This window comes from Faecalispora jeddahensis (assembly GCF_000577335.1).
GTDB lineage: Bacteria > Bacillota > Clostridia > Oscillospirales > Acutalibacteraceae > Faecalispora > Faecalispora jeddahensis.
This window is the reverse complement of sequence record NZ_CBYL010000021.1, coordinates 1-55,561: the sequence shown is the minus strand read 5'-3', so window position 1 is coordinate 55,561 and position 55,561 is coordinate 1. Positions and strand designations below refer to the sequence as shown.

The following is a 55,561-nucleotide window of genomic DNA, read 5'->3' as shown; positions in this document are numbered from 1 at the left end:
TGAATGAGAAAAAGCGTGCGGCCGGTCATGCCCAGGGGGACCACGAACAGACCATGTCGCTATAACGATTGGAGGATCACCGTGAAGAAACAGAAAAAGAAAATCAAGCAACCCATCAGGTGGAAATTGCTCCGGAACCATTGCCGTCCTGTAAAAAGGGCGGCTTTTTTTCATAGAATCGGCAATCACCACAGGTAGGAGGTGCATCTATGGGTGTCTATGTATATTTTACAGATGAGCAGAAGTACCGTGCCAACAATGTGGATCTTGTGGATTTCCTCCAGCGTCGCGGTGAGAAGCTGATCCCCAGCGGCCGGGATAAACGGCTGGCGTCCGACCGCAGCATCACCGTCCGGGGAAACGAGTGGTACGATCATTCCGCGGAGAGCGGCGGGTATGCCATTGACTTTGTGCGAAACTTTTACGGTCTCACTTTTCCCGAAGCCGTGACCATGCTGCTGGGTGGTGAGCAGGGGGAGGTCTATCGGCCCGCCTCACAAAAGAAGCAGGAGCCGAAAAAGCCCTTCGCTCTTCCGGCTCCCCACAGCGATATGCGCCGTGTCTATGCCTACCTTACAAAAACCCGGCTTATCGACCGTGAGGTGGTCAGCTACTTTGCCAGGGCAAAGCTCCTGTACGAAAGCTGTGAAAAGTCCAAGGACGGCGCGAAGGAATACCATAACGCCGTATTTGTAGGATTCGATGAAAACGGTGTTCCCCGCCATGCCCACAAGCGGGGACTCTATACCGATGGACCCGGCTTCAAAGGCAATGTGGATAACTGCGATCCAAGCTACAGCTTCCACCACATCGGCACAAGTGGGCGCCTCTATGCATTCGAGGCGCCCACCGACCTGCTGTCTTACATCACCCTGCATCCCCAGGAATGGCAGCGCCACAGCTATGTGGCGCTCTGCGGTGTTTCCGAATACGCCATGCTGAAGATGCTGGAGATATATCAAAACCTAAACCATGTGATTCTGTGCCTGGACCATGATGAGGCAGGAATCGAAGCGTCTGAGAAATACCAAGACCTGCTGTATACAAAAGGGATTCCATGTGAGATAGAGTTGTCCATACACAAGGACTGGAACGAGGATATCAAGGCCAAGCACGGATTGCCGGCCATCCCCGCCGAGGAACATCCCCAGCATATGCTTCGGGATGAACTCTGCCGGCAGCTTATGGAATCGGGATTGCCTGCGAAATCCGGCTGCTCCGCGGATACCCTGTCCGCCCTGCTCATAAAAGTCCGTTCCCATCTGCATTGGGGGCAGTTTTCCGAGGCGGATGATTGTCTGCGGGAGATGTGCCGCCACGCTATAGTCGGCGCCGTGAGGGAGTACCGGCAGATGGATCACAGCCGGGATCTTTCCGTTGTGCAGGCAAGGCTCCGCAATGGGTTCAGAGCCTATGAAAACCGCGGGCATCTGAAAACCCGGTTGGATTTACTGGAGTCCGATATCATGTCCCTGCGGGGCTATGAGCGTGTGGTGTCCGCCGCCGAAAAGGAAAAGCTGGCGGAGTGCTACGAACACATTGCCGCCCACGGTCTCAAGGGCGCCATCCTGCTGGAGAAACACCGGCAAAAGATGGAGCAGAATCAGGAAATGAAACTGTCCATGTAAAGCCCGGCAATAGCACTGCCTCCGCTTCTGACATTTCAAGTCGTCAGAAGAATAAGGAGGATCTCTATGCAATCTCAGGTTTACATCTTGATTGGCGCCGCAGCCATTATGTTCGCCGTCATCGGCGGCTTGTCTCTGCTGGCGCATTATTATACTTTAAACGGCATCAAATCCCGCACGGTGGGTGACGGTCAGCATGGTACGGCACGGTTCGCATCAAAACAGGAGATCAAAAACACCTATAAGCACGTTCCGTTTCAGCCGGAGCTGTGGAGGCGGGGCGAAAGCCTCCCTACCGAGCAGGGAGTCATACTCGGAAGCAAGGGCGAGAAAAATGCGGTCACCGCATTGGTGGATACGGACGATGTTCACATTTTGATGATCGGCGCATCCGGCGTGGGAAAAACAGCGTTCTTCCTTTACCCAAACATGGAGTATGCCTGTGCCAGCGGGATGAGTTTCCTGGCGCTGGATACCAAAGGGGATCTTGCACGCAACTATGGAAGCATTGCTCAAAATTACTATGGTTACAATGTGTCAGTCATAGACCTGCGGAACCCCAGCCGCTCAGATGGTAACAATCTGCTCACCCTTATCAACCGCTACATGGATATCTGCCGCAAGGAGCCAAATAATCTGGCCGCCAGAGCCAAGGCGGAAAAGTATGCTAAGATTTTGGCTAAGACCATTGTCAATCCGGAGGGGGACGCTTCCACCTATGGTCAGAATGCTTTCTTTTACGATGCTGCCGAGGGGCTGTTGACAGCGGTCATTCTTCTGTTGGCCGAGTATCTGCCGCCCACCGAGGAAAACCCGCAGGAGCAGCGGCACATCATTTCCGTATTCAAGCTGGTGCAGGATTTGCTGGAGCCATCTAAGGTGAAGGGCAAGAGCCAGTTTCAGCTTTTGATGAATAAACTGCCCGGAGATCACAAAGCCCGCTGGTTTGCCGGTGCCGCCTTGAACAGTGCGGAGCAGGCGATGGCGTCGGTTATGTCTACGGTGCTGTCGCGTCTGAACGCTTTTTTAGATTCCGAGCTGGAGCAGGTGCTGTGCTTTGACAGCGCCATTGATGCCGAAACCTTTGCAAACGAGAAATCAGCCATCTTCTTAATTCTTCCGGAGGAAGATCAGACAAAAAACTTCATGGCCGGACTTATGATCCAGAACTTGTCCCGTGAGCTATTTTCTGTAGCGGACGAGAACGGCGGCAAGCTGAAAAACCGAGTGGTTCTTTTCTGCGACGAGTTGGGCACCATGCCCCCGTTTGACATCCTGCCCCTGTTTTCGGCAGGGCGCTCTCGCCGCCTGACTCTGGTACCAATCATCCAGAGCCTTGCACAGCTCGAAAAGAACTACGGCAAAGAGGGCAGTGAAATCGTGCAGGACAACTGCCAGGACACCATCTTCGGCGGTTTCGCTCCCAACAGCCAGACTGCCGAGGTACTCTCCAAAGCAATGGGCAGCCGCACTGTCATGAGCGGCAGCGTGAGCCGCGGGAAGAATGACCCCAGCCAGTCCTTGCAGATGATGGAGCGCCCGCTCATGACGCCCGATGAACTCAAATCCATTCCAAAGGGCAGCTTTGTCGTAATGAAAACCGGTACCCATCCCATGCGGACAAAGCTGCGGTTGTTCCTTGATTGGGGTATTCGTTTCGGGGAGTCTTATACCGTGGAGGAGAAGGCAAACCGGAAAGTGGCCTATGCCGATAAGCAGGCGCTGGAGGAAAATATCGTCCGCAAGCACACGGCCTGCATGCTGGTGGATGAAGAAACCGGGGAAATACTGGAGCCGCCGGCGGGAACAGGAACCCTTCATACCCCGGCAGTGGAACCATCTGAAAACACCATGCGCCGCCGATCCATACTCAAAACGTAAAGGAGGGTCCCATGAGCTACTTCGACCACATTTACACCGCCTCGCCCGATGAGCTGCCCCATCGGGCGAGAGCTGTTTATATATACCTTCGTGACCGCACAGGCCAGGGGCAGGACTGCTGGCCTGCTGTAAAAACCATTGCTTCCGACTTGCAGCTTTCCCGCAGCACCGTCAAGCGTGCCCTGCATGATCTGGTCAAAGCGGGGCTCATTGAAAAGGAACCACGCTATCGGGAGAACGGGAGCAACACCTCCAACCGATTGATTCTAAAAAAATAGCCAGACTGCAAAAAAGCGAAAAGACGAATTTCCCGCCAAGGGGGTCTTCCGCCTTTTCGCTGAACCCTGGAGCGGTTCACTGTGAACCCACCAGAACCTCTCACTCTAAGAATTTTTATTACAGAAAAAGAACAATCTATCAGGGTTCGGGTTCTATGAAAAGAAAATGAAACACACCATAGCAAGAGTCCTGAATGTTTTTTATCGGGATACAAGAAATCTATCTTGGCAAACAAAAATCAAAGAAAAGGAACGGTCCGTCTTTTGTCTAATAAACGACATCTATATACTGCCAAAGTTACATCAAGTGCAGTTAACGTTGATTTTTCTGTTTTGCTGCATTATAATAATGACAGATAGTACAGATAGTAAGGAGGGATTTCATGACGGACGATATTCTGAATCTCGAACAGGCGGTGGAATTTTTAGGCGTGAGCGAAAAGACCCTAATCAAGCTACTCAGGGAAGAACATATTCCTGCCCGCAAGATTGGCCGGGAGTGGCGGTTTAGCCGGGAGGCTTTGATGCGCTGGCTGGCTGATGGGGATTCCATGTCCTACATCAATCCCAACGATCGGTATATGGTCTCCGAAGATATCCCCGGAGAGTCTGCCGCTTTGTTTATGAAGGTGAGAGAGGCGCTGGCGTCCATAAGCCACGGCGACAATAGCATCAAAACTCTGCTGCCAGAGCTGGATCGAGATGTTACCATCCCTGCGGATGCCACGCTTCGTATCAGCTATAAGCAGCAGCGGGATGTAGAAAAACTGGAGTTTAAGATTTTTTGGGAGCTGCGGGAAGACTTCAAGCTGGAGGCCAATCAGAAAGCGAAATCTTCTTAAACGCAGCATGAAAGGAAAATAAGGGAGGGATTTCTATGTGGGTTGCCTATGCCTTTGGCTCGGCCTTATTTGCGGGCATGACCTCCGTTCTGGCAAAGGTCGGGATTAAGAATACAGACTCCAACTTGGCAACCGCCCTGCGCACTGTGATTGTGCTTCTGTTTTCATGGGTGATGGTTTTTATCGTGGGGTCTCAACATGCGATTGCCGCAATCTCACCGCATAGTCTTTTATTTCTTGTCCTTTCCGGCGGAGCCACCGGCGCCTCTTGGCTGTGCTATTTCAAGGCGCTGCAGCTTGGCGATGTCAATAAGGTAACCCCCATCGACAAAAGCAGCACGATTCTGACGATCCTGCTTGCCTTTGTCATTTTGGGAGAAACGCCAACCCTATGGGCACTATGCGGCGTCGCTTTACTTACCGTTGGAACCTGGTTCATGATACAGCGGCAAAAATCGGACGCAGCCGACAATGAGAGCAGAGCATGGCTTTTTTATGCCGTGTTGTCCGCCGTTTTCGCCGCACTGACCTCTATTCTCGGCAAAATCGGTATACAGGGCATTGAATCAAACCTGGGCACGGCAATCCGCACGATTGTCGTGCTGGCGATGGCCTGGGGCATTGTATTCCTGCAAAAAAAGCAATATCTCATCAAGAACATAGACCGGAAAGGCTGGGTGTTTATTGCACTTTCCGGTCTTGCTACCGGCCTTAGCTGGCTGTGCTATTACCGCGCGCTGCAGGAGGGAAAGGCCAGCGTGGTGGTCCCCATTGACAAACTCAGCATTGTGGTGACGGTGGTCTTCTCCTACATTTTCTTAAAAGAGAAGCTCACGAAAAAAGCCCTTGCCGGCTTATTGCTGGTCATATGCGGAACCATGCTGTTGTTATTTTAATTGGGCCGTTGCTCAGTTACCTCAATAGAAAAGCAATATCTCATGGTCTAAAGAGTTAAACGGCGGTTCATTTCTGAACCGCCGTTTTCTATACCACAATGAATGCTTGAAAAGATATCTCAATCTAATATCCTCACGGTTTATCTTGCTTTTTTTGCGGCTGATTGGGAAGTGAAATCCGAAACATTGTGCCTTCTCCCTCTTCGCTGGAGGCGGTAATGTCGCCGCCATGAATCTCTACAATCCATTTGACAATCGACAACCCCAACCCAGTGCCAGTGCGATTGCGCGCTTTGTCGGCACGGTAAAAGCGTTCAAAAATGTGGGGGATATCCTCCGCACTCATTCCGATGCCATCGTCAGAAACAAGGATCTCCGTCCTTTCTTTGCAGCCTTCTGCCGATACAATTACCATGCCGCCAGCCTTGCCATACTTGATACCGTTCCCAATGATATTCACAAAGAGCTGTGTTATGAGGCTCTGATCGGCGTAAATCCGCGTGTCCCCGGCAACATCATTTTCCAGCCTTATGTTTGCCTCCGTCGCCATGTCAGACAGCTCATCTATGATGGAATCGAGCATATCCCGGAGTGTGATCCACTCCTTTTCGACATAGTAACGGCCCTCATATCCGCGGGTGAGCATTAATAACTGAGAGATGATGTGGTTCATGCGGGTGCCCTCCCGCTGGATGGTCATTAGATTTTCAGTTGTTTCAGGGCTTTGATCCCCATTCAATGCGTCTTCCGTGCATGCGGAGATGATGGCGACCGGCATACGCAGCTCGTGGGAGGCGTCGGAAGAAAACTGCCGTTCCCGGCAAAAAGAGGCCTCCACCTTATCAAGCATGGCATTGAAGGCCGCAGCCAGCTCACCCACTTCATCCTCTGATACAATGCCCTCAATTCTGTGGGACAGGTCCCCTTCTCCAATGGAGCGGGCCGTTTCGGTAATCTCCGCAATGGGACTCAGTGTGCGGCGGGCAATAAAATACGCTCCAAGGGCAGAAAGGCCAAGATAGAGGGGGACGAGTGCAAGCAGCAGAATTCGGAGATTTCCCAGGGAGTGCGCCACCGAAGCAGTGGAACTGCCTACAAACAGCTTCAGGTCCAGCCCATCCGCGTGATACTCCTGCCCTATGACCATCCACTCCGCCCCGTTGTGTGTGACCATCGCATTGTCCCCATCGGTATCCGGAACATTGGACAGCCATTTGCCGTTTCGGGAGGCGAACACGATATTTTTATTCTCATCGGTCATACAGACTAAAATACCGTTTTCTATATCCAGGTCAAAGTCCACGGCCAGTTCGTTGTCGTCCACCTCCAGGGATGAAACCATTCGGGAAATGGCGACATGGAGCTCTGAGCGCAGACTTTGATAAAGGGAATTCGATATCGTGCCATATACCACCGGCAGCAGAACGCCCAGGAGTACGATAGAAAATGCGGAATACCAAAGGATGATTTTGGTGCGGATTTTAAGTTTACTCATTTTCTTCCCTCATAACATATCCGAACCCTCGAATCGTGTGAATCAGCTTGGGGGAAAAGCCTTTATCGACCTTGTTGCGCAGATAACGGATATAGACGTCCACGACATTGGAGTCATAATCAAAATCATAGTTCCATACATGGTCTGCGATTTGTGAACGGGTCTGGATGTGCCCCTGATTGCGCAGCAGATACTCCAGAAGCGCATATTCCTTTGACGTGAGCTGAATGGGTTGGTCGGCTCTATGAACCGCATGGGTGGCGGTGTTCATCGTTAGATCCGATAGTCTCAATACTGTTTCTTTCGTGTCGCTGCCACGCCGGAGCAGGGCTCGAATGCGCGCCGACAGCTCTTCAAAGGAAAAGGGCTTGATTAAATAATCGTCCGCGCCGGCATCCAACCCGGTCACCCGATCAGTGATGGAGTCCTTGGCGGTCAGAATCAGCACCGGTGAAGCGTTGCCCTTGCCCCGCAGTTCCCGCAATACTGAAATCCCATCCTTTTTGGGCAGCATCAGATCGAGGATGACGCAATCATATTGCATGGACTCTGCATAGGCCAGCCCATCCTCACCATCAAAGCAGCCGTCCACCGAATGTCCGGCTTCTTTTAACCGTTTAGAAATAATTCGATGCAGCGCGGCATCGTCTTCAATAATTAATATCCTCATGATAGTTCTCCTTTTCTTTTATACTATTCCATCAACATGAAAATCAAATGAGAAAGTACGGGCTTAAATGTAGCTACCTTTTATGAGAAAACCCTCATTTTCTTTTCACCGCTGTCTCATTTGCGGGTGCGATACTGCACACATAGATGAATACCGTAGTGTGTCATCTAAATCAAAATCGGAGGTAAAAATCTATGAAAACATCGAAACGGAGTGGGTTACTCTTTGGAGCCTTGGCGCTCGTGCTTACGGCAACCACAGCGCTTGGTACCACGGCTTTTGCCGCAAGTACAACCAGCAAGAGCAGCAATCCGCAGCAGCAGGCGAACCCGGTGGCGGTAATGGCCCAACCCACCTCTGCATCAGCAACGACCGACAACCCGACGAAAGACACCATCGCCACGGCCACCGGTGACACAGGCCAAGTGAATGGCACCAAGCTGGACAAAGATGTGGAGCAGCCGGAGGGCGCCGAGTCCCAAAACGAGGTGCAAGACCAAGGGAAGGAGGCCGCCGAAAACGCCGCTCTCGCCGCAAAAGCGACTGTGACCGAACAGGAAGCCATCCAAATCGCTCAAAACGCAAATCCGGGCTATACCTTTGTTGTGGACGAGCTGGGCGATGAAAACGGCGTAATTGTTTATGAGCTGAAGGGCAAGGATGCGTCCGGCAAAGTGCTGGAAGTCCATGTGGACGCCGGCAGCGGCGCGCTTATTCAGGAATCGGATTCCGAGCACGACGATTAAGCCAGCGGATATTGCCTCGCTCGTATAACACATCATTCTTGGACTGGCAGGAGGGTCTTTCTAAAAGGCCCTCCTGCTTTTTGAGCCAACATGAGAAAATCTAATATTCCCTTCATGGCCGTCTCATTTTGCACGTTCATACTGAAGAAAACAGTGCAAAAGGAGGCCATTGCAATGAAAGAAGATTACTCAAAATATCTGCTGGAACAGAGCCGCTATGTAGTGATTCCAGTTTACCAACCGACTGATCAACTAAAACAGCTTGTATATGATGTCACCGCCGTCGGCTACGAGGTGCTGATTGTGGACGACGGAAGCGACCCGAAATATGATGAGATGTGGGAAGTCCTGAACAAAAAAGCAACCATCATGCATCACGGCGTCAATCGCGGCAAGGGTGCGGCGCTCAAAACCGCGTTTCAATATCTGCGGGATTGTGTACCTGATGCAGGACTCGTTGTTACGATGGATGCGGATGGGCAGCACTTGCCGAAGGATATGGAGCGTGTCGTGGAAACGGCGGCTGCTCATCCCAACGCTCTGGTCTTGGGCGTCCGGCAGTTCGATGAAAGCGTCCCCGCACGATCAAGGTACGGAAATCGGATCACCCGCGCAGTTTTCTCGGCGGTCAGCAAAACAAAGGTCACAGATACACAAACCGGGCTGCGAGCTTTTGGCTGTGGTCTTTTTGATTTTATGCTTGATATCCCGGGTGAGCGTTATGAATATGAAATGAACATGCTGTTGTATTGCGGTAAGCAAGGAGTCCCCCTTCTGGAGGTGCCGATTAAAACCGTCTACCTGGACCAGAAGAACACATCTTCACATTTTAATGCGGTCAAGGACTCTTTGCGTATTTATAGGGAGATCATAAAGTTTGCCTCCTCCTCACTGATTGGTTTTGCGGTCGATTATGCTTCGTTTTTGCTGCTGGTTCCTCTCACTGCGGCGCTTCCGTACCATCTGATTTTCAGCAACATCACCGCACGCATCGTCAGCGGATCGGTCAACTATACAATCAATAAACATATGGTATTTTCCAAAAGGAAAAGCGCGTCCCATACATTCTCCCATTATGTGTTGCTTGCTATCGGAATCCTTTTCGCAAACAGTGTGGTGCTTTCTCTCTTAGACGGGATATTGGGATTGCCTCCGCATGTTGCAAAGCTCTTGACGGAGCTCATTTTGTTTATCCTCAGTTTCACCGTGCAATCTCTGGTTATTTTCAAACCGGAAGGTTCCCATTACGATCAAAAAGAGGTGGTCAAACATGCCTGATATCGCAAAGGAACGTCGTCGGCTCCCCGTGGTTTTGTCGCTGTTTTTGGATATCCTGGCCACGGCTCTTCTGGTTTTCCTCGTTTACTATACGGTATATGAGCTCCCCGCGGCTTACCCGGACAGTCCCGTTATGGCGTCGGTAAATCCGAATAGCCAGAAACTGCACCTGTCCATATCCTCGACAGAAAAAGGGGCGACTTCCAAAGTGCCAAATCATCCGGATACAAGCGCTCCGGCGGCAGACTCCCCTTCCGACGCGGCGGATTGGAAAACAAAATTTGCTGATCATTTTACATCGGAGGTTGTGTCGACCGCCACCACCTATTCAAGTCCCAATTTGTCCGTGGATATCACACAGCATACGATGGGCAGCGGAGATAACACCGTAACCTATTACATTGCCGATGTGTATATGGCGGATATCAGCAGCTTTCAAACGCACTTTGCGTATGATACTTATGGGAAATACAAGCAATCCCTGTCAGATATGAGTGCGGAGGTTGGAGCTGTGCTTGCGATAAACGGCGATTCCTACCGCTTTAACCTGAAGCACCTCAATGGCCTCTTGGTCCGCAACGGCACCGTTTATCGCTCAAACCCCACCACCGCAGATATCTGTGTACTCTACAATGACGGAAGAATGGTTACCAGCAGCCCTGAGAAATTTAATGCGCAGCATGCCCTTGACGATGGTGCCATTCAAACATGGGTATTTGGACCCAAGCTGCTGGATGACAACGGAAAGGCGCAGACAGAGTTCAATACTTGGGACTATATTCGCAAAAGTCACCCGCGCAGCGCCATCGGTTATTATGAGCCGGGACATTATTGTTTCGTAGCTGTGGATGGCAGGCAGGCCGGATATTCCAGAGGAATGAAGCTGCCGGAGCTTGCGGCTATATTTGAAGGCCTCGGTTGCACGGCGGCCTACAATTTGGACGGCGGCCACACCACCTTTATGACATTGGATAACGCTGTAGTAAATCGGCCCTATAAGCCCGAAAAAATCATTTCGGATTGCATTTGTATTTGTGAACCGAGCGCTTGACAGAAAGGATGACTGACCATGAAGTTTTTTAAGCTCTTATCGCATTTGTGTATTGTAATGTCCCTTGCGTTTCTGACCTTTTCAGTCCTTGATTGGTACAATCCCATGATGGACTTCACTACGAATTTCGTATCCTCCAAAATCCTCATTTTCTTCTGTATCAGCTCCCTGATCCTGTCAGTCCGGCAGGTGTGCATGCCTCGGATGAAGCAGAAAAAGCAGTGAAAAAAGCACTTGATGTCCGCGGAACAAACCGCGCCCATCAAGTGCTTTTTTGCGTTATGGGGCGCACTGGAGAACGGAACGGCTCGTCATGAACGGCGCCGCTGCCATATGCCCTCGATCATATCCGCCAGCTTGTATCCGATAAATCCGAACACGCAGCCAAGCAGGACACCGGCCACCACATCGGAGGGGAAATGCACATAGAGATAGAGCCGGGAGAAAGCGATCAGTACCGCGAGAATCAATGCGGGTATCCAAAGCTTTATCTTTTGGCGGCTGAACCAGAGTGCGGATGCCGCAGCGAAGGATGCCGCTGTATGCCCGGATGGGAAGGAAAAATCATCGGGGCGCGGGATGAGCAATTCCACTGCTGTGTTGATGTCGCAGGGACGAATCCGGGCGACAAAGGGCTTCAAAATACCGTTACAGATGACGACGTCAAGAGCCAGCGCGCAGCACAGGGCAATTCCGACCTTTCTGTACTTTTTGGTGATGAGCAGACCGATTGCCAGGACAATCCAGATGGCGCCCGAATTACCCAGCGCTGTGACAAAGGGCATCAACACATCCAGCCATGCTGTCCGAAAATGGTCATATATAAAGTTGAGAATAGAAAAATCAATGGCTTGCATCCGGGGTCACATCCTTTATTTTTGCTTTCCGAGTTGTTTTCGGCGGTTCATGAGAAGAAAGACACCCACAATGATAACGAGCGAGACAGTGATGGACACTGCCAATACCAAGGTGTTGTTCAGGTGAGAGGTGGCAATCATATGGACCGAAAGGGCATTTGAGGTGGGGGTGGCTCCCGTGTCCGGGTTGACGACAGAAATTAGAAACTTGAACTGCCCGACATAGGTCACCTTTACCGGAATTACAACCGATGCGGATTCGCCGGCCGCCAGAGAAGTAATGGAGTGAGTCTGGTATGCGTTGGGACCGAACTCGTCTACATTGTAACTGAACCCCCTGTCCACATCCACAATGGAAAGGTAGCAAACAAGGTTGTTCAAGGTATGGTCTGTCGTGTTGGTCACGGTGATATCGAGATTATTCTCATAAACAGGTTTATCCTCCACGGCGGTGGGTGAGTTGATCACAACGCTGACCTCCCCCGGAGCCTGCGCTGCAAAAGCGGGCACCGCGGAGCAGACAAAGAGCAATACCGCCGCAAACATAGAAATGATTTTCTTCATCTTATTTCTCTCCTTTCAGGGAAACTTTACCGCTGCCCCAAACCAAAAGTGCAATGCCAATGGCGGCAAACACAAGAAGCGGCAACACATACTGCATCAGAGAGAAAACAGAAACCTGATCCACAAGCATCTTCTCCATCAGATTAAAGCAGCAGGCGATGGGGTCAATGCTCAGGAAGAACCTGCCAACGGCCGAAAGCTTCAAAGTCCCTTTCAAAAATGCGGGAAAGGTTAAAACGAGCAGGATCAGGACAGAGGTCAAAATAGACGCCTTGGTGCTTTCCAAAAGGACGGAGAGCATGACGGCAATGCCCGTAAAGGCCAGCAGAGTGAGAAGCCCGCAGAAAAAGGTGATAAACAGGGCGCTGGCCGTCAGACCGGAGCCGGCGCTGATGGCGAGGATATAGGGTACGGACACCAGCAGCAGCACAAAGCCTATGAGCAGTGAGCCCACATATTTTGACAGGGTGAGTTGCAGCTTTGAAATTGGTGTAAGCAAAAGACTCTCTAAGGTGTTTTCCTCCCGCTCGGCTACGAAGGAAGAGGCGCCAAGCACCATGCAGACCATCAGTGTCAGAAATAAAACAGCCTTGATAGCGTATTGAAGAACGTCGGTCTGTGAGAAAGCGGAAGCCTCACGGATCGTAGTGGCGAGGACGCAAAGCGCCGTGAGAATCACGGAAACCGCTGCAATCATCCAAAGTCCTTTGCTTTCGTAAAGGCTTTCCCGCAGCTCCTTTTTTACCATGGACTGATTCATGCGATACCCTCCTTTTCGGCGTCGGTGACTTTGAAGAAAATGTCTTCCATGCTGAGTGTTTTATGGGTCATTTCACGGATATCCAGACCGTTGGAAAGGATCGCCGTCACCAGCTCGTGCTTGACTGACAGTACCTCATCATCGGAAAGGCCGGACTCGCACTCAATGAGAAGCTGCCCATCCTCTCCGGCAACCCGCGCGACCTTTTTGAGCTTGCGGATCAGACCTTCTGCGGCTTCGTTGTCGCTGGTCTGCAAGAGCATGGAGTAGCCATCCCGGTACTTTTCCTGCAGCTCGCGGATGCTGCCCTGTTCCACCAGAGAGCCGTCCTTGATAATGCAAACCTTGTTGCAAAGCACCTCAATGTCTTTGAGCATATGAGAGGTGATAAAGATGGTGATACCGTCACTCTTGTTGATATCGAACAGGAGCTGCTGGATTTCCCGCTGGCCCCGCGGATCAAGGCCCAATGTCGGCTCATCGAGGAAAATGATTTGCGGGCGGTTCACCAGAGCCTTGGCAATCCCCAGCCGCTGCTTCATCCCGCGGGAAAACTGCCCGACAGGGACATCCGCTTTGTCGGCAAGGCCGACCTTGGCCAAAAGTGCTCTCAAATACTTCTCGTCAGAGCCGCCGTGATTGAACAGCGCGTAAAAGTATTGCAGGTATTCCTTGGCCGTCATCCAGTAGTAATAGCCGTGAGATTCCGGCACAACGCCGATCATCCTTCGGATTTCAGAGGCGTGGCCGTCCACCTCCATGCCGCCGATTAAAACTTTTCCCCGTGTGGGAGTCAGCAGTCCGTCCAGCATACGGATGGTGGTGGTTTTTCCGGCGCCGTTGGGACCGAGAAAGCCGAAAATATCGCCTTTTTCCACATGCAGACTCAAATCCTTTACCGCCCGGAAGCCGTTTCGGTAGGTTTTTTCAAGATGTTTAGTTTGTATCATAGGGTTTCCCTCCTTCATAATATGGGGGCTGCATGGCCCCAAGGGTTTGGCCGATGCAGCCCCGCTTTTGGTCAAACGATGCGCTTTTATTTGGTTTTGTCTTTCAGCGGCTTTCCACAGTGAGGACAGTAGGCAGCTTTTCCATCCACCACCGTGCCGCACTCTCCACACTTCATTTGCAGAGATGCTCCGCAGACGCGGCAGAAGGCGCCGGATTTCTGGTAGACCCCACAGCTTGGGCAGACCGTTTGCTGGCTGCGCGCAATCAGGAACCCAATGACCGCCGCAAGGTTAAAGAACAGACCCAGAATCGTCCAAAGCGTCCGATTCATGTCCGCCTTCGACGCCGCCTGATAGAGCCAAGCCATAATCAGCAGCCAGTAGGCAAGCGCCAGCAATCCGCAGAGGCTCACGTAGGTAATGAAGGTCGCGACGGCGACCACTGTGGGCTGTGTAAATTGTCCGGACTCGAAGAAATCGGGTCCTTCATATTCGCGTTCGTGCTCCCGTTCACGATCTCCGTAATCATGCTCTCCATCATAACGGACGTCTTCGCTGCCCCGGTTACTTTCATAGGTTTGATGCCAGGTGACGGCCTCACTGATTTGTGTGCGGAATAGGAATCCGGTCAGAATACCGCCCAAAAGGACGATGACAAGCGACAGCAGGATGAAGTGTTTTGCGGTCTTTTTGAAATCCATGCTCATAATTTTCGTTTGCAATTTAGTCATGTTGACCCCTCCTTACAGGTTGATGTGTTCATTGTATCAGCGGCTGCTAAACTGCTGTTTTCCTGAAGATAAACTGCGGATAAAATGTTTTCTTTTTGATAGATTCGGGCAAGCTTTTCGCCAACGGCGTCCAAACTGCGCTCCCTTGCAACCCGCAGGCCCGAAGCGGTGAGGTCAGGTAAGGCGCCTGTCAGGATGGCGGCTGTTTTTTCCGCAAACCCGGCGAGAGAGCTTGCCTTGTGGACGCTCTGCCCATCGGCCAGCCAGCCGTTATAGACCGGAATATCCCGTACCAAGGCGGGGATGCCGCAGGCGAGCGCTTCGAGCACCACGATTCCCTCCGTTTCCTCGTTGGAGAGGAAGGCAAACAGATCGCAGCCGCAATAGGCGTCCCGCAGCTCCTCCCGTTCCACATAGCCGGGAAAGCTGAGATTTTTCGGAGCGTTTTGGATGGCGGTGCGGATGCGCTTTGGTACAAGATTCAGATTGGTATACCCAAACCAGAAAAAGCGCACCTGCGGCAGAGCGCGGGCCAGCTCCACAAAATCCAACAGACCCTTGCGCTCGATATAATGTCCCACGGAAATGACCGCTTTTTCTGCTGGGCTGAGTCCGTATTTGTTTCGGAAGGCGGTACGGCGCTCCAGGCTGGGGGCAAAAAAGTCGGTATCTACACCGTTGGAAAGGGCATAGATTGGCCTTTTGACTCCATAGCTCTCCAGCACCCGCTTGGAATAAGGGGTGGGCGTAATCACGAGGTCGCCCAGCTCGTAGCAGTGGATAATCCAGCGCTTAAACAGCGGGGCAAACAGATTGGAACCCTTGAAGGAATTGCGGAAATCCTCCATCGTGGAATGGCCGTAATAGACGACCTTCCTGTGCCGCAGCCTCGCAAACCATGCCGCCACCGGGGAGTCAGGAAACACCGTGTTGATATGTACGGCAGACGAGGTCTCCGTCCATTTGTTCGTGGCCTCAATGCCGATGCGCTCCAGCATATCCCTCTGGTGCAGGATGGCTTGTCCAACGCCGCTTTTGCGTACCAGTGACAGACAGCCGGAGTATAGGGTAATGCTCATAGATTCTCCTCCTTTCAATGCACCAACGCTGCAATCTGTTTAAAAACTACATTCAGCCCCAAGCTATACAGAGCGATGGAGGCGGGCTTTCCCATCAGAATGATAGCGGTAAATTTCCGCCAACTGATCCCCGTGGTGCCCGCCAGATAGCATAGGAAATCATCCGGCGCCACAGGGAAAAAGATGGCGATGGCAAACCACCGGGCAAATTTGCTCTCGCTTCCCGTCCAGGCTTCATACTTTGCGATCATCTTGTCGCTGAACATGGCATACAGTACGGACTTGCCAAAGTTTCTGGAAATGATGAAAGCCAGGATGGAGCCGATGCAGATTCCAATGTAATTGTAAAGAAAGCCTGCCCATGGCCCAAACAGCAGCACCCCTGCCAAACAGCCGAGTCCGCCCGGCAGGAGAGGAATCACCACCTGGACCACTTGAAACACGATGAAAACCAGCGCACCCATCCGCCCAAAGCCTGAGATATACGTCTGCAAAGCCTCCTGAGAAGTAAATAGGTGCTGATGAAAGGCATAAACGGCAAATATCATACAGCCGACTAAACTGAGGATAGAACAAATCTGGATGGTTCTTTTCGCAATGTTTATCGACATGGGATCACCTCTGAACAGACCGCTCTCTCTTCAATGTTCGCTTCTCCAAGGGTTTCAAAGTAGACTTTCTCCGCTCTTTCCGCGAATGCGGCGGCGGAAAAGGCTTGCTGTGCGAATTTGGCCGCATTCTTGCGCATGATTTTTTGTATGACTGCATCGCTAAGCAGGAGTCTCATATCCGCCAGGTATTCCCGTTCCGTTTCATATTGCCAACCGTTGTAGCCATCCAGAATGACTCCGTCCAGACAGGCATCCCTGCGGCAGAGTGCCGGCAGCCCCGATGCGAGGGCTTCAATGTAGGTGAGTCCTTGGGTCTCGCTGACGGAGGCACTGACAAACAGGTCTCCCATGTGGTAGAAGTCGCCAATTTGCTCCGGAGGAATCATACCGGCAAAGCGTACCGAATCCCCGATGCCGAGATCCAACGCCATTTTCTCCAGTGTATCGCGGTAAGGCCCATCCCCGACAATCAGGAAGGTAAGCGTCCGTGTGTCCTGCTTTGCGTAGTACCCCAGCAGCTCCTCCAGATTCTTCTCCTTAGCAAGACGGCCGATATAGAGCAGAATGCGGTTTTCATCCGGAATGTCAAGCCGCTTCCTGATGTCAAACTTCTTTTCTTCCGAGGTTTCTGCTGTGAACCGATCAAGGTCGATGCCGGTGGGTACCACATGAATGGGCCTGTCAATTCCATAACCGCTTAAAACAGCTCGCACCTTTTCCGTGGGAGCGATGACGGAGGCGCACTGCTCAATCACCCAGCGTGATAGTGTAGAGGTCATTTGCCGCCCCCATTTTTTGTTGGACATGAAATAGTGGGTGTAGTCCTCGTAGACCGTGTGATAGGTGTGGACAATGGGGATGGACAATCTCTTGGCGATCCGACGGGCCATCAGGAAGGTGGAAAACTCACACTGAGAGTGGATGATGTCCGGCTTCCAATCCAAAATCCGCTGCACAAAACCACTGGAGAGGGCCGCCTTAATTCTGGCGCCGGGATAGATTTTCCCCGCGCCCACCGAACCGATATAGGTTACCCCATCCGATTCATAGGAGTGGAGGGTCTGCGACAGGGTCAGGACACGAACCTCATGTCTGCGCCGGATAAGCTCTCTCCGCAGATTCAATACCGAGGTCACAACCCCATTCACGGTCGGGGCATACCAATCTGTTGTAATCAGGATTTTCATAAAGCGCAACTCCTTCCTTATAGACAATTGCCGGCGCCGGTGCCAAAGCCCTCATAACACGGCTTGTCGCCTGAATGATGAACATAGCGTCATTGTGATAGTTTCCAGGCAGCCCGGTGTATTCTTCGTGAAGTCCGGCAATAAAGGTGCCGGCATCTTTGGGTTTTTCTCCCACACTTACTTGCGCCCACCGGCGCAGTTCGGCAACAAGGTGCGGGTGCAGATGTGACTCGTAGACACGGTGTTCCCACAGCGTGCCTGGATAGCTTTCGTTGTGGGGATAGGTGAAAGCGTCTGCGAGATAGTGCATCAGCTTCCCCAGCCGATAGTAATCCCGCATAGTCCAGCTCGTTCTGCCTTGCAGATGTTCAATCACACGCAGGGTATATCTCCTTGAACTGTTGTAATTATGTCCTCTGAGTTTTTGGCACTTGATAGAGCCCTTCATGTAAGAGAACATATTGAAATCCGGCTCAATGCAGCCTAAAATAAATGCTTTTTGATTTATCACCGAATGGCAGGCCGGAATATCGTTCAATAAATAACCGGCCAATAATACATGACTTCTCATTTCCATATACAATCAACCTCGCCATAAAAAAATCCACTTGCTTTCTGGTATGAAACCAGTATAAGCAAGTGGGTTAAACTGCATTTATCATTCAGTTAAACTATAGATAAAATATGGAAGGTTTGAACATGATATCTGTCCTCATCCTTTGAGTCGATACCCCGCGCCCCGCACCGTCTGGATATACCGGGGATTGCCTGGGTCTTTCTCTATTTTGTCCCGCAGTCGGTTAATGTGGACGGCGACGGTGGCGCTGTCTCCCAGGGCGTCCATGCCCCAAATGCGTTCGTAAAGGGTTTCCCTGTTAAACACGATGTCGGCATTTTGCGCCAGAAACAAGAGCAGTTCGTATTCCTTGTTTTTCAGCTCAATCTCCCTATCGTCCACATAGACCCTATGGGTATCGGTATTGATTATAATACCACCGATTGTAATCTGCACCGACACCACCTGATCTGTTTTTTTCAACCTGGCATACTGTGCCAGATGCGCCTTTACCCGCGCCACCAATACGCTTGGAGAAAAGGGCTTTTCGATGTAATCGTCTGCACCAAGCCCCAACCCGCGTATTTTATCAATGTCCTCTCGCCGGGCGGTAACCATCAGAATAGGGATGTCCAGCTCCTCCCGCAGCTTGCGGCAGACGGCAAAGCCGTCGATACCGGGCAGCATCAAATCCAGCAGGATCAGATCAAAGCCGCCTCGCAAGGCTTTCTCAATACCCATCACCCCATCTGGGGCAATTTCAACTTCAAAATGTTCAATAGCAAGGTAATCACGTTCAATAGCAGCGATTGCTGCGTCGTCTTCTATAATCAGTATTTTCTCCATGTCATTCCTCCACTTTCGGCAGGCAGATCGTAATGTCGAGCCCGCCTTGTCCCCCGGCTGTTGCCTCTATGGTTCCATTCATGCGCCGCACCGCATTGGCAGAGATGGCAAGACCAAGTCCGCTGCCGCGGTGAGGATTCTGCCGGGACGGGTCGCTGCGGTAGAATACCTCGAACAGGTGAGGTAGCGCCTCCTCTGGCACACCCGGACCGTCGTCGCAGAGGGACAGGCAGTATCCATTTTCCTCACGCAGGGAGATGGTCATAGTCCCCATATCTTTCGATTTATATTTCGCGCTGTTCTCCATGATGTTGGTGAGCACCCGGCGAAGCTGGTCTGGGTCGGCATACACTGTGGCCGGAGCCAGAGAACCGATGGTGAGGGTCAAGCCCTTTTCTTCATACTCTGTCTCCAACGCCCGCACAAGCTGCCGCACTTCATCATCCAGCTGCAGCAGCTCCGGACTCACCGGGTATTCGCCAAGCTCCATTTTGGAGAACAGGAAGATCTTAGAGAGCATGCGGTCGATGTCCTCGGCTTTGCTCTTGATGATCGCCAAATACCCTCTTTGTGCTTCGGGCGTTTGGGCAACGCCGTCCAAAAGCCCCTCCACATAGGCCTGGATGGAGGTCAGGGGGCTGCGCAGGTCATGAGATATCCCAACCAGCAATTCCTTACGGCTCTGCTCATGCTGCGCCGTCCGTTCCTCCGAGGCTTTGAGGCGGGCGGCCATTTCGTTAAAGTCGGCGCAGACGGGTGCAAACTCGTCCTGCTCGCTGTAGTCGATGCGGTGCTCCAGATTCCCGTCACTGATCTGGCGCACACCGTCCGCCAAAATGTCCAGTGGTCGCTCAATCTTCCGAAATACAAACCGGATGAGAAAACGGTTTGTGAGCAGGATAGAAAAGAGAACGGCAAAAATCAGCACAATGGCGGAGAGCACAACGGCGACCTTCAGTGTCTCGTAGGACAGCTCGGAAGGACTGTTAAAGATGGAGATGCGATAGAAAGTTCCGTCAATTTCAGCCGAATGGACATACAACTCCCGGCTGCCGCTCGAAACAAATCCTTTGCCACCCAAAGCGTCTACCGCATTTAATAGGGTAGTGTCGGAATCGGTTGTGTGCCCGTATTGATAAATATTCTTGTTGGCAGAATCCACAGACAAGGCCATAGCATTTTTGTCCAGCAGGCCGCTGATGCCCGCCAAATCCTCCGCCTGGTTTTTATGGGTTCCCTCCCTCAGAGATTGCTCGACAAGCATAGAAACGCTGCGGCTGGCCCGATAGAAGTCCTCGCTGTCCTCAAAGCCCAGCCCCGCGCCGTATTGAATCGAAAGCCAGATGACGCCCACGCATAGAGCGCCAATGAGAGCGGTAATCGCCACCGGGACAGTAATCATCAGGATGTTGGAAATCACCAATCGTTTCTTTATATTTATATTTTTTGTAAAGCGTTCTTTTATCTTCATTTTAAGGTGCCTCCTCGCTCAGGGATATTTAAAGTATAGCATATATTTCCCGATTGGTCTTAAACAGGAGATAAACAATACGGTAAAGTGCGTTTTCCTTTCTATATTGCATAAAAAAACGGTTTTGTCAAATAGGCAAAGCCGTTTTTTGAGTAGTTTATCCAGAGTTTAACTTTAATTTGACTGCAGTTTATTTTGAACTGTTAAAATGACCGCAAATGATGAAATCTGCGAAGGCACACATATTGATCGTGCGGTTGCAGCCTTATTGGAGGAATATTTATGGAACAAATGATGATTGACATCATAAACGGCTTTGGCTACATCGGAATCGCATTTTTAATTGCGGTTGAAAATATATTCCCGCCCATTCCTTCCGAGGTAATCCTGACCTTTGGCGGTTTTCTGACGACGGTCAGCAATATGAATGTGTGGGGGGTGATCCTTTCCGCCACCATTGGAGCGGTGGCCGGGGCCTTGGTTTTGTATTACCTTGGCAGACTGTTGAATGCGGAAAGGCTGGAGCGGCTCTTTGAAAGCAAGCTCGGCCGCAGGCTGCATTTGAAAAAGGAAGATGTACGCAGAGCGGAGGGGTGGTTCTTCAAACATGGGAACAAGACGGTTTTCTTCTGCCGGTTTATCCCCCTCGTGCGGAGCCTGATTTCCATACCGGCCGGTGCCGCTAAAATGCAGATGGGCTCGTTCCTGCTTTTAACTGCGGCTGGCACAGCCATCTGGAATACCGTGCTGGTATTCCTCGGAAAGTTTGCCGGGGATGCCTGGGGAAACATTGCGAACTATGTCAATGTGTATTCGATTATCGCTGTTGGAGTTTTGGCGGTCATCGCCATCGTGGTGGGGGTAATCTTCATTAAAAAGAGGTTTCTAAGCCCACGCGGAACCGCCGGGAAAGACGAGGTAAAATGAATCGGTACCAAAAACTGGCGTCCAATACTGTTACCTTTGCGATTGGGACCTTCAGCTCAAAATTCCTGGTCTTTCTGATGCTGCCTCTCTATACCCGCACCTTATCCAGCGCGGAGTACGGAGAGGTTGATCTGGTTGTTCAGGCATGTAACCTGATGTTACCGATTGCGACGGCCGGCATCATGAATGCAGTGATACGTTTTGGGCTTGACAAGAGCGTAAACAAAAAAGGTGTTTTCTCCTTTGGGCTCTTGACCTGTTTGGCTGGTTTTTCCCTTTTGTGGCTTGCCAAACCGCTGCTTATGAACATAGGCTTTCTCGCTGCCAACATTCGGTATGCCTACCTTTTCGTATTTGTGGCTGCGCTTCACTCCTTGTGCTCCAACTTTATTCGGTCACAGGAATATGTGAAGCTCTATGCTTTTGACGGGCTTTTGCGGACAGCACTCACCGTTGTCCTGAATATCATCTTTTTGGTGGTGTTACGCATGGGTGTGTCGGGATACCTGCTGGCGACGGTTTTGTCAGACACCATATCTATGGTCGTTCTGTTCTTTGCGGCGCGGCTCTACCGCTTTTTCAGCCTGAAAAGCATAGACAGGGATGCCTCTGTCAGCATGTTGAAATATGCCCTGCCGCTGATCCCCACCACCGTTTCCATCTGGATCATCAACCTCTCGGATCGGTATATCCTGTCGTACCTGATCGGAAACGAGGCAACCGGACTGTATGCGATTGCCTATAAAATACCAACCATTATTACCATCATGGCGGTAATCTTTATGGACGCTTGGCAGATTTCATCCGTCAAGGAATACCGGCAAGAGGATGGCGCTTACTTTTTCTCCAAGGTTTTCAGCGTTTACAGCGCCCTTGTATTCACGGTGACCTCGGCGCTGATTACTCTTGCACAGCCCATCACCAGAGTGCTTGTCTCCGACAGCTTTTACAGCGCATGGCAATATATGCCTATCCTGTTGCTGGCAACGGTGTTCTCCTGTTTTGCCACCTTTTTAAGCAGCATCTACATGAATGAGAAGAAAAGCGGACACGTCCTGATGACGACGCTCGTCAGCGCCGGCATCAACATTGTTCTCAACTTTGCACTGATTCCTATATTCGGCATCCAGGGCGCAGGGTTATCCACGCTACTCAGCTACCTCGCCATGTTTTTGATTCGGGCAATTCATAGCCGATCCTTCATCAAAATGACCTTGGGCGTTCCGTGGCTCATTGGCAACACGGTCATCCTACTTGCACAGGTTGCTATTCTTTTTATAGGAAGCCAACATTGGCTATTCTATGAGCTGGCGCTGACTGTGTTCATTTTGGGCCTTCATATAAAGACCCTATTGGCTGGAGTAAGAAAGGTGGTGAAACCATAATGAATATTTTTAACACACATCGAAAAAACAAAAAAAGGAGTTTTTCCCACGAAGGGAAAGGGCTCGCATTGATCGTCGCCATTGCACTGGTCCTGACAACCGTAACCGCTTGTGGCAATGCCGGACAAGCCGCTGGCATAGCAGATTCCGTATCCCTTTCCACGGAATCTGCGGTGTCTGCCGAGGAAACGTATTCCGCTCAACTGGTTTCCTCAGTGATCCCGGAACCAGTGAAAAGCGCGCCCACTCCAAAAGTGGTACAACCGATAGTTGCTTCTCCACGTATCAGTAAAATTACAGTCACCTTTTACGGAGAAGCGACTACCTCCAAGGGCTTCACCTGGTACACGGACAGCGGTTCCCAAACCAGCGATGTCCAAGTGGTTGAACGAAAAGAAGATCTGTTGTCGGATTTTAGCCAGGCAATCATTTTTCAAGGTACTGTCGGAAAATCGAATAATTCACCCAAGGAGGTCGTCCACAAAGCCGTCGCCACCGGCCTGAAAAGCGATACGGCCTATGACTATCGTGTTGGAGACGCTAAATTAAACATCTGGAGTGAGCCGGCTGTTTTTACCACGGCGCCCGAAAAAGGTTCTTTCACCTTTATTGACTTATCCGATACGCAGTTTGCCGACCAAGCGGGAGCGAATGTAACTGCGGACACGATTAAAAAAGCGTTGTCCCAGGCGGGAAATGCCGGGTTTATCGTTCACAACGGCGATGTGGTGGATAACAAATCGGAGAAATTATGGAATTTGCTGCTGCAAACCTCAAAGTCCAGCCTAATAAATACGACTATCATGCCTGCTGTGGGCAACCATGATGTCGGGAACAGCACCTTTATTGACCATTTCAACCTTGACACACCTGCGGCGGCGACGAAGACAGGAGCGTATTATTCGGTGGACTACAGCAACGCGCATTTTGTCGTGCTGAACACAAACGAATCGTCAGGTAGTTATAAAAGTTTCACGGATGCACAGGTGGATTGGCTGAAATCCGATATTAAAGCCGCAAAAAAAGCAGGGTCGCAGTGGATTATTGTTGTTATACATATAGGTCCGTATACGGTTGCGGAGCATTCCTCTGACTCCAATGTGAAAGATACGCGCACAAAAATTGCCCCGCTCTTCAATGAGCTTGGCGTTGATCTTGTGCTGCAGGGACATGACCATGTATATGAGCGAAGCAAGCCCATTGTGAATGGAGCTGCCACTAAGAAAACCACGGTGACGGAACGCCTGGGGGACCGCACAATCGAATGCATGATTGACCCCAAGGGGCCTCTTTATCTGACGCCCGGTACTGCCGGAACAAAGCATTATTATCAGAATCCCAAACTGAGTCAGAGTTATCTGAGTTTATTTGATGTTGCAAAGGGTCCGTACAAGGGTGATCCAGACATGAAAAACCAGGAAACCTTTATGAGCATAACCATTGACGGAAATGTTCTCACGGCAACTGCATACCAAATATCAAAAACCAAAAACGATGGCCAGCCCTATATGATCGATCAATTCAAGATAAAGAAGGTGTAGCACAGTCGATGGAACATACAGAAAAATCGTAATGTAGGCTTGGAAAAAATAAATAAAAACAAGGGCAAACCTGCTAAAAGGCAGGGACGCAAAGCCGAGGGTCTAAGGTATTTTAAGATACTATGATAGTCTGGCTGCTAAAACTGTGCGAAGCCTGCCCTCATGTTGAGGACAGGCTTTTACGCTTTTTATCGAGCATTTCAGGCATCAGGATATCGGCTTTCGTTATACATCATGGCGAAAGGGGTAGTTTGTATGACTCAACCTTTTTATCTTTCTACGAGGTGTAAATAGAGACAGAGCAACTTGTACATACCCTCCTTTACCTCTACAATTTAATTATGCAAGGTTAAAAAAGTCAGCATTTTGCCGTGGGCATCGTGCTGACTTTTTTCTTTCGACAAGAAAATCTATACAGCGACTAAATATTCCAAATAATGGGGTGTTTTTCGCTGTTTTTTATATAGGCGAAGTTATTCCGCGCTGCCGCGCTCCTCCGCTTCTGACATTTTGATTCACCATCAAAATTTCAGAAAACGGAGGACAAGCCATATGGCAGAGAAAAAAGAATATCGAATTAAGGTGCAGGGGCAGCTCGTCCCTGTCAGCGAAGAAGTCTATTTGACCTATCACCGCATGAAGCGCCGCGAAACTTATCTGGAGGAAAGGGATACGACAAACGGCGTGTTTTATTACAGCGCCCTGGATACGGAGGGAACCAATGGTGAGGATGTAATTCCCGACCTTGTTTCTCCCCGTGTGGAGGATGCCGCAGTGGACAAGCTGTTGGCAGAAAAGCTCCACCAGTGCCTCTCACAGCTCACCAGAGACGAACAGGAGCTAATTTTTACTCTGTTTTTTCAGAATAAAAGTGAGCGTCAACTCGCTGCGGAAACCGGCATTCCACAGAAAACCATCAATGACCGGAGACACAGAATTCTGGTCAAACTAAAAAAACTTATGAAAATTTAAAAATAATTCCGCTCAACCCCCTCACGAAATCGGCTTAGTAGTGAGGGGGTTTTTCTATTCTCCCTCACAGCTCTTTGAAAATTTCATATCCGACGACCTGAATACGTTAGCTGACGGACCCCAAAAGGGAAAGCGACTCCGGAGGATGCGCCAAGACCACCTGTAGGCAGGCAGCAAGAAAAGCGAAATCACTCCCTTTTCTGTTCGCTCGTTTCTTTCTGCTCCTATCAAAGACGGCCAAATAAGGTGCAAAGCGGTACCCATCCGACCGGAAAACAGGCTGTGGCAGCCTGTCTCGCAATAATCCCGCCAGCCTATATTGATACTTCTGTCCAGTCACAGCCCCCCCTGACCGGGGGATCACGCAATGAGGGCAGCCGGCAGAGATCCTGGCGGGGGTGGAATTCCCATGATGCGGTGAAGCCAGCCGCAGTTCAGGCCGTCGCCTTTGTTGTGCAAGGCATTGCTTTGCACAGTGCGCTTGGGGAGTAGTGTCGAATTAAGCGCCTTGATTACAGTAAAATGACTTAATGTCAGAAGCGATGGGGATCGCTCTGCCTTCACAGCGGAGCGGTCCCTATATTTGTGTCATTAAGAAAAAAGAGGATTTCACATCAAGGAGGTGCAAAGTTTTGGACACAATAAAGCAAGAGATCAGCCGCGGCGATATTTACTACGCCGATTTAAACCCCGTTGTGGGCTGTGAGCAAGGAGGCATCCGCCCCGTACTTGTCCTGCAAAACAATATCGGAAACCGCCACAGCCCCACCACCATCGTCTGTGCCATCACCGGCAGGCCGAAAAAGCCCTTGCCAACTCATACAGCTATTACCGGTGTGGGCAAATTGTCCAGGGAGTCCTTTGCACTTCTGGAGCAGATACGCACCATTGACCGGATCCGGCTTCGGGGCTTTATCGGCAGGCTGGACGAGCAGGAGATGGAAGAAATCAACCAGGCACTTTCTATCAGCGTCGGACTGAGTCCGGCGATTTTTTTATTTGGGAGGGAAACGCCATGACAAACACCCAGGTAACCGATAACCTCATGTTCGTTGCCGCCCTGCAGCAGCTCGTGCAGCTTGCGGCCGCCAAGGGCATGACGGAGTCGGAAATCGAAAAGGTCAAAAAGGACTTGGAACGCAGGCTGCGGCCCACCATTATCGCCCCTTGCTGACCCCCTGTCTTGTTTTCTGTTTGTTTTCAATGATTCAGTAGCTATGTGCAGGGAGGTGTGGTAGTGTATGTCGTTGAAAGGAGGGGAAAAAGATGTATAACCCCAATTTAGCATCGGCGGAACCGCCGAAAATCACTGTCATATCAGCAAAATCGCAAGAGATGGCAAAGCTCCGTGTGGCGGCATACGCCCGTGTGAGCAGCGACTCGGAAGACCAGCAGAACTCCTATATCGCACAGGTGGATTACTACACCAAAAACATTGCCACTCATGAGGGCTGGGAGCTGGCGGACATCTACGCTGACGAAGGAATCACCGGCCTTGTGGCAAGCAAACGGGACGATTTCAACCGCATGATACAGGACTGTCGGGACGGAAAAATCGACCGCGTCCTCGTTAAATCCATATCCCGCTTTGCGAGGAACACCAAGGAGTATATCCAGTATGTGAGGGAGCTCCTCCGGCTGGGCGTCTCCATCCACTTTGAAAAGGAAAACATTGATACCGGCAAGATGACCTCGGAGCAGATCGCCACCATCTACGGCGCCTTCTCGCAGATGGAATCCCAAAACCACTCGAACAATATGCGGATCAGCGTCCGCATCCGAATGGAAAAGGGCGATTACGTTTCACCGACAACCCCCTACGGCTATAAGCTGGAGGAACGCACCCTGGTAATCATCCCTGAGCAGGCCGAGGTGGTGCGCCGCATTTTCACCGCCTATCTGAGCGGTCAGGGCAAGGAAGATATCGCAAACGAGCTGAACCGGCTGGGCATCCCACGCACAAAAGACCGAAAGATGTGGTATTCAACCACGATAGGGTATATCCTGACCAACATCTCTTACACCGGGGATATGGTCTGGCAAAAGAGCTTCGCTACCAACGACATCCCCTTCCGGCAGGTGCGGAATAAAGGAGAGAGGCCCAAATACTTCGTGGAGAACTGCCATGAGCCGATTGTCTCCAAGGATGAATTCCAGCGGGTGCAGGCACTTCTGGAAACCCGTAGGTTGCAGATAGCGGGCACGGTTTCCTCCGCACTGCTGAAAAAGAAACTCCACTGCGGAAACTGCGGTACCCTGTTCCGAAGAAAAATCGTCAATGAAAAGGTCTACTGGGCTTGCCGGAGACATGACAGCCATAAAGACCTTTGCCCGATTTCTCAGGTACCGGAGGAACAGATTATCACGGCAATCCTCCGAATGTACCACAAGCTGAAACGGCACCGTGAGCAAATCCTGTCACCGCTCCTAAGACAGCTCACCGAGCTGAGAGAAAAGGAACTCCGTTCCAATCGAAAGATTAACGACATAGATAAGGAAATAGCACAGTTAACCGAGCAGAATCTCGTTCTTGTTCGACTCAAGTCGAAGGGATACGTAGATTCTGCTCTTTATTTATCCCAAACCGGCGATATTGACTTCAAGCTGCGGGAACTGCGCCGCCTGCGCCGCCGCATCATGGAAACCACCGGCGAGGATGGGCAGATCAAGGCCACGGAAACAATGCTGGATTATCTGGAGTCCAGCCCTGAGCACTTAGGGGAGCTCACTGAGGAATTGTTTGAAACGCTGGTGGAGAACATCACCATCTCCTCGGAAACCGAGATGAACCTCACCCTATACAACGGGCTCACCCTGAAGGAAACCATAGAAAGGACGGTGCGGTAGCATGACATGGCAGAGAAAAATCCCCTTCGGCTATATGATGAGAAACGGTGAAATCCTGTGCTGCCCCACGGAGTCGGCAGCCGTCAAAGAGATTTTCAGGCTTTACTCCGAGGGGATGGCCTACAGCAAGATTGCCGATGAGATGATGCTCCGGGGCATCGCCTATCACAAGCACACCGACCAGTGGAATAAGCACATGGTCAAGCGCATCCTCGAAAATGAACGCTACCTCGGAGAAAAAGAATACCCGCCGATCATCGAATCGGAAACCTTTATGCGTGTCCAGCTTATCAGGGGAGATAAAAATACCTACACCCCATGCCCGGAGTACATCAAGCCTATCCGTGAAAAGGCGGTCTGCGGTGTGTGCGGCGGGAAGATGGCCAGGGACACAAGAGCATCCAACAAGGTTCGCTGGTACTGCCAGACGGAAGGATGTGCCAACCGCCGCTACATAGAAGACGAGGACACCCACACCGCCCTGACAGGACGGCTGAACGCACTGGCTCAGAAACCCGACCTCTTTGTCTGGCCCCTCCCACAGCAGGCTGGAGAGATGACGCTGGAGGCAGCCCGTATCCAGAATGAGGTGATCCGAGAGCTGAACAAAGCGGAGCCGGGTGTAGAATACACCAAAATGCTGATACTGGCCTGCGCCGCCGAAAAATACAGCGGACTGCCCGATTATACTCCTTATCACCAAATGCAGATACTGCGGGAGAGAATCACAGAGCGCCCGATGGACGATGAGCTCCGCAATGAAATCCTCCAAACCGCCGTACAGGAAATCCAGTTTACAGGCGGCGGCTTGGAGCTGCGGCTCATCAACGGAGAAACCCTTGAAGCGAATGGAAAGGAGATTGGACGATGCCTGCGACAGCAACAAGGAAAGTAACGCTTATCCCTGCCGATCCGATATACGCCCAAAAGGATATCCGCAAAAAAGCCCTGCGTGTGGCGCCTTACTGCCGGGTTTCCACCAACTCCGAGGAACAGCTCGACAGCTATCAGGCGCAGATTGAATACTACACGGAAAGAATCGCCGCCCAGCCCGAATGGACCATGGTGGATATGTTCGCGGACGAGGGCAAAACCGCCACCTCCACCAAAAAGCGCAAGGATTTCCTGCGGATGATCAAAGCCTGTGAAAAAGGCAAGGTGGATCTGGTCATCACCAAATCGGTATCCCGGTTCTGCCGGAATACGCTGGACGGCCTCGACTATGTCCGCAAGCTCAAGCGAATGGGCGTTGGGGTTTTCTTTGAAAAGGAGAATGTCAACACCCTCTACATGGACAATGAGATGATCCTCACTTTCATGATGAGCCAGGCTCAAGCCGAGAGCGAATCCATGAGCGGCAATATCCGCTGGGGTCACCGCAAGAACTTCAAGGACGGCAAGGTCTACTACCACTATGCGGGATTCCTCGGCTACCGCAAGGGCGAGGACGATCTGCCGGAAATTGACCCGGAGGAAGCGGAAATCGTCCGCAGGGTTTTCTCCCGATATCTGGTCGGGCACAGCGTCGCTAAAATCATCGCTGACCTTGAGGCGGACGGCATCAAAACGGTGCGGGGCAAGGAGAAATGGAATGACGGCGTCATCCGCGGCATGCTTAAAAACGAAAAATACATCGGGGACGCCCTGCTACAAAAAACCTTCATCGCTGACCTCTTCACCCGCCAGTCAAAGAAGAACAACGGAGAGCTTCCCCAATATTATGTCGAGAACTGCCATCCCGCCATCATCGACAAGCTGACCTTCCAGCGGGTGCAGGAGGAAATGGCCCGCCGTTCCAGCCTGAGAAAGGTCAGCGCAAACGCTAAAACCGAGCTTGCCAAGTACAGCGGCAAGTATGTGCTGACCGAACTTTTATCCTGCGGGAACTGCGGAAGCCCCTACCGCCGTGTCACATGGACGAGGCCGGAGGGCAAGAAAATCGTCTGGCGGTGCATCAACCGGCTGGAGAACGGCAAAAAGTTCTGCAAGGATTCCCCTACGCTGGAAGAAGGGCGAATCCACACCGCCGTGGTCTCTGCCATGAACGAAATGTTCAGCCTGAAAACCATGAAATCTCTGCTGCAGGACAGCATCCTGTCCGCCCTTTCAGGGAACAGCGGAGAAACAAGCATCGCAGCCATCGACAGCAGACTGTCGGAGCTGCGGGCACGGCAATATGAGCTCCTCCAATTCGCAGCGTCTGTGGGCGCAAACTCCACCCAATACGATGAGGACTTGAATGAAGTCAGCATGGAGTTTTCCGCACTGGTATCAAAACGCAACGAGCTGGAAAAAAACCAGCAGGGCATCGCACAGGCAGATAAACGAGCCGAGCAGATCGCCGCTGAGCTGGACAAAGTGGACACTGGAATCACCTGCTTTGACGAGCTGACGGTGTGGCAGCTCATCGGCGCCATCAAAGTGCTGGGTGAAGATAAACTGCTTATCCGTTTCAAGGATGGAACGGAAATCGAGCAGATCATGTAACGGAGGAACCGACCATGATTTATATTACAGGAGACACCCACGGTAATTTCCGCAGATTTGAAAAGGAATACTTTCCCGCAGGGTAGAGCCTGTGCCGGGATGACTATATTATTGTCTGCGGCGATTTTGGGATATGGGATGAAACACCCCAATCGAACCGGGATCTGGACTGGCTGAACAATCAGCCGTTCACCACGCTGTTTATAGACGGCAACCACGAAAACTTTGACCTGCTGAACCGTTTTCCGACCATGAAATGGAAGGGCGGCGCTGTCTCCCACGATATCAGCGCAGGCATACTAAAGACGGACGATCCCGACTTCCTGTATCGCAAGCAGGTACTGGACAGACACAAAGCGCTGTACCGTATCAACCATATTTCATGGTGGAAAGAGGAACTGCCCTGCGATGAGGAATACGAAACGGCCCTGAAGAATCTGGAGAACGCCGGCTGGCATGTGGACTGCATCCTGACCCACTGCGGTCCCGACAGCATTGCGGCACAGGTATGCCATCCCTACAAGCCGGACCGTCTGACCGGCTTCTTGGAAACGGTCAAACGCCGGTGCAGCTTCGACTATTGGTTTTTCGGGCACCACCATGACAACCGCACTATTGAGGGACGATTCATTCTGCAATGGGAGCAGATGGTGGAAATACAATGAGGAAACATATGGAGGAAAAGAGTATGACGCCGAGAGAAGCGATTGCCAAGACTGAAAGCCTCTGGTACGAGGGGAAATCCCCACAGGAAATTGTGGAGTTTCAATTATATGAAGATCGGCTTTGCATGCCTCTGGAGCTTTATCAGGAAGCGGTGGAGAAAGTGCTGGGCCGACCCGTGTTCACCCATGAATACAAAGAGCCTGAAAAGCTGATAGCCGAATATGAGGCTATCAAGGCTGCGGACGGCAGCCAATCAAAACAGGGCCATGAGATGGCCTGATAGGAGGAATCGTGATGTTTATGGACCACAAGCAGGTACAACGTATCAAGGAGCAATACCCGCAGGGAACCCGCATCCGTTTGATTGGAATGGATGACCCCTATGCCCCCATTCTGCCCGGTACGGAGGGAACGGTGAATGTTGTGGATGACATTGGAACGCTTCACTGTACATTTGACAATGGGCGCACTCTCGGCGTCATTCCAGGCGAGGACAGCTTTTCCGTGATCTCGCGCCCGGAACAAACCGAACTGCAGGAAAGTGAATCCGAGCAGTTCGGCATGAAAATGGAATGAGGGTGAAATAGAATGGAAGAAAAAGATTTGCGGGCGGTCTATATAGACCGCCTGAACGCTATGCTTCCGACAGTGGAGTTCGCAAAGCTGGACCACTCCTGCAATTCGGATGATTTCAGCTATGCCAAAGAGATACTGAAACGGATGCATGACCTTTGCATTGACGTATACGGCACGGAATATTTCGACGACTACACCTATGAAATCGTTGATCTTCCCGCTGTCATTCGAGGCCGCAGCACCGGCCATATCGGGTTGGGCATCGTAACCCTTGATCTGGAGTCCTCCGGCGAGCATTGGGGAACCTTCTTTTTGACGCCCAAGGGCGTCATTGAACAAGGAGGCGAACATATCTCGGCCGCAGAGTCCAAGTACCTGTCAACCGTATATATTCCTTACGAATACTGGTACACCGTCCCTGTCGAGGGGGATATTCATGTGGATTTCGACAATGTCCCGTGGAGGGTGCAGGATCTTCTGAACCATTGCTCTCCGGAACAGCCGGAAATGGAAAAGGACGGCCAGCAGGCGGATGATCCCAATTCAAATCAGCAAAACGGTCCGGCTATGAATTAGTCCCGCATTACTCCCACTTATAACTTTTCAAACTACAGGAAACGAATGGAGGAACGATATGAAGCATATTACAACAGACGAACTCCGTACCATGACAGACCGTGAGGGGCTTGTTATCCAGGGCTGTGGCGGTGACCTCTCGGAATGGGTAAAGGGCATCAATGAACTGCTGACTCAGGAGGGCATCCTGCAAAACGGCGATACGTTCAAAGATGTTTCCGTCTTTGAGCATAACGGCTGTACCAATCTGCTGTTGTCAATGGAAAATATGGATCTGGACATAGGAAAGCTCGCCATGTGGCGGCTGCAGAGCCATGCAACCTTTGGCGGCACCTGGCTGAGTGATTATCTCCCCAACCGGCTGGGTGTCGATATGAACGGGCCGCCTGTTCAAAAGGAAAAACCCGATTGCGCCCTCATCGGGCAGGACGGCAATATTTTCAATCTGATGGGCATCGCCACCCGAACATTGAAGGAAAACGGACTTGGGGATCAGGCAAAAGAAATGCGGGAGCGGATCACCGCCAGCGGCAGCTATGACAACGCGCTTTGCATCATCGGAGAATATGTCAACATCACCTTTGTCGAAGATGCCCAGGAGCAGGACTGCGGCTTTGAAATGGAGCAAAGCTACTGATACCCTCTTAAAATATCACCGGCAGAGCTGATTCTGCCGGGTACATAAAAACAGGCTTACAACGAGCCGGAAAGGAGAAGCCCATGAAATCACTGAAAAATGATAGTCCCCTCTATATGGAACAGATCGCATCTGCCATAATCGCTTGCTACGAAAGCTATGACAAGCCATCCAACCAATCTCTGATGGAGCTTTATACCCTGATCGGCCGATGCATCTGCCGCCAGGGGGAAAAAGCCTTTGTCGCTCACTTGGCCGAAACCCTCGCCATCCGGTTCCCATTGCTGAAAGGCTTCTCCCTTCGCAATCTCCGCAGGATGCGTGACTTTTACCGCACCTACGCAAACGAACCGGCTCTCATGGAAAAAGCGCAGTCTCTGAGCTGGACGCAAAACGCCGTTATACTGGAGTGCTGCGAAAGCGATGAGCAGCGCTCTTTTTATATTGACCTTGCGGCAGCACAGAATCTTTCCAAGCTGGCCCTCATGAAAGCCATTCAGGAAAATGCCTTTGATATTTTATATAATGAAGAAAGTCCTGCTGAAAACACTGAACCCGATATTACCCCTGTAAGCGATATATCGTCCAATACGGGCGTAGACACTACAGCAACCGTTGAAACGGCGTGTGCGCCGTTTGTGCCAGCGTGTGAACCGCTCCGCCAAGGAGTTGATATGCCCAGCAGAACGGGCAGCTTATCTACCGCGGTCTCCCCATGGAGAGGGTGCAACCGGCAGGCTAAACGCAAAGCAGATGACGATCCGCCTCCGCTCAGTTTCATCAATCACCATTCACCTGATCCTTCACCTCGTGTATTGTGGTTTGAGAAGCTGAAACCACCGCAAAACTTTCCGCCCGGTATGCGACCTCGAATGGAAAATCTCTGGGAGCTTTTTATAAGCGCAATAAAACAAAACACCCCCGCCGAATTGACGAGGGCAGTTTTGCGCCGGAACAACTTGTGTCTTTGCACATTATTATAATCCGCAGAGCCAGGATCGAGGCTCACCGAATACAAAGCGCCTCTCTGCATTCGACACCACAAGCATATATAGTTTGCAAAAAAATGTCAACAGGTTCTCCTTCGGCATAACTGCTGAACAACTACCAATAATTTTGGATAAGGCCGTGAGTTGCTTATATTAGATTTTCCTGATATAATATTAAAAGTCTTTATTAGGGTCTACAGTTTTATCCTCAGAGGTAAAACTGCTGCTTGATTTTTTAACGGATCGCCATTTTTTACGGGGGGTTCGAGAAATTTTTTTTCCACGGTTTTCACAAACGAAAAACCGCATGGTTACTGGAAAATCCAGTATTCATGCGGTTTTTTCATGTCTATAAAGTCTTTTTTATCGGACTTTAGAATTACTTAAAATACAAATATCCATTACAAAATGCAACACATGCAACACGAAATACAACATGAAAAACGCCCTCATTCCTGGCCGGGAGATGAGGGCGCTACTTTTTATGCTCTGCTCCAAACAATCATCCAGGCCTTTATGTTTCTTTGGACGAAATCAATTTTAATGCAAGCTCTTTGATTTTTTCTTCTATTGCTCCAATGGTGCTAACAAACTCCTCATCACTTTTTCCCGTCGGGTCATCCAACCCCCAATCCATCCTGTGCTTACAGGGGAGATAGGGACAATCGACATTACAACCCATTGTAACAACCATATCAATCGGTGGAAGTTCTGAAAGCAGCTTTGAACGCTGTGTCTTTTCCATGTCAATCCCGTAAAGCTGTTTCATCAGGCGAACTGCATCCTGATTGATTTGCGGCTTTGTTTCTGTTCCTGCCGAATAGCTTTCAAATACATCGCCGGCAAGATGTTTGCCCAATGCCTCTGCAATTTGGCTGCGGCAAGAATTGTGGATACAGATAAATGCGACTTTAACCATATTTATCCCCTTAAAGAGTTAACAGGCGATCGCCTTTGATCTCATCGGCACTCCACGCGATCATTGCAAATTGACCATGTGCATGTGCATCAATACGGTTGAGCCATTCTACTTCGTTTGATGCTTTTGCCGCCAGCATGGGGTTGGTGGTGTTCGTACCATAAAGGGATTGATTGATTACCCACCATCTTGCAGCAATCCCCGCCCGCTTCAAATCGTCTTCCAAACGTAACGCCTCATAGAAGGGGGTTGCTTCGGGCAAAGTCACAATGACAACCTCGGTCTCATTGGATTTCAACCGGGGCAACAACCGCTTTACCGATTCAGAGATTTCACCCTTGGTACGCTCGATTTCGTGGTTGTAGCTCTGCGTAGATTCCAGTAAAAGAAGGGTGTGACCTGTGGGCGCTGTGTCGATTACTACCACTTGATCGTTGGCCTTTTCCACCACCTCCGCAAAGGCACGGAATACGGCGATTTCCTGTGTGCAGGGAGAACGCAGATCCTCCTCCACATAGGAAATATCTTCATCGCTCATGCCCGAAGCGCGCGCCTTAAAAAGTACCTCAGATTGATACTTTTTCAGTTCCTCGGCCTCGTCAATATGACTCATGGAAACGCCGCTCGTTTCATCCAGCACAAATTTAAGATGTGCGGCGGGATCAGTGGTGGTGAGGTGGACTCTCTTTCCGCGCTTTGCAAGTCCCAGCGCAACAGCAGCGGCAACAGTAGTTTTACCTACACCGCCCTTACCCATTGTGAAAATAACACGCTTCCCGTCTGCCGCCAGTTCATCTATCACGTCGTTCAACGAAGGGATACCGGCAGCGTTCAACGTTTCCGTGTGCGCGGTAACATGGTCGGTATTCAGCAGGGCGCGCACATTAGAAAGTCCCGTGACATTATATGCCCGCAACGGCACAATATAGAGCGAAAGCGCTTGTAGGCTTTCAGGCATCGCAGTGAGAGCAGTCTGCTGCTTTTCATATAAGCTGGAAGATAAGGCATCACTGTGCTCCGTCAGTACGCCGTTGACAACCAATATTTGATTGTGAACGCCCAACGCAGAAAGCTCACCGGAAGCCCGTTCTGCCTCCTTGAACGGTGCAGTTTCGGGGCGGGTGACGAGAATCAGCGTGGTCAGGTTTCTGTTTGCCAGTGTTTCCACAGCCTGTTTGTAAATTGCTTTCTTGCTTTCTAAGCCGGAAAGCTGGCCCAAGCAGGACGCGCCATGTGTGCTTTCGCTGATGAAATTACTCCACGCAGATGGAAGCTGGAGCATCCGCAGCGTGTGGCCCGTAGGGGCCGTGTCGAAAATAATATAGTCGTATTCCTGTTGTGCTTTACCGTCTGTAATAAAGCTGGAAAACTCGTTAAAAGCTGCTATTTCCACAGTACAGGAGCCGGAAAGCTGCTCTTCCATATTGACGATGACCGACTCGGGCAGTTTGCCGCGATAGGGTGCTATCACACTTTCCCGGTACTCGGCCGCAGCCTGTATGGGATCAAGGTTCGCCACGACCAGATTCGGTATGTCGGGGATGGGCGTTCCCTTGTTCGTCAGTTTCATCGAAAATACATCCTGTAAGTTGGAGGCAGGGTCGGTACTAATCAGCAATACCCGTTTTCCGCTGTCTGCAAGAGATACGGCAGTAGCACAGGCGATGCTGGTTTTACCAACACCGCCTTTTCCGGTAAAAAAGAGGTATTTAGTCAAGGGGACCGTCAAGGGATGAAAAAGCTCCATCAGCAGCAACCTCCCTTACAATCGCAGCCGCCAGACTTCTTCCTGGTGATTTTTACTTTTGCAGCCTCGCTCTGTTTTGTCAGCATACCTTCAGGAAGATCGAGCAGCTTCGTAAATTCTTCATTGGTGGGGTATCGGCCTGTAATCACAATTTTGCTATCTACCACAACGGCGGGCAAGCCTTCCGGCCCTTTGGTATTGATATAAGCGTTAATCGTTTGATCGGTGATAAACTCCCTCGGTGCACTACTAAGATTGAAGCGTTCTACTTTTACCCCGCGTTTTTTCAGTGTGTCCAGCACAGTGGAAATACGCAGCAGTTCAGGATCGACGCCCACTCCGCAAAGTCCAGTAGGGCAACACATGGCCGGTTCAAATATTTTCATTTTCTTCATAACAGCAACTCCATTCTAGATTCAGTTTTCAGGCTTTGCAGTAGAAATTAAGAGGTTTTTTGCTCGTTTTCATCACAGCCTTTGCAGCAATCGATGTTTTCTTTGCAAATGCAATTTTCCTTATCAGATGTGATATGACAGAAAAATTGCTTTGTTTTACTGATGGTATCCGCATTCAGCGAATAGTACGTCCATTTGCCTTCCTCTCTGCTTTTGACAAGTCCACACTCGCACAGAAGTTTCATGTGATGAGACAGTGTGGATTGGGACATCTCAAACTTCTCTAAAATCATGCAAGCACAAAGCTCCCCGCAGGAGAGCATATCTATAATCATTGCTCTTTTGGTTTCTCCCAGCGCTTTAAACACCTTTGTATAATCCGAATAGTTTTCCATATCGGTTCCTCACATTCATAAACTTCGATATGAATATTATATGTATCAAATCGATAAACGTCAATATAAATTGAAATTAAAATAAAAAAGTCCCCCGTAGCCGGAGTAAATCCGGTTACGGGGGATCGTTTCTTTTTAATTAAAGTAGGTAGTCTGACGGCAGGCTACGCCATGCTGCTTAACGCCCTTTGCTACTTCCAACTTAATGGAGGCGTGGGTGATTTCCGTTTTTCCGTCTTTGGGATTGTAAATCGTGAAAGTAATATAGGTCGTTCCCGGCCGCAAAGCGGTAACACGGTAATTCCCGTTCGGAAGCTGCCGCACTGACGCGATACCGTCGCGGGAAGAGGTCATCCGGCGTGTTTTGGAGGCCGCGTTCCCCAGCAATGTTACGCCTATGTCGTAAATATTTCCGGGAGCCATCGTATAGGTTTTGGTATCCATCATAACCGCCGAACTGTAAATATGTCCGTTATAATCGGGATTAAAAACCGGAGGCGCTTCGGTTCCCGCCAAGCAAAACCGGTATTGGCCCGGATATTTTTCTAAATATTTCTCTGCCGCGGTGCCTTTGTAACCCCAGATGATAAAACGATTGTCGGGGTTATAAGGATCTAAAGCCCAGACATCGGTTAAATGAAAACCGATTGTTTTCACGCTTGCGGGAATTAAAATGCTTTTGATCGAATTACATCCGGTCAGCAGATCGTTTCCAATACTTACTACCGTATTGGGAATGTTTACCTCCTGCAATCGGATACAATATGAAAGTACAGAGTTACCTATACTTGTAACACCGGCAGGGATCGAAACTTTTGTTAAGCTTTCGCAGAAATAGAAAAGCTGATCTTCTATTTTTCTTAGATTTTTAGATAGAGTGATACTCTTTAAATTCGAACAGTCCGAGAAAGCTTGCCTTTCAATGACAGTTACGCTGTCGGGAATTGTGACACTTAGCAAACCGGTAAACCGAAAAGCTTCTTCTTTTATGGTTGTGACTGTGTTGGGAATTTCTATTCTGCTTACAGCTCTCAGTCCAGAGAAAGCCCCATCGTTAATGACCCTTACCCCTTTGGGAATTTCGATGTAACCAACATCCTCGTCCGTATAACGGTACAAAATATCCCCGGCCATAATAAAGGGGTTGGGATTACTCACATACCAAAGAGTTTCATTCAAAGCCCCCGCTCCAACAGATTGCAGTGATTTGGGGAACTTTATATCCGCCAAATCACTGCAATAGGCAAAGGCGCCTACACCGATACTTGTAACGCCCTCAGGAATGTCTACACTCGTCAATTTCGAGCGTGAAAAAGCCGATGCACCAATACTTTTTAGCCCCTTGGGCAAAATAACCTGCTTAATCGACGTCTGGTAAAACACGTTGTCTCCAATTGCGGTTACGCCTTGCGGGATCGTCACGATCTCATCTGTTCCGTTATATTTTGTGAGCACGCCCTTTGCAATGACAAAATCACTGGCTGAAGCAGCGTTTACTAGTACCGGAAAAGAAAATGCCACAGTACCGAACAAAAGAAGCAGCGCCAGAAAAAACGAACCGGCTTTTTGAACTGTTTTCATAATACCCATCCTCTGATATGTAATATTCCTTTAAAACCATACCTGAAAATCCCGGTAATTACAATGAATAAAATTTACCAACAGTTGAGGATTGGGTTATAAAAAATAAGTCCCCGCCAATTGTGCAGGCAGGGATTCCAGTTAATTATTTTATTTAATAGCTAACATATCACTCAATTTTGTTATCTGTGAGGAATCCGATAGAGTATAAACCTTCCAGCCGTTTTCTATCCGACCTCCTTTGATATCTCCGGAAATCCTTGCTTGATTGTTCTCAACATATATTTGGAGATGAGTTAATTTATCGTCTGAATAGCGGATTAGAAAATATGCACCTCCGCCTCCACTGGAATCTTTTTGTTCTTCTTCCTTTTGGTAATCACTTTTCAAATCAATTTGAGATAAGAAATTACAAATTGATTTAATTTGCGTAGAGTCTTGAATTGTTGTTTGAAGTCCGCCGCCTTCACTCGTTCCTATACTGGAAATATCAGATTCAGATAGATTGATAATTTCCTTTAATGGAACCGTAGAAGTCTTTTGGGCACCACATCCTGCTGAAAAAAGAACGGTGCTAATACATATAAGCACCAGCAAAAATCTTGTCTTTCGCATCATAAAGTTACCACCTGTAATACCAAATATTTTTAATACTGCTAGAATATGCTGTTACATTATAAAAATGGGAATAGTCTGTTGTCCATTGATCCCCGACTCGCATATAGTTTCCATCCGATGTTTCTTGATATCCTACTCCTGAAAAACTATGGTGGCCGTCTCTACCATCATTTTGATAATGCCTTAATTCCGCATTTACACATGTGAAGTTCCCATTATCAATTTGAGTTTTATACCAATTCCAATCTAAACCATTTTTATAATCCGAGCCTTTAGGTGCAGTACATGCATACGTAGAACAATAAGAAGAAATTCCATTGTATCCATCATACCAGTCTGTTTCGCCATTGGCATTTGTATTCATAGTAACTTTTAATCTTCCAAACGTTTGCGTTAAAGCAGGAACATCATAAGAATTATACAAACTAGGAATTCCCCTGCACTCAGTCCAATACTTTAAAAGATTTAAACCAAAAACTACAGTACAAGCTGTATTTCCATACATCTGCATTGTTACAGGCTGATACCCCGACTTCCATAGATTGGGAACGGATACCGATGTATAAATAATTTGTTTAGTTGAAATCTCTGATTTCTGTTTTTGAACACTGGCAGCTATGCTTTCTTCTTTTTCTTTTACTGCTTGTTGGAACTTAGATTTTTGATCAGTTACATTAGTTCTATTTTTAACTGTATAAAGTTCGGTGCCACTTTGCAGCAAATACTCATCCATGCCTACGGGGATAAGCTTTGAACGCCCTAAATCAGTCTCTTTTGTCACCTTTTCCCCTTGAATAGTATAAACATTATTATAACCAAATTCAACTATTACCGGCTCATTTGCTGACGTGTCATACACTATGTAACCAGTTGATTTACCATTGGTTGAGAGGTTCAAAATGTACCCGTTTATATTGTTGTCCAAATCATAAGTAGGTATAGATTCATCTACTACAGTATCTTTATTCCAGGAGCAAGTTGAATCATTCGCATAACTAGATTGAATAAATCTGGAAATTTTAGTAATTGGTAGTGAACCTTGAGCTTTGTCTTCAAGTATCCCTTTTGCCGCAGATGCAGAAATAGTATTACTAGAAACAATCAACAAAACAGCCATGATACTGGCTAAAAGCTTATTTCTTCTTTTCATATTTACCCCTATTTTTCATTTTTAAAAATCATATCATAAAAATAAAAACGGCGCACTGGAATGATTTTTCGGTGCACCGCCTCATCATTTTTATTCGTTGTTTTCAGCTTTACTCTTAATCACCGCAAAAGCATTTTTGACCGCATCCGGCATTGGGACCCCCATGATGCCGAGATTCTCAATCACCGAAAAGCCTTCATTGGCGATGAAGAATAGAATCACTGCCGTGCGCAGATACCCGCCGGTATTTGCAACGACGTCAAGCTGCACCGCAACGTAAACCACCAGCAGCACACTCATTTTTCGGAGCAGGCCCTTGAGGCTGGCATTGCTCTCGAAAGTACCGTCTGCGGTCTTTTGGAATTTGTGCCAGATCAAGGCAATCAGGATGCCCAGCAGATAATCCACAGCCATGATGCCGATCAAAAACTGTAAGCTGGTATCCCAGCCGCCCAAGGCAGAAAGAATAGCGGCGCCGGCCGCGGAAAATACGGTCAGTACCGAAATATGCATCGATTTTGCAGATAAAGCCCAATCTTTGCATTGCACTCTGCCCACCTCCAAACAAAAAGGACGGCCCGGAACGGGTCTCTAATCCTTTTTATGACATTCTTCAGCAGCATTCTAACACCGAACATTGACAAGCATTATCCTGCAATCATAGTATGCATCATACTCTGATACTCGAAAGGGGGAACAAACATGTGCTGGTTGATCCCGGTTATAGCTCTTGCAGGATGCGGCTCCCGGCGCGGCTGTGGCCGTTGCTGTGGCTGCTGTCGTAGATGTTGGTGATAGGTTGTGGCGTCCGTTATGGACGCCACATTACATAAAAGGACGCCCGCTTACACCACGACGACCTTTTTTGTTTGCCGGTCTTTTCCGGTTATCAGCGTTTATTCTATACCTAGGCGGCTCATTTTACTTTTCAAAAACTCTACAACAGCCGCACGTTTAAAAACAATGAATTTATAATTTTCACCCTGACGTGTTAATATACAAAAACAAGAAATAATACCAAGCAGTGCTCTTTTTCTAAGAACTTCGCTCATATCGCAATAATCTATTTTTATTGTTGGATCACCCAAAGTAGTTGTAAAAACAATACCTTTTTCATCAAAATACAAAAAACCCGAATCAGGATTAATTATCAGCGGGATATGAGTTGCAGCAATTTTTTTGTCAGTATAATTTTCCATACCTATAATTTTAGACCCCCACTCAATATTAATACTGTTCATAGCCTGATTATAACAAAAAACCTGCCGCCATAGCAATTTCAGTTTTTACCACCTATTTCTTTATAGCGCATATCTGCCCCACAGTGCATTACCACGGGGCAATCTCAGAAAGGAGTCCCGGCGATACCGGAGAATGATGCTCGGCTTTCTTTATTAAGATACTCTTCACAGAACCACTTCTGCTTGTTGGTCATGGCGCTCACCTCTTAAAAATGGGTATGAAAAAGACGACCCATGGGTCGTCTTTTGGAAACTTTCAAAAGGTTTCTATTATACTAGCGCAATCCTGATTTCTAAATCCATATTGGAAAATCGTTTGTGAATCGTTAATTCACTTTCTTCGGTTATGTCATTAAAATTAAGCTTTTCAATATCACTATCATCGAATGCGATAATAAAGCGGTCTTTACCTTTGCCATAAAAATATAGAAAATCAGGGCCATACTGAACGTCAGTCACATCCATTTGGCAGTAAATCGTGGACTCTTCATCAAGGCCAGAACCAGTTTCGTTAATGGAAAAAAGAAGGCTTTTAATTGAGATTTTTTTATAATTGTAAATAGACTGCAATTTTTTAGTTATTTGAACATTTCTTTCAATATTACTCATCACGCAAACATCCCCTTTATTTTGGTAATATTCCATAATATTACAGAAGTCAAGGAGATGGTCTCATGTTTTTGACTCTTTTCGCTGCAGTCTGATAATGCTTCTTATCCCACTCAAATCCGGTATAATTACGGCCAGAATTGATGCAACCGACTGCTGTAGTTTCGCTGCCCATGCAGTTATCGAGCACGATCTCGCCCCGATTTGTATAAGTCTGGATGATGTACTCAAATAGTGCGACGGGCTTTTGCGTTGGGTGCAGACCACGTTCGAACTTGATTCCCAGCAGCTGCCGGGGATAATGCACAACGTAGGTCTCTGTGTCATGGGCCAGGCTGCCATCTATCCGATAAACCGGATCCCCATGCGCAGGCACTGACTTCCTGCGCCGTTTCACCGGCTGGTTCAGGATGATAAGCCCCTGCGGATTGTATGTCGGCCGGTGTTTATAAAACACACAGACTTCTTCCACGCAGCGCAGCGGCTGCTTTTTCGCATTTGCAAACCCGGTCGCCATGTTTTTGTACCAGTACCAGCAATACCGGAACAGCTTTGGCTGACTGCTGATCAGTTGTGTCGTGAACGGCTGGCAAGCCGTCAGGACGATCGCTCCGTTGTCTTTGATGATGCGGGTATATTGCTTCCACAACTGGTCAAAAGGAAGTAAACTGTCCTATCTGCAACCCTGTGATACCATACGGCAAATCACACAGAATCAAATCTATGCTTTTATCTGGGGACATTCCCATCCCGGACACGCAGTCCATATTGAATATTTTATTGGTGTAATCTATGCGGCTCCTTTCTGTCAGACCCGCACGCTCCAAGGCATGAAAAAGTGCCCAGCCATCGGCTGAACGCTTTCCTAAAATTCCGTAATTATATAATACCACACTTTGGCCTGCCGGAACACGCCGATTTCCGCCGGAAGTCGCTGGAAAACGCCGGTATTATAGGGCCATTCATACAAAAGTGCCATAAAATTCCTCTTTCGGACCGAGCTACAATTATGCTATCATTTACCTGAGGTGAGAGTATGGAACTGCAATCTGTTTCAAAAATTGACAAAGATGTTTATCGTAAGTTTTATCGATTTGACGCCTTTAAGAAAACCAGATGGAGAAAAATTCTAATTCCTACAGGTATTGTAGTGACCATTATTGCGTCAATTGAGCTATTTGTAATTATCAATTATACATACGACTTGGATCAGCCGGTAATTCCCTTATTAGCCCTTATGATATTTCTTATGCTTTTTATGGTGGTTTACATGTGGTTCGTAATGCCTTTGATAGGTTACAAACTGTCGGCTAAACTCTATTCTATCGATAATTACTTTACGTGGTATGGGGACCATTTCACGGTAAAAGTAGATTCTGAAGAGCTATCTTCTGTATCTAATTACACGTATGAAGGTTTGCTAAAAGTTTGGGAGTACAACGATTTTCTTTATCTTTACATCACAAATAATCAAGCTCATCTCGTCCCAAAGGATTCCTTTACAAAAGGTACTTGGAACGAATTGAAAGCGGTTTTGATAGATCAGTTAGGAAACCGGTACGAGATTTGTCGTTAAGTGAATCAGCGTATCATTCCCAGAAATGTAGTCTGATCCGCCAGCATCATCAGCTGAAGCAAAGCAACGCGCATACGCTCTCTGGTCTGACTCTCCGAATAATCCACCTTATCCGCAATCTCTTTCCACGATGGCCATCGGAAAGTGCGGCCCCGCCGTTTCGAATCAGGGCTACCCATGTAGGCCAGTTCCAGTATGTACCGGTCGGTTTGATCCAGGCGCCCGAGTGCAAGGCCGAGCCAGTTTCGTTTTTCTTGCAACTCCGCAATCCGGCGGTAGCAATTTATAATTTCATCATCATAATACTTTGCCTGATCCGTCAGCGCCATTATTGGCCGTGCGGCAAATTTATTGTGTTTTTCATCTCTTCGCAGTGACGGATGGTGGCGAACTCCTCATCAATCATTTGTGGGATATCGTAGTAAATTTTAAGCAGCTCTTTCACTTCGTTGACCGTCAAGTGCCATCATCCTTTCGTATTTGTTTGTGATTTGATCATAATGGGGTATTTTGTTGAAACCACTTCTTTTCAAACGGGAAATAATGGAATATAATATAAATAATTAATTATTGAAAGGGTGATTCAATATGAGTGAAAAAACAATCGGTGTATTCGTAGGAAGTACCAGAAAAGATTCTTTTAGCAAGAAAATTGCTCAAAATGTTATCGATCTTTTCCCAGAAGGATTCAATGCGCAAATTATCGATATTGGAAATCTTGAACTATATAATCAAGACTATGACGACATGCCGCCGACCTCTTGGGTGAAGTTCAGAGAGGCGGTGGGGAAACTCGACGCTTTCTTATTTGTTACGCCGGAACATAATCGTTCTGTGCCTGCGGCGTTGAAAAACGCGATTGATATTGGTTCTCGCCCTTACGGGAAAAGCGTATGGAATGCAAAGCCCGGTGCGGTGATTAGCGTATCTCCGGGCAATTTAAGTGCTTTTGGAGCAAATCACCATTTACGTCAATCTTTGATGTTTTTAAATATCTACACCATGCAGCAGCCCGAAGCGTATATCGGAAATGTAACGGATATTTTAGGGCCCAATGGTGAAATCACTTCCGAAAATACTAAATCGTTTCTAAAAAGCTACGTTGATTCTTTTGTAACTTGGATAAACCACTTCTAAATTCAACTAATGCGGCTCCTGCTTTATGGCAGGGGCTGTTTTCCTTTCACCTCCTGTGCCTGCTGGATGTAATATTTCATAAGTCTCTCAACTTGGCGCTGGTCGACGCTGTGGGTTTCGATCGATAACTTTAGTGCTTTTCGCATCTGCTCCAGCGTCAGCGGATTGTTTTCGACGTGGTGATCTTTATACTCATACAAAGCAGTAAGTATCAGTTGTGCGTAAGTGTCGCAGGGGCATTCTGCTATATTTTCGTACAGCCGAATCACACGGTCGATCTCAGACAAATAAGGCTTGTTTTCCGGGACGGGGCGGCGGTTCAACTTTTCTTCCAACGCTTCTATGGCTTCATCCACATCTGACGGCCAAAGTGTTTTATAAGGCATTCCGCGCCGCACCGCGCGCAACCGGTCTAAAGCATCTGCTGTTTCAAAACCGTTTGGTTTTAATTCATTCATCTTATTCTCCTTTCCGCTTCGCATACTTTTGAGTTAAAAAGTTACACTAAAACCAAAGCGAGGTAATAAGACATGATGCATGATATCGAATTGCTACAATATGTGTATAAAACTACAGATATGGGTTGCAAAGGCATTGAATCCGTGGAAAACTACATTCAAAGCACGGCACTAAAAGATAAGCTCAAAAATCAAAAAGTTGAATATCAAAAGCTTCGTGATCAGGCTAAAGACTTGCTTGCAGCAAGGAACGAACAGCCTAAGGGTGTGAGTCCAATTGCGGAAGCTTCCGCTGACGTCATGGCTGCTGGCAAGATGATTACTAACCACACAGACTCAAAGATTGCAGAAATGACTATTCAAGGGAACCAAATGGGCGTTAATAAGACAATAAAGCATCTGCATGATTACAGTGGAACCAATGATACTGTCCGCACTTTAACCCAAAAACTATTAGCCACAGAAGAAGCAAACGTTGAACAATTGAAAAGTTTTTTATAACTTTGGCCGCCTTTTATTAGGCGGCATTTTTATCGTACCTCCATTATCTTCACAAACGTCCGTGGCGCCTCCGCGTAATACTTCGCAATCTGCGAATCATCCTTGTAAGCCAGATCGTTCAGGGCATCGCAGATGATTTTCACGATGTTGTCACAGTCCGGCTTTTTCGTAGGGCGGATCGTGCCAGCAATCATCTCAGCTTGAGCACGTTTGCTTTTGCTCTTGGGTACCGGATAGCACGCCGTGATCTGGATGGCAAGCTGGGCGCCGTCCGCAAAGCAAAAACTCTGCGCGACCGCTTTAAAGCGGAGCCGTACCAGTTCTTCATAGGCCACAGTCTTATCCGGCGTGTAGGTCAGGCTCGCGCCGTTCTTGGCACGCACCACGCGGGGCCGGGCCTTTCCCTGCGGTGGGCCGGGAATCTCAAAGCTAACTGACTTCATGTTCGAGTGCCTCCTCCAGATACTCCATCGCCTCGTTATAAGCGGCCATCAGTGTCTGAAACTGATCCTTACTGCCGCCGGCGTCCGGATGTGCAGATTTGGCCAGACGCCTGTACCGGCGGGTCACTTCGTCGCGGCCGCCGGGGATCCGCTCATATCCGAGGACTCGGAAACAATCCGGAATTTCTGCGGCTGGTGGCAGGTATTTCATACCGGCCACCCAGGTGCCAAGGTCATAAATTCCACGCTCCACCATGCGTGACAAGTCCTCGAGAGAAAGCACAACCTGTGCAAAAACGTCGTTGCCGTAGCGAACCGACTGACCGTGATTCTTCGCATTCTCGATGCTGTGGGAGAAACGGTACAGCTGGCCCTTGTAGCTGAATTCCACGCAGCAGCTGAACCGATCCCAGTTATAATTATATTTTTCGATCCCCAGCCGGCTCATGACCTTTTCGAGCTTTGACTTGTAATTCTCGGCCGGGGCATATTGCTTGCCTTTCAAGGCGTATCCCTCATTTCTCCGGACATTTTTTCATATTCCTCCAGGTCATAGGTAGGGACTCTTGCGTTTTTCTGCTCAGAGGCTGGCTTTACGCCGTCACGCTTCCACCCCTCCAGGATGGTCTTGATGTAATTCGCACTACGGCCCTTTCCCTTGGCCTCCGCGATAGCCGCCAGAACGGCCGGTTCCGGATATGTTTCGCACAGTTCCCGCAAGATTTCGGTTTCTGCTGCTTTCGGAGGATGGATATTACTTTCAAAACTCACTAAAACGCCACGCAACGCATCCGACGGTTCCGGCGACTCTTCCGCGGCAGGAAAAGGGGTAGGGGGATTAGGATGGTTTGGTTCGGTTAGGTTGGGTTGGGTTATACCCGCGCGCGGGTTAACGGCGTTTTGGAGTGGACTGTCCGCGGGCTGTCCAGGGACATTTTGCGGAAAAGGCAGGGACGCGTCCGGATGATTTGCCGCTCTTCTTGCTCGCCGTTTCCGTTCAGCGTCCTTACGTTTTTCGGTCAGCTTACTGGTATAATCGGACCAATCATGCAACCTGTATTTTCCGCCTCCCAGATCATCCAGCCAACCACATTGCACAAAGGCATTTACAAGGGTGCCGGACTTCTTGATCGGCCAGTCCAAAGCGAGGGCAATACCGGCGTCGTCTATTGTTTTCAGCCCACCATCCTCTTCAGCGCAGCTGAGCCCCCAGGTCCACAAATCAACAAGAATCCCGACTGCTTCCCGACGGCTGATTTTGAGCGCCTGTGCCAAAGCCAAAGTTTTTGGATGCCGCGGCATTTCCTGATGTAATTCAATCCATATACTGTTCAGCACTAATGCGCACCGCCTTCTAATAATACTGTCACCGTCTTGTTAGATCAGAAAATATGCGTTTGAAAACTCCTCTTTTGTCTTCACGACTGTACCTCTCCGGTTTCCGGATTGACCTCCTGCGCTTCCGCCTGAAGCGGTACAGCGTCGGGAAGAGGATCCTCGTCATCGAACTGCCCATGGGCGAGAGCATCTGCAGCGGCTAACGTGCCAGGGTTCGCCCTCTGGTAATCGATAGACATAAGGCACCACTTACCAATCAGGCGACGAAACACGGTTTCCATAGCCATACTGTCGAAATCCTCACGCCAGCCTTTCCCCATATACTGGCCTTTGTGGTTCTTTTTCTCGTGGGTTTCGATCTGCTTTCTGGTCATGTAGATGGTCTTTTCCGTACCGTTGATTAGTCGGTAATAGCCCACCCAGCCGATGATCGGGAGCTTTTCACGTTCCTCATCGTCCTCCACGAAATCCAGCTCGATATCTTCTGTCAGGCGGTTGTAACTCTTCAACTCGCCCTCACGGACATCCACTACATTGATGGTTTTGTACACGCCGGTACGCAGCGCCAGCTGATTCATGCCCTTATAGCCCATAATGAACGATGCTTCTATGCGCTTTCGGATGCTGCCATCCGGATTTTTGACTGTGTTGTTGAACGGGACTATGTAGGCATAGCCGAGGTTCGGATCAATGGGGAGATTGAACGTTGCAACTTTCAGCGCAGACTGTATCACAGTCACCGGCGCATCATAGAAGGCCCGCTGCAAATTGGCGTCTGCGTTTACCAGGGAAACGATGCTGGAAATAAACTGAGGTGTGCGCTCGCCGAGCAGCTCGTTGAATCTTTTTCGTACCCCTCGCTGTCGAGATGCTGCTGATCAAAGTGCTGACGCTCTTTTTTGCAGCATCATTCTGCAGAGAAGATGCTTGCGCCTGTGTTGCTTTCTGAATCGATCCTGTCATTTCTTTTCGCTCCTTATAGAAAATCTCCGAAATGTGGATTCTTTCAAATATAGTCTGAAATCCATTTCGGGATGGTCATTATTGAATTTCTGAAAATTAAATGTTTGTCGGCTCTGTGGTTTCCACTCGATACGGTACCCGCCGCACTCGCCAGTAACATCGTCACCCAGATCTTGCTTTAAAATCTGCTCACAGTGCTCTTTCTCTTTTTGCAGCGCTGCAATCTGATCCTTCAGGTTGAGATAGCTTTGGAGAAGTTCTGACCGATAAAGAGGTTTGACCTCATCATCGCCAGAGCCCGGAAACACAATTCCCAGCGCCTCGCTGGTTGGCGGGAGCCCGTCCACGGGTGGGGGAATATCCGGTATCACATAGATGCTCCAGAAGTCACGCTCCGCCTGCATCAGCGCGTCGATCGCTGCCTGATCCCGTTTAATCGAATGCCCTGGTTCAGAATCAGCACGGCCAGATACAACCGATCCCAGCTGGTAACAGCCAGATAGTGGACGCACCGCACATAGTAATTCTCCGGATACTCGCCGCTCCTGAATTTCTTCAGGTTCATGACGCTGGTGGTTTTGTACTCAAGACCGGCACGTTCGCCGATGACCGCCCGATCGATGTTGGCATGAGCGAAGGGATAATCAGGATTGTGAAACATGGCAGTATGCTGGCGTACACGATTCCCGATAACCTCCGTGAATCGATCGGCAACATACTGTTCGAGGTCCCGGCCTTGCCTCATGGCTTCATTGTCTGCCTGATCCGGAAGGCGACCGATCTTATCCGCCCAGAGCGCATATGGTGTAACATAATGGTTCATTCCAACGATGGCGGCGGCATCACTGCCGCCGATGCTTTTCCGACGTTCGGCAAGCCACTCTTCGTGTGTCAGCTGACCTATGACGACGCCTCCTTATCCTGCTTGACCGGTACCTAGTCGCCGGAGAAAAACCATTCTTCTAGCATAAGAAAAATTTCCTCCCGGGTATCCCCAGGTAGCCCGGAAAGTCGGATACCGCAGCGCTCCGTGGCGTAAGCAGGAGCGTCCTCGGCGGATACATAGCGGCCGTTCTTCGGACCGCTGCCTTTGTATCCTGTGATCATGCCAGGCCCTCCATCCTCAGCTGCTCCACCAGCGCGGCGATGAACTCGGCGTTCGCGGACCGCTTTGCTCGGGCTCCTACAACCGGCCCGAACACACTTGCCAACGTGCTTATATCGCAGCGGTCCCAGCAAATCTCAATCGCATGCCGGATTCCCCGTTCCACTTTTGATGCGGTTGTGCCGTGTGTTTTGGCGATGGACGGGTACAGCCCGGTAGTCATGCTGTAAATCGCTTTGGGATTATGCATGCAGATAGACAGCGCCGACTTTAAGTACTCGTAGCCCACCACATGAGCAGGTACGCCAATCCCCTGCAGGGCAAGAGTAATGTTGTTGATTGACATTGACATTTCACTCCAATCTGCTATAATGCAGTTAAGATGTTTACTTATGCGCCGCATTTGGAATTGCCGTTCCGATGCGGTTTTTTCTTTCTCTTCGAGTTCATCTTGATTCCTCCTATGATATGGGAATTATTTTAATGGAACTTCAGGTTTTTGTGTGCGCAGATGTCACGAACTGGCCTTTTTATGTCATGAATCGATGTTTTTGCCTGTGCATTGCCACTTGACAACATTCATAAATGCTTTCTGTTTAGAGCATTCTGCGTCGCCTCGTCGCCTCGAACGAGTCGTTTGTTCGGCTGCGCAGGTCATTGTACTTGCGTTCCAGCCGGTACACCTCGCCGGCCAGCCGCGCATAAGAGGCCGACAGCAGCGAACAGAAGGTGAACAGTGCGAAAATCAAGGCGTCGTGTATGGCTTAGTGCTCCTTTCTTTGAATTCTCAGATAATCTAGAGGGTCCTTCTCGGAATCCCTAGCCGCTGCTATCAGTGCCTCTTTTAGTTCGCCCGCCGACCATGTGTCTGGCTGGTATTTTTGCAGGATGATTTTGCTACCACCCACAAAAGATTCCAGTGAAGTATCGTCTTCTATGTTCAGGTTCTTTCGAATCTCTTTTGGGATAAAAAAGTGACCCAGCTGATCGATCCTGCGCACAACACCTGTTGCTTTCATGAGCTGACTCCTTTCATTCCGCATTTGGCAAATAATTGCCTAAGGTAATTGACTGTTAAATTAAAAAAAAGAATATTTTTTAGATCGTTTCCAAATTAAAGATGAAAAGTGGTGATAACTATTGAGAACTTAATTAGTTGGCTAAATTCTCCTACTGTCGTCGCCGCAAACACTTTATTTGGAATAATAGGTTTTGCTCTTACCATTTTTGTGGCCTTTAAAACTCGTAGTATTAGCAAAGAACTTGAGCGTATAAAGACTGCGAGAAAATATAATCGTAGCCGATTGTTGTACAGAGAGACCTTTAAAGGCCACCTAGAAACCATTACAAAAGATGAAATATGTGATAGACAATTAGTAAACTTACTAGGAGATTTAGAAGGGTATAAGCATTCTTTTCACTCAATATTTATCCTAGAAGATCGAATAACAATTTTTCGTTTAGAGCGCCATTTGAAAAGGATATATCCTTTGACGATTTTACCTACGTTCTTCACGCCGAAACTCAGGAACTAACTGAAGAAAACAAACAGAAGTTATTAGAAATGGCTAGACTGTTTAAGCTCAGTCAAAAGCAAGACGACAACAAAAAGAAATAAATCGAGGAAAAAGCATGGTCGATCTATCAACAATATATAGCGATTTGAAAGAAAGACAATAAGGCTGTTTATGCAGGATATTGGTTTTGCTGATGCTGCGACGATTGAAGCAGATGGGAAATATGGTATATTTTTAGATTTGTCCTGCTTTGAAAGTATACCTAAGTATAAGGCGATGCTCATCCATGAGCTGGGCCATTGTGCTACCGGCTGCACTCATAAAGTGAGCAGTCCGCTTGATTTGATTGAGAAGCATGAGTACAAGGCTAATAAGTGGGCTATTGAGCGGTACATAACATTTGAAGATCTGCAAATCGCAGTAAAGTACGGGTATACCGAGCGCTGGCAATTGGCCGAGTATTTTGACATGCCGGAGCCGTTTATTCAAAAAGTGCTGGACCTTTATTTTTCTGCACAACAGAGAAAAATGGCATAAGAAGAAATCATACAATTAATTATAGGTGGGTTAAGTATGAATCATGTGCAATTAATGAACATGCCACATTTATCTTGCCGCGGAGAGGCGCAGCGGCAAACAATTATCGAAAATTATGATCTGCTGCAAATTGCATTCAACAAACTTATTAATGGAGATTCCTTTTCCAGTGACGAGGGAGGAAAAGACATTTTTGACCGATATTATATGTTTGAAGCAAAAAGCTAATCTAACCCTGATGACGTTTATGCGATTGTATGTGGCTCTCCTACGGGTCAAGATTTCTTACGTCTTTTAAATATTGATAGTATGCCGCTTTTTAATCCTTTAGTAAGTCACTCTGAAACTCTTCCAACTGATGGTAATAAAAAGTCCGAAGATAAGCAATATATTAAAAAATGGAATCCAGCAATGTATCAGCTTTATAATGCTGATTGCCTTATTCCAATCTGTTGGAAACAAATAATCCGTGGTGGACGCCTCTCTACAAAAGTCAACTGTTTAAAATATTATTATTCTGAGCCCTATTGGTTTAGAGTAAAAACAGTAAATAACGTTATTCAACAAGACTTTAAAAATCGTACTTTAACAGAGATGATCAACGAAGAATTACGTACAACAAATAACATAAGAGAATTTAAATTTGATCTGCTTACACAGATTCTTCAGAAAGAAGGCATTAAATCATTTTTTTAATAAAAAAACCGCCCGCCCCATTGCAGTGGGAACGAGCGGCAGACCAGCCGAAGCCGATACGTATAACGCAAATATATTGTATCAACCCCCGGCCAAAAATCAATAGGCCGGGCATTTTATGTCCGGTTTTAAGAGGATGTTACATGGCAAAAGCAAAAAAATTGCCCAGTGGCAGTTGGCGCGTCCTTGCATATGTCGGCAAAGGAGAGGATGGAAAGCGCCCATACAAGTCTTCTGTTGCTGATAGCAGGAAGGAAGCAGAGTATCTGGCATCAGAGTATGTCCATAAGCGGAAGAAAGAAAACAAAGACGAAAACCTCACTTTTCGACAAGCGTCCGATCAATACATTGAAAGTAAGTCCAATATACTTCCCCCGTCTACGATATGGGGCTAAAGGGATTCAAGATCGCGAAACTCCGAATATTTAAACTGAATGTTTTTTCCATTATCAAAGAAAAACGTGTATGAGAATGTATAACACCCACTGGAGCGGTATTGATTATGATGGTAAGCATCTATTTCGATTCGAGTGACCATATCAAGTGGATATTGGATTGGATACATGATTTAAGCAATTGTATTTCACAATTGAAGTTTTGGTGAGTTCGTAGCGTGAATATATGCCAAAGGCACCAATTACAAAAGATAATACGATAAAGAAGCAGAAATAAACCTCTTATACAATTTTGCTTTCTCACTTAAGTTATTTGCACTTTTCGGTTTATGCTGTTGACCAAATAAAGGACAGATATTACGAGTTTGTTCTCCATAAATAATTCTTTTTTTTCGAAGATTGGTTTCTTTTCTCCGTATTTTACAATCCAAAAACAGAAACTGATGCTGGAAACAACGAGCGTTGGCATCACTAACAAAAGGGAAGAGGTTCCTGCTGTTACAGCAAAAACATGATTGTTTGTAAATGAAGTAAAATAATGTAACAGTTCAGGAATATAAGAAAAACTAAATGATATCGCAATAATAATTAGAAAAAGAAAACAATAAATCAATTTATCCACAACGGATAATGGCGGCATTTTTGGTTTCTTTCGTTTAGGCATATGAATCATCCTAAGTATCATTAAGAAATGGGAATCAATTGTTTCATTATATCATACGGCTCCCATGACCACAATATTGACTGGTCAGACGGTTTCCCGAATCCTGGAACTCAATTAATTATCCGAAAGGTGTCCTAGAATTTAAATGTTTTTAAAACGCATAAAGTATAGATACAGTTGCAAAAGTAAATCGTTCTGAAGATGATCGCTTTCAATCAATCAGTGATTTTAATTGGTGTGCAAAGTGTTGGGAAGAATGGTGTTCATTTGGAACGGAAAAACCTGTGCGGTTTCTATTAAAAATAAAAAGCTTCGATGTGCAGCACTCTTTTATTCTTGTAAATGAGATAAAATAGCGTCCTTTGCGTTGAAATAATAAGAATCAGAGCCCACCACATCTGTAATTCCGGCACGGTCCAGCATATCTTTTACTGTTGGCTGAATACTGGAAAACAAGATGGTAACTCCCTTGTTCTGCTGTTCCCGGCAATAATCCAGCAAAAACGCAACGGCAGAGGTGTCAATAAAAGGTACGCCGCGCATAGACAGAATCAATACATCTGCATCTGCCTGAGTCAGCCCGGTTTCAAGTTGCTCCAGTGAGCCGAAAAAGACGGCGCCGGTAATATAAACTACCTGAATATGACGGCTGGCCTCTATGGGCAACTCTAACCGTTTTGAATCCAGCTCGCTGACAGAAATTTGCAAATTGGAAATATGGATCACAAAGATTGCAATAGAGAATAGCACTCCCACGGCAATGGCAATAGTCAGGTCGAACAGCACAGTGGTCAGCATGGTAATCACAAATTTTGAGATGCCGCCTTTAAATTTATGAATGCATAAATACCGTATGCTTTCCCACTCGTTCATACGCCATGCAGTGACCATTAACACACCCGCAAGAGCCGCCATAGGGATTTGGGACATAAAGGGACTCAGTAAAAACATAGACAACAACAGAACCACGCCTTGTATGATGCCGGTTAATCTACTTTGACAGCCCGATTTAATGGCTACACTGGTTCGGGCAATTGCTGCTGTGGCGGGTACACCTCCAAAAAAGGGAAGTAACAGATTACCCACACCTTGTGCCACCAGTTCCCGGTCGGCATTCATTCGTTCTCCCTTCATACGCCCTGCTGCTGCGCCGCATAACAGGCTTTCAATCATACAAAGTACCGCAATGCTGACTGCAGGCAGTAAAATAACCTCGGGTTCCATCTGCAACAAAGAGGTAAGGGTCAGGCGATTGGTATGTATCAGTGTCTGAGGAATCGCGCCTACGGTCTGCACAGGTAGCTCAAATACCGCAGAAAGCACTGTGGCAGTAATCACCGCAGCCAAAGAGCCTGGCACTCTGGCACCCAATTTTACAGGCCAAAGCATCATCAGTACAATTACAAACAAGCCAATTGCCAGTGAGTACCAATTGGGGGTTACTCCCCTTTGCACCATAGATGCCACACGCTCCAACGCGTTGTTCCCTGTCAGGGTTACCCCAAATAAATTGCCTATCTGTCCCAGTGCAATGATGATGGCAATGCCGGAGGTAAAACCCGAAATAACAGGGGAGGGCAAAAAATACACCAAGTT

68 protein-coding genes, 1 pseudogene and 1 riboswitch (1 of these 70 cut by a window edge) are annotated in these 55,561 nt (G+C 48.6%); of the genes and pseudogenes, 31 read left to right on the top strand and 38 right to left on the bottom strand.

The window, feature by feature from the left end:
* The 6 genes from mobP3 to TY09_RS09640 form a co-directional block, all read left to right on the top strand.
* On the top strand, positions 1-65 hold the 3' portion of the coding sequence (gene mobP3, locus TY09_RS09665) for a MobP3 family relaxase (protein WP_042433651.1). Its footprint begins 2,815 nt before the window's first position; only the last 65 of its 2,880 coding nucleotides appear in the window; the start codon falls outside the window, past its left edge; its stop codon occupies positions 63-65.
* 144 nt (positions 66-209) lie between these two features.
* Positions 210-1,628 carry a DUF3991 and toprim domain-containing protein gene (locus tag TY09_RS09660; RefSeq protein WP_042433647.1) on the top strand — a complete coding sequence of 473 codons (1,419 nt, stop codon included), beginning with the start codon at positions 210-212 and terminating at the stop codon, positions 1,626-1,628.
* Between the two features lie 66 nt (positions 1,629-1,694).
* Entirely contained in the window at positions 1,695-3,509 is a 1,815-nt protein-coding gene (locus tag TY09_RS09655; protein ID WP_042433644.1) for a type IV secretory system conjugative DNA transfer family protein, read from the top strand.
* Positions 3,510-3,520: 11 nt separating this feature from the next.
* Positions 3,521-3,787, top strand: a complete 267-nt coding sequence (locus tag TY09_RS09650; RefSeq protein ID WP_042433641.1) for a helix-turn-helix domain-containing protein — start codon at positions 3,521-3,523, stop codon at positions 3,785-3,787.
* A gap of 383 nt (positions 3,788-4,170) precedes the next feature.
* Complete coding sequence (locus tag TY09_RS09645) at positions 4,171-4,629, top strand: helix-turn-helix domain-containing protein (protein WP_042433638.1); 459 nt, start codon at positions 4,171-4,173, stop codon at positions 4,627-4,629.
* Positions 4,630-4,664: 35 nt separating this feature from the next.
* Positions 4,665-5,525 (top strand): EamA family transporter, encoded by an 861-nt coding sequence (locus TY09_RS09640; RefSeq protein ID WP_042433635.1) that lies wholly within the window; start codon positions 4,665-4,667, stop codon positions 5,523-5,525.
* A gap of 133 nt (positions 5,526-5,658) precedes the next feature.
* On the opposite strand, the gene TY09_RS09635 is transcribed toward TY09_RS09640, so the two are convergent.
* Positions 5,659-7,020 carry a sensor histidine kinase gene (locus TY09_RS09635; RefSeq protein WP_042433632.1) on the bottom strand — a complete coding sequence of 454 codons (1,362 nt, stop codon included), beginning with the start codon at positions 7,018-7,020 and terminating at the stop codon, positions 5,659-5,661.
* Complete coding sequence (locus TY09_RS09630; protein ID WP_042433629.1) at positions 7,013-7,690, bottom strand: response regulator transcription factor; 678 nt, start codon at positions 7,688-7,690, stop codon at positions 7,013-7,015. The genes TY09_RS09635 and TY09_RS09630 overlap by 8 nt, the downstream gene beginning before the upstream one ends.
* Before the next feature lie 194 nt (positions 7,691-7,884).
* On the opposite strand from TY09_RS09630, the gene TY09_RS09625 reads away from it, so the two are divergent.
* The 3 genes from TY09_RS09625 (at position 7,885) to TY09_RS09615 (ending at position 10,765) form a co-directional block, all read left to right on the top strand.
* Complete coding sequence (locus TY09_RS09625; protein ID WP_042433626.1) at positions 7,885-8,436, top strand: PepSY domain-containing protein; 552 nt, start codon at positions 7,885-7,887, stop codon at positions 8,434-8,436.
* Positions 8,437-8,610: 174 nt separating this feature from the next.
* On the top strand, positions 8,611-9,714 hold the full coding sequence (locus tag TY09_RS09620) for a bifunctional glycosyltransferase family 2/GtrA family protein (RefSeq protein WP_042433624.1): 1,104 nt from the start codon (positions 8,611-8,613) through the stop codon (positions 9,712-9,714).
* The gene (locus TY09_RS09615) at positions 9,707-10,765 is read left to right on the top strand and encodes a phosphodiester glycosidase family protein (protein ID WP_052335595.1); all 1,059 of its coding nucleotides are present in this window, start codon (positions 9,707-9,709) and stop codon (positions 10,763-10,765) included. The genes TY09_RS09620 and TY09_RS09615 overlap by 8 nt, the downstream gene beginning before the upstream one ends.
* Positions 10,766-11,076: 311 nt before the next feature.
* Here the strand turns inward: TY09_RS09615 and TY09_RS09605 are convergent, their stop codons facing one another.
* From TY09_RS09605 to TY09_RS09560, 11 genes are all read right to left on the bottom strand, one after another.
* Positions 11,077-11,550, bottom strand: a complete 474-nt coding sequence (locus tag TY09_RS09605) for a phosphatase PAP2 family protein (protein ID WP_242841472.1) — start codon at positions 11,548-11,550, stop codon at positions 11,077-11,079.
* 87 nt (positions 11,551-11,637) lie between these two features.
* Positions 11,638-12,186, bottom strand: a complete 549-nt coding sequence (locus tag TY09_RS09600; RefSeq protein ID WP_042433615.1) for a COG1361 family protein — start codon at positions 12,184-12,186, stop codon at positions 11,638-11,640.
* A 1-nt stretch (position 12,187) separates the two neighbouring features.
* On the bottom strand, positions 12,188-12,946 hold the full coding sequence (locus TY09_RS09595; protein ID WP_042433613.1) for an ABC transporter permease: 759 nt from the start codon (positions 12,944-12,946) through the stop codon (positions 12,188-12,190).
* Positions 12,943-13,896 (bottom strand): ABC transporter ATP-binding protein, encoded by a 954-nt coding sequence (locus TY09_RS09590; protein ID WP_052335594.1) that lies wholly within the window; start codon positions 13,894-13,896, stop codon positions 12,943-12,945. The genes TY09_RS09595 and TY09_RS09590 overlap by 4 nt, the downstream gene beginning before the upstream one ends.
* Before the next feature lie 86 nt (positions 13,897-13,982).
* A complete protein-coding gene (locus TY09_RS09585; RefSeq protein WP_042433609.1) occupies positions 13,983-14,627 on the bottom strand; it encodes a zinc ribbon domain-containing protein in 645 nt (214 codons plus the stop codon).
* Entirely contained in the window at positions 14,624-15,706 is a 1,083-nt protein-coding gene (locus TY09_RS09580) for a glycosyltransferase (protein WP_042433606.1), read from the bottom strand. The genes TY09_RS09585 and TY09_RS09580 overlap by 4 nt, the downstream gene beginning before the upstream one ends.
* Before the next feature lie 14 nt (positions 15,707-15,720).
* Positions 15,721-16,317 (bottom strand): TVP38/TMEM64 family protein, encoded by a 597-nt coding sequence (locus tag TY09_RS09575; RefSeq protein WP_042433603.1) that lies wholly within the window; start codon positions 16,315-16,317, stop codon positions 15,721-15,723.
* Positions 16,308-17,504, bottom strand: a complete 1,197-nt coding sequence (locus TY09_RS09570; protein ID WP_042433600.1) for a glycosyltransferase family 4 protein — start codon at positions 17,502-17,504, stop codon at positions 16,308-16,310. Before TY09_RS09570 ends, TY09_RS09575 begins: the two co-directional genes overlap by 10 nt.
* Positions 17,404-18,081, bottom strand: a complete 678-nt coding sequence (locus tag TY09_RS17940; RefSeq protein ID WP_147584644.1) for a zinc dependent phospholipase C family protein — start codon at positions 18,079-18,081, stop codon at positions 17,404-17,406. The genes TY09_RS09570 and TY09_RS17940 overlap by 101 nt, the downstream gene beginning before the upstream one ends.
* Positions 18,082-18,216: 135 nt before the next feature.
* Complete coding sequence (locus TY09_RS09565; protein WP_042433597.1) at positions 18,217-18,906, bottom strand: response regulator transcription factor; 690 nt, start codon at positions 18,904-18,906, stop codon at positions 18,217-18,219.
* A 1-nt stretch (position 18,907) separates the two neighbouring features.
* Positions 18,908-20,377 carry a sensor histidine kinase gene (locus TY09_RS09560; RefSeq protein ID WP_042433593.1) on the bottom strand — a complete coding sequence of 490 codons (1,470 nt, stop codon included), beginning with the start codon at positions 20,375-20,377 and terminating at the stop codon, positions 18,908-18,910.
* A gap of 282 nt (positions 20,378-20,659) precedes the next feature.
* Here TY09_RS09560 and TY09_RS09555 point away from each other — a divergent pair, with 282 nt between their 5' ends.
* From TY09_RS09555 to TY09_RS09490, 15 genes are all read left to right on the top strand, one after another.
* The gene (locus TY09_RS09555) at positions 20,660-21,304 is read left to right on the top strand and encodes a DedA family protein (protein WP_042433590.1); all 645 of its coding nucleotides are present in this window, start codon (positions 20,660-20,662) and stop codon (positions 21,302-21,304) included.
* Positions 21,301-22,689, top strand: coding sequence for an oligosaccharide flippase family protein (locus TY09_RS09550; RefSeq protein ID WP_042433587.1), 1,389 nt, complete (start codon positions 21,301-21,303; stop codon positions 22,687-22,689). The genes TY09_RS09555 and TY09_RS09550 overlap by 4 nt, the downstream gene beginning before the upstream one ends.
* A complete protein-coding gene (locus TY09_RS09545; RefSeq protein ID WP_052335593.1) occupies positions 22,689-24,230 on the top strand; it encodes a purple acid phosphatase family protein in 1,542 nt (513 codons plus the stop codon). The genes TY09_RS09550 and TY09_RS09545 overlap by 1 nt, the downstream gene beginning before the upstream one ends.
* Positions 24,231-24,283: 53 nt before the next feature.
* Positions 24,284-24,372, top strand: a riboswitch (cyclic di-GMP riboswitch).
* A 410-nt stretch (positions 24,373-24,782) separates the two neighbouring features.
* On the top strand, positions 24,783-25,202 hold the full coding sequence (locus tag TY09_RS09540) for a sigma-70 family RNA polymerase sigma factor (RefSeq protein ID WP_042433584.1): 420 nt from the start codon (positions 24,783-24,785) through the stop codon (positions 25,200-25,202).
* A gap of 632 nt (positions 25,203-25,834) precedes the next feature.
* Positions 25,835-26,221 (top strand): type II toxin-antitoxin system PemK/MazF family toxin, encoded by a 387-nt coding sequence (locus tag TY09_RS09535; RefSeq protein ID WP_042433581.1) that lies wholly within the window; start codon positions 25,835-25,837, stop codon positions 26,219-26,221.
* A complete protein-coding gene (locus tag TY09_RS18610) occupies positions 26,218-26,376 on the top strand; it encodes a hypothetical protein (protein WP_180951079.1) in 159 nt (52 codons plus the stop codon). The genes TY09_RS09535 and TY09_RS18610 overlap by 4 nt, the downstream gene beginning before the upstream one ends.
* Positions 26,377-26,468: 92 nt before the next feature.
* Positions 26,469-28,049, top strand: coding sequence for a recombinase family protein (locus TY09_RS09530; RefSeq protein WP_042433578.1), 1,581 nt, complete (start codon positions 26,469-26,471; stop codon positions 28,047-28,049).
* Between the two features lies 1 nt (position 28,050).
* Positions 28,051-28,944 carry a recombinase family protein gene (locus tag TY09_RS09525; protein WP_042433574.1) on the top strand — a complete coding sequence of 298 codons (894 nt, stop codon included), beginning with the start codon at positions 28,051-28,053 and terminating at the stop codon, positions 28,942-28,944.
* Positions 28,917-30,536, top strand: coding sequence for a recombinase family protein (locus TY09_RS09520; protein WP_042433572.1), 1,620 nt, complete (start codon positions 28,917-28,919; stop codon positions 30,534-30,536). Before TY09_RS09525 ends, TY09_RS09520 begins: the two co-directional genes overlap by 28 nt.
* An 89-nt stretch (positions 30,537-30,625) precedes the next feature.
* Complete coding sequence (locus tag TY09_RS09515; protein WP_411918479.1) at positions 30,626-31,201, top strand: metallophosphoesterase; 576 nt, start codon at positions 30,626-30,628, stop codon at positions 31,199-31,201.
* Between the two features lie 23 nt (positions 31,202-31,224).
* A complete protein-coding gene (locus TY09_RS09510) occupies positions 31,225-31,482 on the top strand; it encodes a DUF7736 domain-containing protein (protein ID WP_042433569.1) in 258 nt (85 codons plus the stop codon).
* Between the two features lie 14 nt (positions 31,483-31,496).
* Positions 31,497-31,778, top strand: coding sequence for a DUF4314 domain-containing protein (locus TY09_RS09505; RefSeq protein WP_081759642.1), 282 nt, complete (start codon positions 31,497-31,499; stop codon positions 31,776-31,778).
* A gap of 12 nt (positions 31,779-31,790) precedes the next feature.
* Complete coding sequence (locus TY09_RS09500; protein ID WP_042433563.1) at positions 31,791-32,354, top strand: hypothetical protein; 564 nt, start codon at positions 31,791-31,793, stop codon at positions 32,352-32,354.
* A gap of 58 nt (positions 32,355-32,412) precedes the next feature.
* Positions 32,413-32,991 carry a hypothetical protein gene (locus TY09_RS09495; RefSeq protein ID WP_042433561.1) on the top strand — a complete coding sequence of 193 codons (579 nt, stop codon included), beginning with the start codon at positions 32,413-32,415 and terminating at the stop codon, positions 32,989-32,991.
* Positions 32,992-33,074: 83 nt separating this feature from the next.
* On the top strand, positions 33,075-33,974 hold the full coding sequence (locus TY09_RS09490) for a DUF1016 N-terminal domain-containing protein (RefSeq protein WP_042433558.1): 900 nt from the start codon (positions 33,075-33,077) through the stop codon (positions 33,972-33,974).
* A gap of 520 nt (positions 33,975-34,494) precedes the next feature.
* On the opposite strand, the gene TY09_RS09485 is transcribed toward TY09_RS09490, so the two are convergent.
* The 11 genes from TY09_RS09485 to TY09_RS09435 form a co-directional block, all read right to left on the bottom strand.
* The gene (locus TY09_RS09485) at positions 34,495-34,899 is read right to left on the bottom strand and encodes an arsenate reductase ArsC (RefSeq protein ID WP_042433554.1); all 405 of its coding nucleotides are present in this window, start codon (positions 34,897-34,899) and stop codon (positions 34,495-34,497) included.
* A 10-nt stretch (positions 34,900-34,909) separates the two neighbouring features.
* On the bottom strand, positions 34,910-36,646 hold the full coding sequence (arsA, locus tag TY09_RS09480; protein ID WP_042433552.1) for an arsenical pump-driving ATPase: 1,737 nt from the start codon (positions 36,644-36,646) through the stop codon (positions 34,910-34,912).
* On the bottom strand, positions 36,646-37,041 hold the full coding sequence (gene arsD, locus TY09_RS09475; protein WP_042433549.1) for an arsenite efflux transporter metallochaperone ArsD: 396 nt from the start codon (positions 37,039-37,041) through the stop codon (positions 36,646-36,648). Before arsD ends, arsA begins: the two co-directional genes overlap by 1 nt.
* A 47-nt stretch (positions 37,042-37,088) precedes the next feature.
* Positions 37,089-37,436, bottom strand: a complete 348-nt coding sequence (locus TY09_RS09470) for an ArsR/SmtB family transcription factor (RefSeq protein WP_009061396.1) — start codon at positions 37,434-37,436, stop codon at positions 37,089-37,091.
* Positions 37,437-37,571: 135 nt separating this feature from the next.
* Positions 37,572-39,017 (bottom strand): leucine-rich repeat protein, encoded by a 1,446-nt coding sequence (locus tag TY09_RS17615; RefSeq protein ID WP_052335591.1) that lies wholly within the window; start codon positions 39,015-39,017, stop codon positions 37,572-37,574.
* A 150-nt stretch (positions 39,018-39,167) separates the two neighbouring features.
* Positions 39,168-39,635 (bottom strand): hypothetical protein, encoded by a 468-nt coding sequence (locus TY09_RS09460; RefSeq protein WP_042433546.1) that lies wholly within the window; start codon positions 39,633-39,635, stop codon positions 39,168-39,170.
* Between the two features lie 4 nt (positions 39,636-39,639).
* On the bottom strand, positions 39,640-40,785 hold the full coding sequence (locus TY09_RS09455) for a hypothetical protein (protein WP_042433543.1): 1,146 nt from the start codon (positions 40,783-40,785) through the stop codon (positions 39,640-39,642).
* Between the two features lie 90 nt (positions 40,786-40,875).
* Positions 40,876-41,334, bottom strand: coding sequence for a phage holin family protein (locus TY09_RS09450; protein WP_081759640.1), 459 nt, complete (start codon positions 41,332-41,334; stop codon positions 40,876-40,878).
* Positions 41,335-41,681: 347 nt separating this feature from the next.
* Positions 41,682-42,062: a hypothetical protein gene (locus TY09_RS09445; protein WP_042433540.1), complete on the bottom strand. Its 381-nt coding sequence runs from the start codon at positions 42,060-42,062 to the stop codon at positions 41,682-41,684.
* Between the two features lie 234 nt (positions 42,063-42,296).
* Positions 42,297-42,635, bottom strand: a complete 339-nt coding sequence (locus tag TY09_RS09440) for a hypothetical protein (protein WP_042433537.1) — start codon at positions 42,633-42,635, stop codon at positions 42,297-42,299.
* A gap of 49 nt (positions 42,636-42,684) precedes the next feature.
* The gene (locus tag TY09_RS09435; protein WP_242841471.1) at positions 42,685-43,284 is read right to left on the bottom strand and encodes a site-specific DNA-methyltransferase; all 600 of its coding nucleotides are present in this window, start codon (positions 43,282-43,284) and stop codon (positions 42,685-42,687) included.
* Positions 43,285-43,671: 387 nt separating this feature from the next.
* Between TY09_RS09435 and TY09_RS09430 the strand changes: the two genes are divergently transcribed.
* The gene (locus TY09_RS09430) at positions 43,672-44,211 is read left to right on the top strand and encodes a YcxB family protein (RefSeq protein ID WP_042433535.1); all 540 of its coding nucleotides are present in this window, start codon (positions 43,672-43,674) and stop codon (positions 44,209-44,211) included.
* A 5-nt stretch (positions 44,212-44,216) separates the two neighbouring features.
* On the opposite strand, the gene TY09_RS09425 is transcribed toward TY09_RS09430, so the two are convergent.
* Both TY09_RS09425 and TY09_RS18930 read right to left on the bottom strand, forming a co-directional pair.
* Positions 44,217-44,471, bottom strand: coding sequence for a hypothetical protein (locus tag TY09_RS09425; RefSeq protein WP_187119600.1), 255 nt, complete (start codon positions 44,469-44,471; stop codon positions 44,217-44,219).
* Between the two features lie 68 nt (positions 44,472-44,539).
* The gene (locus TY09_RS18930) at positions 44,540-44,671 is read right to left on the bottom strand and encodes a hypothetical protein (protein ID WP_276325295.1); all 132 of its coding nucleotides are present in this window, start codon (positions 44,669-44,671) and stop codon (positions 44,540-44,542) included.
* Between the two features lie 128 nt (positions 44,672-44,799).
* Here TY09_RS18930 and TY09_RS09420 point away from each other — a divergent pair, with 128 nt between their 5' ends.
* Positions 44,800-45,348 carry an NADPH-dependent FMN reductase gene (locus TY09_RS09420; RefSeq protein ID WP_042433530.1) on the top strand — a complete coding sequence of 183 codons (549 nt, stop codon included), beginning with the start codon at positions 44,800-44,802 and terminating at the stop codon, positions 45,346-45,348.
* A 23-nt stretch (positions 45,349-45,371) separates the two neighbouring features.
* On the opposite strand, the gene TY09_RS09415 is transcribed toward TY09_RS09420, so the two are convergent.
* Positions 45,372-45,806 (bottom strand): hypothetical protein, encoded by a 435-nt coding sequence (locus TY09_RS09415; protein WP_042433527.1) that lies wholly within the window; start codon positions 45,804-45,806, stop codon positions 45,372-45,374.
* A 72-nt stretch (positions 45,807-45,878) separates the two neighbouring features.
* Between TY09_RS09415 and TY09_RS09410 the strand changes: the two genes are divergently transcribed.
* Positions 45,879-46,307, top strand: coding sequence for a hypothetical protein (locus tag TY09_RS09410; protein WP_042433523.1), 429 nt, complete (start codon positions 45,879-45,881; stop codon positions 46,305-46,307).
* 29 nt (positions 46,308-46,336) lie between these two features.
* On the opposite strand, the gene TY09_RS09405 is transcribed toward TY09_RS09410, so the two are convergent.
* From TY09_RS09405 to TY09_RS09360, 9 genes and pseudogenes are all read right to left on the bottom strand, one after another.
* A complete protein-coding gene (locus TY09_RS09405) occupies positions 46,337-46,750 on the bottom strand; it encodes a RusA family crossover junction endodeoxyribonuclease (protein WP_042433520.1) in 414 nt (137 codons plus the stop codon).
* Positions 46,737-47,255, bottom strand: coding sequence for a J domain-containing protein (locus TY09_RS09400; RefSeq protein WP_242841470.1), 519 nt, complete (start codon positions 47,253-47,255; stop codon positions 46,737-46,739). The genes TY09_RS09405 and TY09_RS09400 overlap by 14 nt, the downstream gene beginning before the upstream one ends.
* On the bottom strand, positions 47,252-48,088 hold the full coding sequence (locus TY09_RS09395; protein WP_042433517.1) for a DnaD domain protein: 837 nt from the start codon (positions 48,086-48,088) through the stop codon (positions 47,252-47,254). Before TY09_RS09395 ends, TY09_RS09400 begins: the two co-directional genes overlap by 4 nt.
* Positions 48,089-48,168: 80 nt before the next feature.
* Positions 48,169-48,933 (bottom strand): annotated as a pseudogene (locus TY09_RS09390) (recombinase RecT); the annotation flags it as partial.
* A gap of 114 nt (positions 48,934-49,047) precedes the next feature.
* On the bottom strand, positions 49,048-49,422 hold the full coding sequence (locus TY09_RS09380; protein WP_147584642.1) for a hypothetical protein: 375 nt from the start codon (positions 49,420-49,422) through the stop codon (positions 49,048-49,050).
* 32 nt (positions 49,423-49,454) lie between these two features.
* On the bottom strand, positions 49,455-49,907 hold the full coding sequence (locus TY09_RS17935; RefSeq protein ID WP_242841473.1) for a YqaJ viral recombinase family protein: 453 nt from the start codon (positions 49,905-49,907) through the stop codon (positions 49,455-49,457).
* An 80-nt stretch (positions 49,908-49,987) separates the two neighbouring features.
* Positions 49,988-50,158 (bottom strand): hypothetical protein, encoded by a 171-nt coding sequence (locus TY09_RS18335; protein ID WP_157037048.1) that lies wholly within the window; start codon positions 50,156-50,158, stop codon positions 49,988-49,990.
* Positions 50,155-50,502 (bottom strand): sporulation initiation factor Spo0A C-terminal domain-containing protein, encoded by a 348-nt coding sequence (locus TY09_RS09365; RefSeq protein WP_052335588.1) that lies wholly within the window; start codon positions 50,500-50,502, stop codon positions 50,155-50,157. Before TY09_RS09365 ends, TY09_RS18335 begins: the two co-directional genes overlap by 4 nt.
* A 418-nt stretch (positions 50,503-50,920) precedes the next feature.
* A complete protein-coding gene (locus tag TY09_RS09360) occupies positions 50,921-51,175 on the bottom strand; it encodes an AbrB/MazE/SpoVT family DNA-binding domain-containing protein (RefSeq protein WP_042433504.1) in 255 nt (84 codons plus the stop codon).
* A 669-nt stretch (positions 51,176-51,844) separates the two neighbouring features.
* On the opposite strand from TY09_RS09360, the gene TY09_RS09355 reads away from it, so the two are divergent.
* The 4 genes from TY09_RS09355 (at position 51,845) to TY09_RS09345 (ending at position 53,301) form a co-directional block, all read left to right on the top strand.
* Entirely contained in the window at positions 51,845-52,210 is a 366-nt protein-coding gene (locus TY09_RS09355; RefSeq protein WP_042433501.1) for a hypothetical protein, read from the top strand.
* A gap of 36 nt (positions 52,211-52,246) precedes the next feature.
* Positions 52,247-52,438 (top strand): hypothetical protein, encoded by a 192-nt coding sequence (locus TY09_RS09350; protein ID WP_042433498.1) that lies wholly within the window; start codon positions 52,247-52,249, stop codon positions 52,436-52,438.
* Positions 52,439-52,519: 81 nt separating this feature from the next.
* On the top strand, positions 52,520-52,906 hold the full coding sequence (locus TY09_RS18330; protein WP_147584640.1) for a hypothetical protein: 387 nt from the start codon (positions 52,520-52,522) through the stop codon (positions 52,904-52,906).
* A gap of 143 nt (positions 52,907-53,049) precedes the next feature.
* Positions 53,050-53,301, top strand: coding sequence for a hypothetical protein (locus TY09_RS09345; protein ID WP_042433495.1), 252 nt, complete (start codon positions 53,050-53,052; stop codon positions 53,299-53,301).
* A gap of 304 nt (positions 53,302-53,605) precedes the next feature.
* Here the strand turns inward: TY09_RS09345 and TY09_RS09340 are convergent, their stop codons facing one another.
* Both TY09_RS09340 and TY09_RS09335 read right to left on the bottom strand, forming a co-directional pair.
* Positions 53,606-53,965: a hypothetical protein gene (locus TY09_RS09340; protein WP_042433492.1), complete on the bottom strand. Its 360-nt coding sequence runs from the start codon at positions 53,963-53,965 to the stop codon at positions 53,606-53,608.
* 330 nt (positions 53,966-54,295) lie between these two features.
* Positions 54,296-55,561: SulP family inorganic anion transporter (locus TY09_RS09335; RefSeq protein WP_042433489.1), on the bottom strand; the 1,266-nt coding region annotated here is incomplete at its 5' end.

Excerpts from the sequence above, each read along its gene's own strand:
- TY09_RS09405 (WP_042433520.1), bottom strand. The coding sequence starts at position 46,750 with ATGAAGTCAGTTAGCTTTGAGATTCCCGGCCCACCGCAGGGAAAGGCC.
- TY09_RS09650 (WP_042433641.1), top strand. The coding sequence starts at position 3,521 with ATGAGCTACTTCGACCACATTTACACCGCCTCGCCCGATGAGCTGCCC.
- TY09_RS09420 (WP_042433530.1), top strand. The coding sequence starts at position 44,800 with ATGAGTGAAAAAACAATCGGTGTATTCGTAGGAAGTACCAGAAAAGAT.
- TY09_RS09500 (WP_042433563.1), top strand. The coding sequence starts at position 31,791 with ATGGAAGAAAAAGATTTGCGGGCGGTCTATATAGACCGCCTGAACGCT.
- arsA (WP_042433552.1), bottom strand. The coding sequence starts at position 36,646 with ATGGAGCTTTTTCATCCCTTGACGGTCCCCTTGACTAAATACCTCTTT.
- TY09_RS18330 (WP_147584640.1), top strand. The coding sequence starts at position 52,520 with ATGCCGCTTTTTAATCCTTTAGTAAGTCACTCTGAAACTCTTCCAACT.
- TY09_RS09660 (WP_042433647.1), top strand. The coding sequence starts at position 210 with ATGGGTGTCTATGTATATTTTACAGATGAGCAGAAGTACCGTGCCAAC.
- TY09_RS09345 (WP_042433495.1), top strand. The coding sequence starts at position 53,050 with ATGGCAAAAGCAAAAAAATTGCCCAGTGGCAGTTGGCGCGTCCTTGCA.
- TY09_RS17940 (WP_147584644.1), bottom strand. The coding sequence starts at position 18,081 with ATGGAAATGAGAAGTCATGTATTATTGGCCGGTTATTTATTGAACGAT.
- TY09_RS09485 (WP_042433554.1), bottom strand. The coding sequence starts at position 34,899 with ATGGTTAAAGTCGCATTTATCTGTATCCACAATTCTTGCCGCAGCCAA.
- TY09_RS09440 (WP_042433537.1), bottom strand. The coding sequence starts at position 42,635 with ATGAGTAATATTGAAAGAAATGTTCAAATAACTAAAAAATTGCAGTCT.
- TY09_RS09595 (WP_042433613.1), bottom strand. The coding sequence starts at position 12,946 with ATGAATCAGTCCATGGTAAAAAAGGAGCTGCGGGAAAGCCTTTACGAA.
- TY09_RS18335 (WP_157037048.1), bottom strand. The coding sequence starts at position 50,158 with ATGATCACAGGATACAAAGGCAGCGGTCCGAAGAACGGCCGCTATGTA.
- TY09_RS09645 (WP_042433638.1), top strand. The coding sequence starts at position 4,171 with ATGACGGACGATATTCTGAATCTCGAACAGGCGGTGGAATTTTTAGGC.
- TY09_RS09525 (WP_042433574.1), top strand. The coding sequence starts at position 28,051 with ATGACATGGCAGAGAAAAATCCCCTTCGGCTATATGATGAGAAACGGT.
- TY09_RS09340 (WP_042433492.1), bottom strand. The coding sequence starts at position 53,965 with ATGCCTAAACGAAAGAAACCAAAAATGCCGCCATTATCCGTTGTGGAT.
- TY09_RS09590 (WP_052335594.1), bottom strand. The coding sequence starts at position 13,896 with ATGATACAAACTAAACATCTTGAAAAAACCTACCGAAACGGCTTCCGG.
- TY09_RS09365 (WP_052335588.1), bottom strand. The coding sequence starts at position 50,502 with ATGTCAATCAACAACATTACTCTTGCCCTGCAGGGGATTGGCGTACCT.
- TY09_RS09415 (WP_042433527.1), bottom strand. The coding sequence starts at position 45,806 with ATGAATGAATTAAAACCAAACGGTTTTGAAACAGCAGATGCTTTAGAC.
- TY09_RS09410 (WP_042433523.1), top strand. The coding sequence starts at position 45,879 with ATGATGCATGATATCGAATTGCTACAATATGTGTATAAAACTACAGAT.
- TY09_RS09355 (WP_042433501.1), top strand. The coding sequence starts at position 51,845 with ATGCAGGATATTGGTTTTGCTGATGCTGCGACGATTGAAGCAGATGGG.
- TY09_RS09625 (WP_042433626.1), top strand. The coding sequence starts at position 7,885 with ATGAAAACATCGAAACGGAGTGGGTTACTCTTTGGAGCCTTGGCGCTC.
- TY09_RS09430 (WP_042433535.1), top strand. The coding sequence starts at position 43,672 with ATGGAACTGCAATCTGTTTCAAAAATTGACAAAGATGTTTATCGTAAG.
- TY09_RS09520 (WP_042433572.1), top strand. The coding sequence starts at position 28,917 with ATGCCTGCGACAGCAACAAGGAAAGTAACGCTTATCCCTGCCGATCCG.
- TY09_RS09495 (WP_042433561.1), top strand. The coding sequence starts at position 32,413 with ATGAAGCATATTACAACAGACGAACTCCGTACCATGACAGACCGTGAG.
- TY09_RS09545 (WP_052335593.1), top strand. The coding sequence starts at position 22,689 with ATGAATATTTTTAACACACATCGAAAAAACAAAAAAAGGAGTTTTTCC.
- TY09_RS09570 (WP_042433600.1), bottom strand. The coding sequence starts at position 17,504 with ATGAAAATCCTGATTACAACAGATTGGTATGCCCCGACCGTGAATGGG.
- TY09_RS09560 (WP_042433593.1), bottom strand. The coding sequence starts at position 20,377 with ATGAAGATAAAAGAACGCTTTACAAAAAATATAAATATAAAGAAACGA.
- TY09_RS09600 (WP_042433615.1), bottom strand. The coding sequence starts at position 12,186 with ATGAAGAAAATCATTTCTATGTTTGCGGCGGTATTGCTCTTTGTCTGC.
- TY09_RS09350 (WP_042433498.1), top strand. The coding sequence starts at position 52,247 with ATGAATCATGTGCAATTAATGAACATGCCACATTTATCTTGCCGCGGA.
- TY09_RS09540 (WP_042433584.1), top strand. The coding sequence starts at position 24,783 with ATGGCAGAGAAAAAAGAATATCGAATTAAGGTGCAGGGGCAGCTCGTC.
- TY09_RS09580 (WP_042433606.1), bottom strand. The coding sequence starts at position 15,706 with ATGAGCATTACCCTATACTCCGGCTGTCTGTCACTGGTACGCAAAAGC.
- TY09_RS09490 (WP_042433558.1), top strand. The coding sequence starts at position 33,075 with ATGAAATCACTGAAAAATGATAGTCCCCTCTATATGGAACAGATCGCA.
- TY09_RS09575 (WP_042433603.1), bottom strand. The coding sequence starts at position 16,317 with ATGTCGATAAACATTGCGAAAAGAACCATCCAGATTTGTTCTATCCTC.
- TY09_RS09455 (WP_042433543.1), bottom strand. The coding sequence starts at position 40,785 with ATGAAAAGAAGAAATAAGCTTTTAGCCAGTATCATGGCTGTTTTGTTG.
- TY09_RS09620 (WP_042433624.1), top strand. The coding sequence starts at position 8,611 with ATGAAAGAAGATTACTCAAAATATCTGCTGGAACAGAGCCGCTATGTA.
- TY09_RS09640 (WP_042433635.1), top strand. The coding sequence starts at position 4,665 with ATGTGGGTTGCCTATGCCTTTGGCTCGGCCTTATTTGCGGGCATGACC.
- TY09_RS09460 (WP_042433546.1), bottom strand. The coding sequence starts at position 39,635 with ATGATGCGAAAGACAAGATTTTTGCTGGTGCTTATATGTATTAGCACC.
- TY09_RS17615 (WP_052335591.1), bottom strand. The coding sequence starts at position 39,017 with ATGAAAACAGTTCAAAAAGCCGGTTCGTTTTTTCTGGCGCTGCTTCTT.
- TY09_RS09635 (WP_042433632.1), bottom strand. The coding sequence starts at position 7,020 with ATGAGTAAACTTAAAATCCGCACCAAAATCATCCTTTGGTATTCCGCA.
- TY09_RS09550 (WP_042433587.1), top strand. The coding sequence starts at position 21,301 with ATGAATCGGTACCAAAAACTGGCGTCCAATACTGTTACCTTTGCGATT.
- TY09_RS09510 (WP_042433569.1), top strand. The coding sequence starts at position 31,225 with ATGACGCCGAGAGAAGCGATTGCCAAGACTGAAAGCCTCTGGTACGAG.
- TY09_RS09530 (WP_042433578.1), top strand. The coding sequence starts at position 26,469 with ATGTATAACCCCAATTTAGCATCGGCGGAACCGCCGAAAATCACTGTC.
- arsD (WP_042433549.1), bottom strand. The coding sequence starts at position 37,041 with ATGAAGAAAATGAAAATATTTGAACCGGCCATGTGTTGCCCTACTGGA.
- TY09_RS09585 (WP_042433609.1), bottom strand. The coding sequence starts at position 14,627 with ATGACTAAATTGCAAACGAAAATTATGAGCATGGATTTCAAAAAGACC.
- TY09_RS09655 (WP_042433644.1), top strand. The coding sequence starts at position 1,695 with ATGCAATCTCAGGTTTACATCTTGATTGGCGCCGCAGCCATTATGTTC.
- TY09_RS09630 (WP_042433629.1), bottom strand. The coding sequence starts at position 7,690 with ATGAGGATATTAATTATTGAAGACGATGCCGCGCTGCATCGAATTATT.
- TY09_RS09555 (WP_042433590.1), top strand. The coding sequence starts at position 20,660 with ATGGAACAAATGATGATTGACATCATAAACGGCTTTGGCTACATCGGA.
- TY09_RS18610 (WP_180951079.1), top strand. The coding sequence starts at position 26,218 with ATGACAAACACCCAGGTAACCGATAACCTCATGTTCGTTGCCGCCCTG.
- TY09_RS09565 (WP_042433597.1), bottom strand. The coding sequence starts at position 18,906 with ATGGAGAAAATACTGATTATAGAAGACGACGCAGCAATCGCTGCTATT.
- TY09_RS09360 (WP_042433504.1), bottom strand. The coding sequence starts at position 51,175 with ATGAAAGCAACAGGTGTTGTGCGCAGGATCGATCAGCTGGGTCACTTT.
- TY09_RS09505 (WP_081759642.1), top strand. The coding sequence starts at position 31,497 with ATGTTTATGGACCACAAGCAGGTACAACGTATCAAGGAGCAATACCCG.
- TY09_RS09615 (WP_052335595.1), top strand. The coding sequence starts at position 9,707 with ATGCCTGATATCGCAAAGGAACGTCGTCGGCTCCCCGTGGTTTTGTCG.
- TY09_RS09605 (WP_242841472.1), bottom strand. The coding sequence starts at position 11,550 with ATGCCCTTTGTCACAGCGCTGGGTAATTCGGGCGCCATCTGGATTGTC.
- TY09_RS09470 (WP_009061396.1), bottom strand. The coding sequence starts at position 37,436 with ATGGAAAACTATTCGGATTATACAAAGGTGTTTAAAGCGCTGGGAGAA.